General features: G+C 41.1%; 39 protein-coding genes and 1 tRNA gene (1 of these 40 cut by a window edge). 29 read left to right on the plus strand and 11 right to left on the minus strand.

Annotation, left to right across the window (positions count from 1 at the left end; all coding sequences use genetic code 11):
- Nucleotides 1-13, plus strand: partial view of a LytR/AlgR family response regulator transcription factor gene (locus tag INQ51_RS11760; RefSeq protein WP_233378165.1) — the 3' portion only. Its footprint begins 701 nt before the window's first position; the window shows 13 of its 714 coding nt (coding positions 702-714); its start codon lies off the left edge, out of view; the stop codon is at nt 11-13.
- Nucleotides 14-1,052: 1,039 nt separating this feature from the next.
- Here the strand turns inward: INQ51_RS11760 and floA are convergent.
- The 4 genes from floA to INQ51_RS11780 are packed head-to-tail and all read right to left on the minus strand — an operon-like array spanning nt 1,053 to nt 4,161.
- Complete coding sequence (floA, locus tag INQ51_RS11765) at nt 1,053-2,030, minus strand: flotillin-like protein FloA (protein WP_233378166.1); 978 nt, start codon at nt 2,028-2,030, stop codon at nt 1,053-1,055.
- Between the two features lies 1 nt (nt 2,031).
- On the minus strand, nt 2,032-2,505 hold the full coding sequence (locus tag INQ51_RS11770; RefSeq protein ID WP_233378167.1) for an NfeD family protein: 474 nt from the start codon (nt 2,503-2,505) through the stop codon (nt 2,032-2,034).
- A 1-nt stretch (nt 2,506) separates the two neighbouring features.
- The gene (locus INQ51_RS11775; RefSeq protein ID WP_233378168.1) at nt 2,507-2,785 is read right to left on the minus strand and encodes an ATP-dependent Clp protease adaptor ClpS; all 279 of its coding nucleotides are present in this window, start codon (nt 2,783-2,785) and stop codon (nt 2,507-2,509) included.
- Nucleotides 2,782-4,161, minus strand: a complete 1,380-nt coding sequence (locus INQ51_RS11780) for an SPOR domain-containing protein (protein WP_233378169.1) — start codon at nt 4,159-4,161, stop codon at nt 2,782-2,784. The genes INQ51_RS11775 and INQ51_RS11780 overlap by 4 nt, the downstream gene beginning before the upstream one ends.
- Nucleotides 4,162-4,316: 155 nt before the next feature.
- Between INQ51_RS11780 and bcp the strand changes: the two genes are divergently transcribed.
- From bcp to rpe, 7 genes are all read left to right on the plus strand, one after another.
- Nucleotides 4,317-4,781 (plus strand): thioredoxin-dependent thiol peroxidase, encoded by a 465-nt coding sequence (bcp, locus tag INQ51_RS11785; protein ID WP_233378170.1) that lies wholly within the window; start codon nt 4,317-4,319, stop codon nt 4,779-4,781.
- A gap of 8 nt (nt 4,782-4,789) precedes the next feature.
- Nucleotides 4,790-5,815, plus strand: coding sequence for a recombinase RecA (gene recA, locus INQ51_RS11790; RefSeq protein WP_317207959.1), 1,026 nt, complete (start codon nt 4,790-4,792; stop codon nt 5,813-5,815).
- Between the two features lie 81 nt (nt 5,816-5,896).
- Entirely contained in the window at nt 5,897-8,317 is a 2,421-nt protein-coding gene (gene thrA, locus INQ51_RS11795) for a bifunctional aspartate kinase/homoserine dehydrogenase I (RefSeq protein ID WP_233378171.1), read from the plus strand.
- Nucleotides 8,318-8,431: 114 nt separating this feature from the next.
- Complete coding sequence (locus INQ51_RS11800) at nt 8,432-9,643, plus strand: cofactor-independent phosphoglycerate mutase (protein ID WP_233378172.1); 1,212 nt, start codon at nt 8,432-8,434, stop codon at nt 9,641-9,643.
- A 110-nt stretch (nt 9,644-9,753) separates the two neighbouring features.
- The gene (thrC, locus tag INQ51_RS11805; RefSeq protein WP_233378173.1) at nt 9,754-11,079 is read left to right on the plus strand and encodes a threonine synthase; all 1,326 of its coding nucleotides are present in this window, start codon (nt 9,754-9,756) and stop codon (nt 11,077-11,079) included.
- Between the two features lie 151 nt (nt 11,080-11,230).
- Nucleotides 11,231-12,097 carry an RNA polymerase sigma factor RpoD/SigA gene (locus INQ51_RS11810; protein ID WP_119439509.1) on the plus strand — a complete coding sequence of 289 codons (867 nt, stop codon included), beginning with the start codon at nt 11,231-11,233 and terminating at the stop codon, nt 12,095-12,097.
- Between the two features lie 10 nt (nt 12,098-12,107).
- Nucleotides 12,108-12,758, plus strand: a complete 651-nt coding sequence (rpe, locus tag INQ51_RS11815) for a ribulose-phosphate 3-epimerase (protein WP_233378174.1) — start codon at nt 12,108-12,110, stop codon at nt 12,756-12,758.
- Here the strand turns inward: rpe and INQ51_RS11820 are convergent.
- Both INQ51_RS11820 and feoB read right to left on the minus strand, forming a co-directional pair.
- Nucleotides 12,738-13,004, minus strand: coding sequence for a hypothetical protein (locus tag INQ51_RS11820; protein ID WP_233378175.1), 267 nt, complete (start codon nt 13,002-13,004; stop codon nt 12,738-12,740). The two genes, rpe and INQ51_RS11820, sit on opposite strands and share 21 nt — an antisense overlap.
- Before the next feature lie 3 nt (nt 13,005-13,007).
- Nucleotides 13,008-15,473: a ferrous iron transport protein B gene (feoB, locus tag INQ51_RS11825; RefSeq protein WP_233378176.1), complete on the minus strand. Its 2,466-nt coding sequence runs from the start codon at nt 15,471-15,473 to the stop codon at nt 13,008-13,010.
- A gap of 145 nt (nt 15,474-15,618) precedes the next feature.
- Here feoB and INQ51_RS11830 point away from each other — a divergent pair, with 145 nt between their 5' ends.
- The 21 genes from INQ51_RS11830 to INQ51_RS11930 all read left to right on the plus strand — a co-directional run bounded on the left by INQ51_RS11830 (nt 15,619) and on the right by INQ51_RS11930 (nt 50,228).
- Nucleotides 15,619-16,371 (plus strand): hypothetical protein, encoded by a 753-nt coding sequence (locus INQ51_RS11830; protein WP_233378177.1) that lies wholly within the window; start codon nt 15,619-15,621, stop codon nt 16,369-16,371.
- Complete coding sequence (locus INQ51_RS11835) at nt 16,352-16,654, plus strand: MTH1187 family thiamine-binding protein (RefSeq protein WP_233378178.1); 303 nt, start codon at nt 16,352-16,354, stop codon at nt 16,652-16,654. The genes INQ51_RS11830 and INQ51_RS11835 overlap by 20 nt, the downstream gene beginning before the upstream one ends.
- A 70-nt stretch (nt 16,655-16,724) precedes the next feature.
- Nucleotides 16,725-16,797: transfer RNA gene (locus tag INQ51_RS11840), tRNA-Arg, on the plus strand.
- A gap of 289 nt (nt 16,798-17,086) precedes the next feature.
- Complete coding sequence (locus tag INQ51_RS11845; RefSeq protein ID WP_233378179.1) at nt 17,087-17,653, plus strand: RNA polymerase sigma-70 factor; 567 nt, start codon at nt 17,087-17,089, stop codon at nt 17,651-17,653.
- An 88-nt stretch (nt 17,654-17,741) separates the two neighbouring features.
- A complete protein-coding gene (locus tag INQ51_RS11850) occupies nt 17,742-18,773 on the plus strand; it encodes a FecR family protein (protein WP_233378180.1) in 1,032 nt (343 codons plus the stop codon).
- A gap of 185 nt (nt 18,774-18,958) precedes the next feature.
- On the plus strand, nt 18,959-22,246 hold the full coding sequence (locus tag INQ51_RS11855) for a TonB-dependent receptor (protein ID WP_233378181.1): 3,288 nt from the start codon (nt 18,959-18,961) through the stop codon (nt 22,244-22,246).
- Between the two features lie 25 nt (nt 22,247-22,271).
- Nucleotides 22,272-23,741 carry a RagB/SusD family nutrient uptake outer membrane protein gene (locus INQ51_RS11860; protein ID WP_233378182.1) on the plus strand — a complete coding sequence of 490 codons (1,470 nt, stop codon included), beginning with the start codon at nt 22,272-22,274 and terminating at the stop codon, nt 23,739-23,741.
- Nucleotides 23,742-24,061: 320 nt separating this feature from the next.
- Nucleotides 24,062-26,293 (plus strand): GH92 family glycosyl hydrolase, encoded by a 2,232-nt coding sequence (locus INQ51_RS11865; protein ID WP_262909912.1) that lies wholly within the window; start codon nt 24,062-24,064, stop codon nt 26,291-26,293.
- A 50-nt stretch (nt 26,294-26,343) separates the two neighbouring features.
- Nucleotides 26,344-27,546 carry a sialidase family protein gene (locus INQ51_RS11870; RefSeq protein ID WP_233378183.1) on the plus strand — a complete coding sequence of 401 codons (1,203 nt, stop codon included), beginning with the start codon at nt 26,344-26,346 and terminating at the stop codon, nt 27,544-27,546.
- 22 nt (nt 27,547-27,568) lie between these two features.
- On the plus strand, nt 27,569-30,613 hold the full coding sequence (locus INQ51_RS11875) for a TIM-barrel domain-containing protein (protein ID WP_233378184.1): 3,045 nt from the start codon (nt 27,569-27,571) through the stop codon (nt 30,611-30,613).
- A 111-nt stretch (nt 30,614-30,724) separates the two neighbouring features.
- Nucleotides 30,725-33,085: a glycoside hydrolase family 9 protein gene (locus INQ51_RS11880; protein WP_233378185.1), complete on the plus strand. Its 2,361-nt coding sequence runs from the start codon at nt 30,725-30,727 to the stop codon at nt 33,083-33,085.
- Between the two features lie 24 nt (nt 33,086-33,109).
- A complete protein-coding gene (locus tag INQ51_RS11885) occupies nt 33,110-35,665 on the plus strand; it encodes a tetratricopeptide repeat protein (protein WP_233378186.1) in 2,556 nt (851 codons plus the stop codon).
- Nucleotides 35,666-35,675: 10 nt separating this feature from the next.
- A complete protein-coding gene (locus INQ51_RS11890; protein WP_233378187.1) occupies nt 35,676-37,130 on the plus strand; it encodes a hypothetical protein in 1,455 nt (484 codons plus the stop codon).
- Between the two features lie 12 nt (nt 37,131-37,142).
- Nucleotides 37,143-38,648 (plus strand): hypothetical protein, encoded by a 1,506-nt coding sequence (locus tag INQ51_RS11895; protein ID WP_233378188.1) that lies wholly within the window; start codon nt 37,143-37,145, stop codon nt 38,646-38,648.
- 18 nt (nt 38,649-38,666) lie between these two features.
- Entirely contained in the window at nt 38,667-39,833 is a 1,167-nt protein-coding gene (locus INQ51_RS11900; RefSeq protein ID WP_233378189.1) for an MFS transporter, read from the plus strand.
- 21 nt (nt 39,834-39,854) lie between these two features.
- Nucleotides 39,855-40,832, plus strand: coding sequence for an ROK family protein (locus INQ51_RS11905; protein WP_233378190.1), 978 nt, complete (start codon nt 39,855-39,857; stop codon nt 40,830-40,832).
- A 12-nt stretch (nt 40,833-40,844) separates the two neighbouring features.
- Nucleotides 40,845-41,480: an SIS domain-containing protein gene (locus INQ51_RS11910; protein ID WP_233378191.1), complete on the plus strand. Its 636-nt coding sequence runs from the start codon at nt 40,845-40,847 to the stop codon at nt 41,478-41,480.
- 23 nt (nt 41,481-41,503) lie between these two features.
- Complete coding sequence (locus INQ51_RS11915) at nt 41,504-42,169, plus strand: lysoplasmalogenase (RefSeq protein WP_233378192.1); 666 nt, start codon at nt 41,504-41,506, stop codon at nt 42,167-42,169.
- 14 nt (nt 42,170-42,183) lie between these two features.
- Entirely contained in the window at nt 42,184-45,414 is a 3,231-nt protein-coding gene (locus INQ51_RS11920) for a glycoside hydrolase family 2 TIM barrel-domain containing protein (RefSeq protein WP_233378193.1), read from the plus strand.
- Between the two features lie 231 nt (nt 45,415-45,645).
- Nucleotides 45,646-47,841, plus strand: a complete 2,196-nt coding sequence (locus INQ51_RS11925) for a hypothetical protein (RefSeq protein ID WP_233378194.1) — start codon at nt 45,646-45,648, stop codon at nt 47,839-47,841.
- Nucleotides 47,842-47,933: 92 nt separating this feature from the next.
- Entirely contained in the window at nt 47,934-50,228 is a 2,295-nt protein-coding gene (locus INQ51_RS11930) for a GH92 family glycosyl hydrolase (protein ID WP_233378195.1), read from the plus strand.
- A gap of 421 nt (nt 50,229-50,649) precedes the next feature.
- On the opposite strand, the gene INQ51_RS11935 is transcribed toward INQ51_RS11930, so the two are convergent.
- From INQ51_RS11935 to INQ51_RS11955, 5 genes are all read right to left on the minus strand, one after another.
- Entirely contained in the window at nt 50,650-52,092 is a 1,443-nt protein-coding gene (locus INQ51_RS11935) for an ADP-ribosylglycohydrolase family protein (RefSeq protein WP_233378196.1), read from the minus strand.
- Nucleotides 52,093-52,316: 224 nt separating this feature from the next.
- Nucleotides 52,317-53,117, minus strand: coding sequence for a family 16 glycosylhydrolase (locus tag INQ51_RS11940; RefSeq protein ID WP_233378197.1), 801 nt, complete (start codon nt 53,115-53,117; stop codon nt 52,317-52,319).
- A 177-nt stretch (nt 53,118-53,294) separates the two neighbouring features.
- Nucleotides 53,295-54,803, minus strand: coding sequence for a Gfo/Idh/MocA family oxidoreductase (locus INQ51_RS11945; protein WP_233378198.1), 1,509 nt, complete (start codon nt 54,801-54,803; stop codon nt 53,295-53,297).
- Nucleotides 54,804-54,860: 57 nt separating this feature from the next.
- Nucleotides 54,861-56,294: a hypothetical protein gene (locus INQ51_RS11950; protein ID WP_233378199.1), complete on the minus strand. Its 1,434-nt coding sequence runs from the start codon at nt 56,292-56,294 to the stop codon at nt 54,861-54,863.
- Nucleotides 56,263-57,618, minus strand: coding sequence for a DegT/DnrJ/EryC1/StrS family aminotransferase (locus INQ51_RS11955; RefSeq protein WP_233378200.1), 1,356 nt, complete (start codon nt 57,616-57,618; stop codon nt 56,263-56,265). Before INQ51_RS11955 ends, INQ51_RS11950 begins: the two co-directional genes overlap by 32 nt.
- Nucleotides 57,619-57,671: the final 53 nt, after the last annotated feature.

Below are 57,671 nucleotides of genomic sequence, written 5' to 3' on the forward strand. Positions count from 1 at the left end.
GTTAGAGATTTGAAATGTCTGGAAAATAAAAAAGGACGGGTCAACACCCATCCTTTCATCTAACTAAACCAATAAAACTAATCAAACCTAAACTTATGAACTAAAACTATGACACAAAGGTAAGGTGTGTTTGAGAAATTAAGGTTACCCCAATGTTAAAAAATATGCTCTATAACATATGATTTATCTATGAGGATTAAGTTCCGTCTATTGATAGGATTTTGTTTTTGAAATGAGGGAGGAGTTGGCTTCGGGATAATGAATTAGCAAAAGGTATGAAGTTTTGTAAAACAAAAAAGGACGGGTCAACACCCATCCTTTCATCTAACTAAACCAATAAAACTAATCAAACCTAAACTTATGAACTAAAACTGAAGCAAAGGTAAAGCGAAAATTGCAGATGGAGGTTAAGTCAATGTTAAAAAACATGTTTTATAACATATAGTTTATCTATGGCCATTTGGCGATCTCTATTTCTGAGGTTAAGCGTAAATGATGATAGGATGCCGGGGGAAAAATTGGAAGCGGGTTGGATGATTGGTGAGGAAAATAAAAAAGGATGAGTCAACACCCATCCTTTCATCTAACTAAACCAATAAAACTAATCAAACCTAAACTTATGAACTAAAACTGAGGCAAATTTAAAGCGAAAATTGCAGATTGAGGTTAAGCAAATGTTAAAAAACATGTTTTATAACATATAGTTTATCTATCGCCCTTTGGCGTACTCTATTTCTGAAATTAAAGGAGAATGATGGTGTTGGTGGTGAAAATTCTGAAGCGGATCGGATGATTTGTGAGGTCATTAAAAAAGGACGGGTCAATACCCATCCTTTTCACTAACTAAACCAATAAAACTAATCAAACCTAAACCTATGAACTAAAACTTATGGTACAAAGATATGTTGCATAACATTAATGCTGGTGCCAAGCGTGTTAAAAAGTGTCAAATTGAATGTTTTTATATCAGTAAATTAACATTGAGGATGAAAGGCATAAAAAAAGCCCTGTATCAAGTATACAAGGCTTTTAGTATTTTATACAATAGTTTGCTATTCTTTGCTTTTGCTTCCTTCTCCGGCTATTGAATCGCGCATGGAAGTGTCGGCCATAATGTTTTTGTATTTCATGTAGTCCATTACTCCCAGGTTGCCGGTTCTGAATGCTTCTGCTATTGCCAAAGGAACCTGAACTTCAGCCTCGATAACTTTTGCACGGGCTTCCTGCGCTTTGGCAATCATTTCCTGTTCCAGGGCAATGGCCATCGCACGGCGCTCTTCTGCTTTGGCCTGCGCAATGTTTTTGTCTGCTTCTGCCTGATCCATTTGTAGAACTGCTCCGATGTTTTTACCGATATCGATATCCGCAATATCAATGGAAAGAATCTCAAAGGCTGTTCCGGCGTCGAGGCCTTTTTCCAACACTACTCTTGAAATAAAATCAGGATTTTCAAGCACAGCTTTGTGAGAGTGCGAAGAACCGATGGATGAAACAATTCCTTCTCCAACACGGGCCAGAACAGTTTCTTCTCCCGCACCACCCACCAGTTGGCGGATGTTGGCGCGCACTGTTACACGTGCTTTTGCAATTAACTGTATGCCATCTTTAGAAACGGCCGTAACCGGAGGAGTGTTAATCACTTTCGGATTTACCGACATTTGAACAGCCTCAAAAACATCGCGACCCGCAAGGTCGATAGCGGTAGCCATGTTAAAAGAAAGTTCAATATTTGCTTTTGCAGCCGAAACAAGGGCATGAACAACTCTGGCCACATGTCCACCTGCCAGGTAATGCGCTTCGAGTGCGTCACGACTCAGTGTTACGTCGGCTTTTGTGCCCTCAATAAGTGCCCGAACAATAACTCCGGGAGGTACTTTTCGGAAACGCATCAGAAAAAGCTGGATCAGTGAAATTCGTACTCCCGATACCAGAGCTGAAAACCAAAGTCCGATTGGTATAAAATAAAGGACGATGAAGAGTAATACAATTACTCCTACAATCATTCCCCAGGTGCCTGCTGCTTCAATCATTTTATTTTTTATTTATAGGTTCAACAATAATTTTATTGGAAACGATCTTTAAGACCTTAATCGGGATGTTGTGATCGATGAATGATCCAGTAGATTGTGCTTCCACCACTTCACCGTTTACCCTTACTTTTCCGGAAGGAGCCAGCCGCCCGATGGTTTTTCCGGTGTCTCCGGTTTTTATTTTCTCGACATTGATCAGGTCAACTTTGCCGTCAATGTTTTTTTCGAGAATCATCTTTTTCCCTGTTCTCGATTTGAAAAAGTAATAAACCATTGATGGGGCAAGTAGCAGTACAGTGGCCAGCGTAATAAAACCGGCCCCTGTTCCCAGATCGGTAAAGGCGATATAAACGCTGGCGATCAACAATAAAAAACCTCCGATCCCGGCAATGGTAACTCCGGGAATCACTGCGAACTCGATCAGTAACAAAACCAGTCCGAGTAATATTAATAGTATAATGGCAAAAATTGACATATCAATCTATGGTTGCATTTAGTTCTCGTCCAATCAGTGCGTCTTTCATTGGTTTTAGTTCGGAGAAGCTACCTTTCTTAACATCGCATTTCCCCTTGTAATGAACCAGATAAGTACATTGTGTTGCCTGTTCAATTTCGTGTTCACAAATGTCGATCAACGCATCAATCACATAATCAAAGGTATGAACATCATCGTTGTAAAGAATCAGCGAATTTTCTTTCAGTGTTTCTTCATTCGATTTATCAACAGGAATATTTTTTGGTTCCTTTAATGTCATTGTTCTGCCTCCAATTTTTTTGCTTCACTCAAAGTTATTCTTTTTCCGTTAAAATACGGTACTACAAATGCATCTTCTACACCCTCCCTGCGCACCTGAGTCTGCATTTTTTGTGCGTCTTCGTAATTGGTAAGATTTCCGGTGGTGTATACTACCACGCCTTTTTCGTCGGTGTATTGATCAATTTTCCGGATAAGTGATAGCTTATCAAACTGTCTTTTAACGTACGAAGGCAACCCACGGCTATAAGCCCCAATCTGAATTTTATAAACCAGCTCGTCTTGTTGTTCGGCGGCAGGTTGCTGGTTTGCCGGAACAACGGCAGGTAGAATTTCGGTCGAAATAATCAAGGCGGTATCCAGAGCTTCAGCTATTTCAGCTTGTGGTTGATTAAGCGAGGCAGCGTGCTCTTTCAAAGATGCGATAAAATCTATTTTCTCCAGTTCTGGCTGCGAGTTCCAGTAATCGGTTTCTGCCCGTTGTGCGGTTTGAAGACTTTCGCGGGTGTCGCGCTGAAGGGTAAACAAACTGCCTTCAGCATCAACGATCTTTTGCCCCAGCGCATTTTTTAGCGAAGAAGTATTGGCTTCTGCATATTTGCGGCGCCATTCATCGAGATTACGGGTTAGCGAATCCAGTTGGTAGCTCAGTTGTTTCCATTTTAAGTACGACTCCAATCCTTCCTCTGTTTGAAAATTGGAGGTTTCCACGTACATCATTTCGCTGTTTACATCAAAATTAATGGGTGCTGGTTTTTGTTTTTTCCCGGGAACTGCTACCGGGGCCTCAATTTCCGTTTCTTCAGCTAAAAAAGAGTCAGGTAAAATAGAATCTGTAACTGCAACGTATGCTATTGTGTCGGTCTCTGCTTGCGGAGTTTCTTCTTTGGCTATTGGCACCGGTGCAATATCTTCGGTTTCTACCTCAAACGGGCTGAATTGGTCCCTGCATTGCTGAATTTTTTCAGACAAACCGAGTGCCGTCTGCTCTTCCTGCGCGGCTGTTTTTTGGTACTTTAAATAATGAGTCAGGGCATTGTCCCATTGCTGCATTGCCTGGTATTGAATTCCCAGGTAATAATCCGTTTTCAATGGCGACTCACCGGTGCTTCCTTTTAATAAATAATTGATCTCGTTGGCGCCGTAATGTCCGTTCTCAGTCCGGCTGGCACCGTAATAGTAGTTGATCATCAGATTGTCGGGACTCTGCAGTATCAGTGGACTTAATAAAGTTTCAGCGTCTGTATACTTTTCTTCATCAAATCGTTGGATGGCTTCCACCAGCGGATTTTTCTGAGCCTCAGCGAAAAAAGGCAGTCCGGCAAACAATAAAATGAAACAGCTTGTTAGAAGTATGTTGATTTTTCTCAATTCCATTGCTGAAGTGGCTTAAAATTTCGACAGGTAAATTTAACAAAAATCAATTCTTTGGAGAATTTAAATTAGTCTGAATTGATGTGCAAGAAGTGAAATGGAGACCTGAGTTTTATCATTTAATCAGTTATATTTGTAAACAGAATGAAGCAAAAATCATGACAAATTTAAAAGTTGGGGATAAAGCTCCCACATTTGAAGGGGTGAATCAAAGTGGCGAAAAGGTTGCTTTGAAAGATTTTGAGGGGAAAAAGCTGATCCTGTATTTTTATCCAAAGGATAATACGCCCGGTTGTACAGCAGAATCGTGCAACCTGAACGATAATTACGATGCCTGGCTGGCCAAAGGTTTTGATGTGGTGGGGGTTAGTCCCGACAGCGAAAAATCTCACCAGAAGTTTATCGATAAATTCGGCTTCCGGTTTAACCTGATCGCCGATACCGAAAAAGAAATACTGGAGTCTTACGGTGCCTGGGGCGAAAAATCGATGTATGGCAAAAAATACATGGGGGTTTTACGCAAAACCTTTGTTATCGATGAAAAGGGTGTAATTCAGGAGATTTTCGAAAAAGTAAACACAAAAGATCACACCAACCAAATTATCAACACACTTAACTTATAGACCAAAACATGACGAGCGAAGAAAAAAGTCTGATGAATAAGGAAAAGCTGAAAGCGCTTCAGCTTACCATGGATAAAATTGAAAAGAGTTACGGAAAAGGATCCATTATGCGTATGGGAGATAATCCGCATGTGGATGTGCCGGCCATTTCGTCGGGTTCCATTGCACTGGATGTGGCACTGGGAGTTGGCGGCTATCCCAAAGGACGTATCGTAGAAATCTACGGTCCGGAATCTTCGGGAAAAACCACACTTGCCATTCATGCGATTGCCGAAGCTCAAAAGGCCGGAGGTATTGCTGCCATCATCGATGCAGAGCATGCTTTTGATCCGTATTACGCCAAAAAACTAGGTGTAGATATCGATGAGTTACTAATCTCGCAACCCGACAACGGGGAACAGGCACTTGAAATTGCCGACAACCTGATTCGCTCGGGAGCTTTGGATATTGTGGTGATCGACTCGGTGGCTGCATTAACACCCAAAGCAGAGTTGGAAGGCGAGATGGGCGACTCAAAAATGGGCTTGCAGGCCCGTCTGATGTCGCAGGCTCTCCGTAAACTCACCGCCAACATCAACAAAACGAAAACCTGCTGTGTGTTTATCAACCAGTTGCGTGAAAAAATTGGCGTAATGTTCGGTAATCCCGAAACAACCACCGGTGGTAACGCGCTTAAATTCTATGCTTCGGTTCGTTTAGATATCCGCCGTATTGGCCAGATCAAAGACGGGGAAGAAGTAAACGGAAACCATGTGCGCGTAAAAGTGGTGAAAAACAAAGTGGCGCCACCATTCCGCAAAGCCGAATTTGATATTATGTACGGCGAAGGAATTTCCAAATCGGGCGAGATCATCGATTTGGGGGTTCAGTACAATTTGATCAAAAAAAGCGGTTCGTGGTTCAGTTACGGGGAAACAAAATTGGGTCAGGGGCGCGAAACTGTGCGTAACCTGGTAATGGACAATCCTGAATTAGCCCAGGAATTGGAAACCAAAATAGTTGAAGCGATAACCGGAACCCTTACGATGGAATAATAATATTATACATAGACAGAATTTGCCGGGTGAATTGTTTCTGTCGATTCACCCGGTTTTTTTTATAAGCTAAAATTAAGTATGAAAGTCTTAAAATTTGGCGGGACATCCGTAGGTTCTGCCACCAACATCAAAAAAGTAAAAGAGATCGTTCTTTCGCAGAACGATGATGTAATTGTTGTAGTGTCCGCATTGGGCGGCATAACCGATAAAATCCTGACGGCAGCGAACAACGCTGCCACGGGTACCAGCGACTTTCATACGGAACTTACGGAAATCCGGCAGCGTCACCACGATACAATGCACGAGCTTTTTAACGGAAATGAACCGATCCGAGAGGTGGTGGAAAAACTGCTGGATGAACTGGAGCAAATTCTGACCGGTATTACACTGGTGGGAGAACTCACTGCCAAAACCCTCGACCGCATTGCGGGGATTGGCGAGCGGATGTCGTCGCAAATTATTGCCGCTTTTATAGGCGCCGAACGAAAAGATTCTTCTTTGCTTATTCAAACTGACAGTAACTTCGGAAAGGCTTCTGTTGATTTTCAGGTTACCATTAAAAATATAAAGGAAGAATTTGCCGGTTTTAAAGGAATTGCGGTTGCTCCGGGTTTTATTTCGAAAAACAGCAAAGGCGAGTTTACTACGCTGGGCCGTGGTGGTTCTGATTTTACGGCTGCTATTATTGCCGCCGCACTCGATGTGGAGGTACTGGAAATATGGACCGATGTAAATGGCTTTATGACTGCCGATCCGCGTGTGATCCGAAAGGCTTATACCATTCCGGAACTTACCTACTCCGAAGCAATGGAATTGTCGCATTTTGGCGCAAAAGTGATTTACCCGCCAACCATTTTGCCGGTTTATCAGAAAGGAATTCCGATCCTGATCAAGAACACTTTTGAACCCGAAAATCCGGGAACACGGATCGTAAAAGATGTGAGGAACGGCTTCGACCGCCCGATCAAAGGAATATCATCGATTTCAGGAATTACGCTGCTTACTATGCAAGGAATCGGTATGGTGGGAGTTACCGGTATTTCGATGCGGCTGTTTACTGCCCTGGCAAAGGTAAACGTAAATGTGATCCTGATTTCGCAGGCTTCGTCGGAGAACTCCATTAGTGTGGCCATCGAAGAAAAAATGCTAAGCAAAGCTGAGCAAGCCATTTGCGAAGAATTTGAGAAAGAGATTGCCAGCGGTCAGGTAAATAAGATTGATATCGAGAAAGAAGTCTCAGTGGTGGCGATTGTCGGAGAGAACATGAAAAAAACAACAGGCGTTGCCGGAAAGTTGTTTTCAACCATTGGCCGTAATGGGGTAAACATTATTGCAATTGCACAGGGCGCCTCGGAGTTGAACATTTCGTGGGTGGTTAAAAACGAAGAGCTTCGCAAAACCCTGAATGTGGTTCACGAATCGTTCTTCCTTTCCGAGTTTATGGAGTTGAACATCTTTTTGATGGGAATCGGAACCGTTGGTGGAAATTTATTACAGCAGTTAAAACAACAACAGGAAAAATTGCTGAAAGAGAAACATCTCCGTGTAAAGTTGACGGGAGTTGCCAACTCGAAGAAAATGCTTTTTGAACGCGAAGGGATTGACATTTCCGAATTTCGTGATAAGCTGGCGCAGGCCGAGAAAACATCGTCGCTGCAAGGTTTTGTCGACGAGATGAAAGACATGAATATTTATAATTCTGTTTTTGTGGATTGTACGGCTTCTGATAACGTGGCGTCTGTGTACAAAGAGATTCTGAATGCCAACATTGCCATTGTTACAGCAAATAAAGTAGCGGCATCTTCCGATTATGAGAATTATGCAGAACTCAAAAGAATAGCCAAACGGAAAGGAGTGAAATTTCTTTTCGAAACCAACGTTGGCGCGGGATTGCCGATCATTAATACGTTGAATGACCTGGTGAATTCGGGCGACCGTATTTTAAAGATTGAAGCCGTTTTGTCGGGGACACTGAATTATATCTTTAATACCATTTCAGAAGATATTCCGTTAAGCAAAACCATTCTGATGGCGAAAGAGGAAGGCTATTCAGAGCCTGATCCGCGTATTGATTTAAGCGGGGTAGATGTGGCGCGCAAAATCCTGATCCTGGCACGTGAGTCGGGATACCGGATTGAAATGGAGGATATTTCTATCAAGCGTTTTGTGCCGGATACCCTGTTTGATGGAACGCTGGATGAATTCTGGGAAGGTGTGCCCGCGCTGGATGCTGCTTTTGAAGCAGAACGGAAAAAACTGGTTGCCGAAAATAAAAAATGGCGTTTTGTGGCCCGTTTTGAAAACGGAAAAGCCGAAGCCGGCCTGGAAGTGGTGGATGCGAGCCATCCTTTTTACGACCTGGAAGGAAGCAATAACCTGGTGATGTATACCACCGAGCGTTACCACGAATTTCCGATGCTGATAAAAGGATACGGTGCAGGAGCCTCTGTAACTGCGGCGGGTGTTTTTGCTGATCTGATCAAGGTATCCAATATTTAATTTTTTTAGTGATCGGAATTTTCGAAAATTAATTGTTACTATCCCGGCATACCTTCGCTTTTTGTTCAATAAAACGAGGTAGCCGGATATTATACAACCAAAAAATCTGGAAAAATGAAGTACCTGATTATACTCGGCGACGGCATGTCGGACGAGCCTTTACAAGCTTATGATAACAAAACTCCCTTGCAGATGGCCAACAAACCGCACATCGACTGGCTGGCCAAAAACGGACAATCGGGAATGCTGAAAACGGTACCTGATTCGATGCATCCGGGAAGTGAAATTGCCAATATGGCGGTTCTTGGTTACGATGTGGAGAAGGTTTTTGAGGGCAGGGGAGTACTCGAAGCTGCCAGCATGGGGGTTGAACTTAAACCGGGCGACCTTGGCTTACGTTGCAACCTGATTTGTATCGAAAATGAGCAGGTGAAAAATCATTCTGCCGGACATATTTCCAATGAAGAAGCGGCAGAACTGATTCATTTTCTCGACGAAAAATTGGGCAACGACCGGGTGAAGTTTTATGCCGGTGTTTCTTATCGTCATTTGCTGGTGATAAAGGGAGGTGTCAAAGAGGTGAAAACAACGCCTCCGCACGATGTGCCCGGAACGCCCTTTCGCGATGTTTTGCCGGTAGCGAAAACAGAAGCGGCTGAAGGAACCACCGAACTACTGAACGAACTGATCCTGAAATCACAGGATTTGTTAGCGAATCATCCGGTTAATCAGAAAAGAAAGGCCGCCGGAAAAGATGCTGCCAACAGCATTTGGCCGTGGTCGCCGGGTTACAAACCGGCCATGCCAACCCTGCAGGAAATGTTTGGAATTGGAAGTTCCGCGGTGATCTCTGCGGTTGATCTGATCCATGGAATTGGGGTGTACGCCGGTATGAAAGTGATTCACGTCGAAGGTGCAACTGGCTTGTATGACACCAATTACGAAGGAAAAGCCAAAGCAGCGATTGATGCGCTAAAAGAAAATGACCTGGTTTATCTGCACATTGAGGCAAGCGACGAAGCCGGCCATGAAGGCGATGTGGAGCTGAAAACCAAAACGATTGAATACCTCGATCACCGTGTGGTGAAATACATTCTGGAGGAAACTGCCAAAATGGAGGAAGAAGTGGCGATAGCCATTTTGCCTGATCATCCAACTCCCTGTGCTTTAAAAACACATACGCGTGATTCTGTCCCGTTTAGCATTTACAAACCCGGAATGACGCCCGATTCGGTAGAGGTTTACGATGAATTTGATCCGCGCAACGGAGCTTTGGGGTGGTTAAAAGGAGATGAATTTATCCGGACATTCCTGGGTAAATCATAAACAGGTAGCCTCGTAAGAGCTGACACGACGGAAAACGGTTTATTAAATTTATGACATAAGTCATATTTTGTGGTCGGTTCGTGTAGCTGTGTAACGCTAAAATTTTACTTTTGAACTTAGTTATGAAGTATTACAGTACCAATAAAAATACGCCCGAAGTTTCGTTAAAAGAAGCAGTTGTAAAAGGCCTGGCTGCCGATAACGGACTTTTTATGCCCGAAAGAATTGAAGCGTTCGATCCTTCTTTTTTTGAGAACATTCAAAAGCTAAGTTTTCAGGAGATTGCCTACGAAGTGGCTTTGAAATTTTTTGGAGAAGACATTGAGGCACCAAAGCTGCGCGAGATTGTTTTTGACACGCTTTCGTTTGATTGCCCTGTTGTAAAAGTGGACGGAAATATTTATTCGCTTGAGTTATTTCACGGCCCAACACTTGCCTTTAAAGATGTGGGGGCAAGGTTTATGGCACGTTTACTCAACTATTTTCTGGGGAAAAAAGAAGAGCTGGTGAACGTTTTGGTTGCCACCTCAGGTGATACCGGAAGTGCTGTTGCCAACGGATTTCTGGGGGTTGAAGGTATTCACGTGCACGTGCTTTATCCCAAGGGAAAGGTAAGCCGTATTCAGGAAGCGCAGTTTACAACGCTGGGGCAAAATATCACAGCACTGGAGATCGATGGTACTTTTGATGATTGCCAGCATCTAGTGAAAACAGCCTTTCTGGATAAGGAGTTGAACGAGAAAATGGTTCTTACGTCGGCCAATTCGATCAATGTGGCGCGTTTCCTGCCACAGGCATTTTACTATTTTAATGCTTATGCCCGCTTGAAGGAGGCTGGTATTCTGGAAAACAAAAAATTGGTGGTGGCTGTTCCGAGCGGTAATTTTGGAAATCTTACCGCTGGTTTGATTGCCGCTGAAATGGGACTTCCCATTCAGCAATTCATTGCAGCCAATAATGAAAACGATGTGGTTTTCGAATACCTCAAAACCGGAGAGTATAATCCAAGACCATCGGTTGAGACCATTGCCAACGCTATGGATGTGGGCGCACCCAGTAATTTTGCCCGTATCCTTGATTTGTACCAACATTCGCATAAACTGATAAGTGAAAAAATAAAAGGATTTCGCTATTCCGACAGTGAAATCAGAGAAGTGATTGACCGGGTTTATTTAGAAACCGGTTATTTGTGCGATCCGCACGGTGCCTGCGGGTTTCAGGCATTGAAAGAATTTATCTCCGGCCAGCAGGTGGGTGTTTTTCTGGAAACGGCTCATCCTGCGAAGTTTACAGAAACGGTAGAGGCCGTAATCGGAAACGGCAAAGTGGAATTGCCCGAGAAATTGGCTGCATTTATGAGAGGTACTCGCAAGGTAGAAAGTCTATCGGCTGAATACGAGCAGTTTAGAGTATATTTATTGGGTATGTGTTTCTGAAATGATAAGTGAACAAATTAAGGATAGTTCTGTTTAAAATTAGTGTTATTGCTAAACCTACAGTACATTAATTGAATTAGAATACTACATTTGTAGTTGAAAGAACCAAAAGGACTATGTTTCTTTTAGTAAATGTTAACGAAATCAAATTATGAGGCAGCTTAAAATTACCAAGCAGGTCACTAATCGCGATACCCTCTCGCTCGATAAGTACTTGCATGAGATCGGGAAGGTAGAGTTGTTGTCTGCAGAAAAAGAAGTTGAACTGGCCAAACGCATAAAAAAAGGAGATCGCGCAGCTTTGGAAATATTGATCAAAGCAAATCTGCGCTTTGTTGTTTCGGTCTCCAAACAATACCAGAATCAAGGCTTAAGCCTACCCGACCTAATTAATGAAGGCAACCTGGGGTTAATAAAAGCAGCGGAACGATTTGACGAAACCCGCGGCTTTAAATTTATTTCCTATGCCGTGTGGTGGATTCGTCAGTCGATTTTGCAGGCATTGGCCGAACAGGCGCGCATCGTAAGGTTACCTTTGAATAAGATTGGGTCGATCAATAAAATCAACAAGGCCTTTAATAAACTGGAGCAGGAGTTTCAACGCGAACCCACTGTTGAAGAACTAGCTGAATTAATGGAGATGAAGCCTGATTTGGTGGAAGATTCCATGAACTTCTCCAACGTTCATGTTTCGATGGATGCTCCGTTGCGGGAAGAGGAAGCCAACAATATGTACGATGTGATGATGAACGAAGATTCTCCCGATCCGGATGAAAAACTGATGGATCTGTCGTTACGTCAGGAAATTGAACGCTCGCTGGCAACGCTGGGGGAGCGGGAAGCAGAAATACTTCGCTACTATTTTGGATTGAAAGGTTATCAGCAACATACCTTGGAAGAGATCGGAGACGAATTCGGACTGACCCGCGAAAGAGTAAGGCAAATCAAAGAAAAAGCAATTAAGAAGTTAAAAAACCAATACCGGAACAGATTATTAAAATCTTATCTGGGCAAATAAACCGTATTTAATGAAGCGACTGGTCGCACCCTCCATTCTATCCGCAGATTTTAACCATTTGGGAAAAGACATTGAAATGATCAACCAAAGTGAAGCAGACTATATTCACTTTGATGTAATGGACGGTGTTTTTGTACCCAATATTTCATTTGGTATTCCGGTTATTGAACATGTAAACCGTATTGCAGAAAAGCCACTTGATGTTCATCTTATGATCGTGAATCCGGATCATTTTATTGAGCCTTTTGTAAAGGCAGGAGCGTCGATTGTTACAGTGCATTACGAAGCTTGTAAGCATCTGCACCGCACGGTTCAGCTTATTAAATCGTTTGGAGCGAAAGCCAGTGTTTGCTTGAATCCGCATACTCCGGTGGCTGTTCTGGAAGATATCATTCAGGACTTGGATATGGTGTTGCTGATGTCGGTCAATCCCGGCTTTGGAGGGCAGAAATTTATCGAAAATACCTACAAAAAGGTAAGACAGGTGAGAGAGCTGATTGATTCGGTAAACCCAGATTGTCTGATTGAAGTGGATGGCGGAGTAAACTTTGAAACCGGAGCGAAGTTGTTCGAGGCCGGCGCCAATGTTCTGGTAGCCGGAAGCTTTGTTTTTGGTGCAGAAAATCCGGCAGAGATAATTTCAGGACTGAAGCAACTTTGATTTTTGCTCCACCTGGACACATTCATCAATGTTTTTCTGAATAATGTATTTGGGCAGATCGCGTAACTGGCAATCTGCCGAACATTCTCCGCAATTGTGGGCGTGAATGCTGGCTGGATTAACGGGGCCTTTTTGAGCTTGAGCCTTGGGTTTCTTCTTTTTGATGCCCAGTTTCTTCGCCATTTTCAGCGCGGCAATGGTGACAGCCGATCCAATGATCATGTATGTAATAACTTCCTGTAGCATGGCTTAAACAATCATGTTTCCGACATTATACACTATAAACGCAGCAACCCATGCCAGGGTTGTAGTATAAATAACAGAAAATGCAGCCCATTTCCAGGAACCTGACTCATTTTTAATGGCGGCAACCACGCCGATGCACGGGAAATAGATCAGGATAAATATGAGGAAAGCAAGCGCAACGGGGCCCGTAAAGGTTTTTTCTCCTTTGTGTTTGCCGGTCATGTGCACTTCATCCTGAAGCTTTTTCTGAAGGCTTACGGTGGTTTCATCGCCTGATGTCTGGTACAAAACACCCATGGTACTTACCACTATTTCTTTCGCAGGAAGTCCGGCTAGCAGAGATATACTCATTTTCCAGTCGAATCCCAGCGGGCTCATTACCGGTTCTATAACTTTTCCAACCCGGCCGAGGTAAGAATTGATCAGCCTGTCGGTTTCCTGTTCCTGTTCAACCAGCACAATCTGTTCTTCTTTTGACGATTCACTCAGCTGGCCGTTTTGCTCGATGTGGCTGATTTTCTCAGCAAAAAGCGCAGTATTTTCTGATTCGCGCGGGAAGTATTCCAGTGCCCAAATAATGATGACTCCCAAAAGAATAATCGTTCCGATTTTTCGCAGGTAATGCTGGGTTTTGTCCCACATGTGATAAATTACATTGCGAAGTGTAGGCATCCGGTAGGTGGGGAGTTCCATTACAAACGGCGTCTCTTTGTTTTTGAAAACCGTTTTGTTGAGGATCTGGGCCGTTAAAAAGGCGAACACGATTCCCACTGCATAAATGCCAATCAGTATCAAAGCCTGGTATTTCGAGAAGAATGCTGAAATAACTAAAATATAGACAGGTAGACGAGCACTGCACGACATAAACGGAATGATCAGCATCGTTAAGATGCGGTCGCCCCGGTTACGCATCGAGCGGGTAGCCAAAATAGCCGGTACATTGCAGCCAAATCCCATGATCATTGGGATAAACGATCGTCCGTGCAGCCCGAAACGGTGCATAATATTGTCCATAATAAAGGCGGCGCGGGACATGTATCCCGATCCTTCAAGCAGTGAAATAAAGAAGAACAGAATGAGAATATTGGGCAAGAACACCAAAACGCTTCCGGTTCCGCTAATAATGCCGTCTACCAAGAGATCTTTCAGCATTCCGTCGGGGATAATATTGGATACAAAAGTGCCCAGTTTTGATATGCCCAAATCAATCCAGTCCATTGGGTAAGCGCCCACGGTAAAGGTTGTCCAGAACATCAGAAACAACAGGGCCGTAAAAATCGGAAATCCCAGGTAGCGATGTGTCAGTAAGCCGTCGATTTTCTCGGAGCGTGTTTTTTCTCCTTCAATCGGATTGCTGTAGGTTTCTTTCAGTGCCCCGGTAATAAAGCTGTACTTGGCATTGGTAATAACAGTTTCACTATCTTCGTTTTCAAGCAACTCGATTTTGGCTATTTCTTTGTCGGTAATCTCACGTATTTCCTTGTAATTCGCATAATCCGACAGTAATTCCAAAATTTGCTTGTCTTTCTCGAACAGTTTGATCGCAATAAAGCGGGAAGAGATCTTGTCGGTAATCGGTTTGGTTTCCTTTACCTTCAACCTGATCTTTTGAATGGATTTTTCCAGTTCCTTCCCGTAATTGATGTGTACGTGGCGTGAGGTCTTGTCTTTGCCCTCAAAAACATCAATTACCTTGTCTACAATGGCATCAATCCCTTTTCCTTTCGAGCTGACGGTTGGAATGATGGGAATTCCCACCAAACGAGCCAGGCGCTCCTGGTCAAGTTCCAGCTTGTTTTTCTCCATTTCATCAAACATGTTTAGCGCAATAATGGTGCGCAAATCCATGTCGATCAGTTGGGTAGTAAGGAAAAGACTCCTTTCGAGATTGGTGGAGTCCAGTACATTGATAACAATATCGGGTGTTTGTTCGTAGATAAACTTTCGAACAAAAATTTCCTCGGTTGAATAGGCCGTTAAGCTGTATGTTCCCGGAAGGTCATAAAAGTTAAAGGTATATCCTTTGGCTTTGAACGTTGCTTTGTGGATACCAACGGTAACACCGCTGTAGTTTCCTACCTTTTCTTTCGATCCGGAAATAAAATTGAAAAGCGTTGTTTTACCGCAGTTGGGATTGCCAACCAGCGCAATATTGATGGTACGGGTTCGCTCCGATTGATTGATCAACTCAATGTTGCGATCAATCGTACCTTCAAAGTTGTCTTGTGCCTCCAGGTTAAATTCCTGAAGGGAAACAACTTCTATCAGTTCCGCTTCCGATTTTCGGAGCGATACATTGTAATTCAATATCTTAAATTCAATCGGGCCATTGAAAGGGGAGTCCTTAATCACTCTGACCTCTTTCCCGCGGATAAATCCCATTTCAGAAATTCGTTTTCTGAAAGATCCATGGCCTAATATTTTGGTGATTATTACCGGTTCGTTATGTTTTACCTCACTCAGCTTCACTTTTCCCTCGCCTTCCTATTCTTGATTTAAATTAAATAAAAATAAGCGAACAAAGATATTCAATTTGTTATCATTTAAAATAAAATAACAATGTTCTTCACATAGTAAGTTCAAGTAGTTACTTTTGTTCAAGGAGAGACAGGATATGGAGGAAGACAAATTTTATCAAAACATTCAGAAAGCACTCGAGGATTTGCCTGAAAACTACAGTATTCTGGAGGAACGGATCGATATTGAGGTTCAGATGAAATACTTTGAATATGCAAAATCGAACCGGGAAAAAATGGATGCCAAGGGATGTTTTGAACACAGGGAAGAGCTTTTCGAGGAAAATACAGGGGAGGACCGTAAAAAGGAAATACTCACTTCGATTGCCGTTTACGATGACGTGAAAGCTTATCGTACACTCGAAAAATTTGTGGCAGAATCGGAGGGTGAAGTAAAACAATGGGCGATACTGGCTTTACAGGAAAGTAGAATGTTGTTGCAAAGTTCGTTGCTCGACGAACAACAGTTTTTTATTTCAACCGGTCTGGGGGGAAAAGGAAAGAAGCTAAGGTACTTTGTGGTTTTCTTGAACCGTAATACAGAAGAACTACTTTCTTCAACACAACAGAAGCTGTTAAAAGACGAGCTCGCTTTTGAGTTGAACAAGCACGAAGGCATTTTTGAGTCGATGGACTTTATGGAAGGTTTTTCATCGGGCTTGGTGATGCTTCCCTTAACGGTAGAAATCCGGTCGGTATTTCAGAATGTGATTGAAGAGTGCAATCAATATGGTGGATTTTTACAGGAAGATATGATCATTACCAACGTGAAAGTGTTGTCGCGGGGAGAAATTATTCAATTATTACATCAAAAAAAGAACGAAAACAAAGATGAATTGGAAGAAAAATAAAATTAATGTGGCCATTCAGGTGTTGCCTGAAGCAGAAGGAAAAATTAAATATTCGCTGGTTGATGAAGCCATCAAAGCTATTGCCGATTCCGGTATGAAGTACCAGGTTTGCCCGTTTGAAACAGTGGTGGAGTGTGATTATGAGCAGCTTCCGGTTTTGCTGGAAACCGTTCACCAGGCTTGCGCCAATGCAGGAACCGAGAAGATGTTGACCAATTTGAAAGTGCAGGTAAACTTCTCGAACGATGTTGCCATTGAAGATAAAATGGAAAAATACATTTAATTTTTCCTGAGAGTTTCGATTTTTACAAATTAGTTATATATTTGCACCGCTTTTAAGGCAAAACGCCAACGGCCCCGTAGCTTAATGGATAGAGCATCTGACTACGGATCAGAAGGTTGGGGGTTCGAGTCTCTCCGGGGTCACCTTCTAAAAAAGAGCTGAAGTTTTCTTCAGCTCTTTTTATTACTCGTTTTTGGATGGAATATTCTCGGATCAATTCAAAATTTATGCGTAAAATTTGTTTCCCTCAGAAATTTCATTCGGCCCTAAAATGTTTATAAGTGTTATTTTGTGTTAAGGGATAGACTATCAGCTTATTACTCGATCTCTTCTTTTTTTGTATTTAAACCTTTTTTAATAATTAGGATTACTAAACAGGTTTGGAATGATATTTTTATATTTTAGCGATGACTAACTATTTAACTAACAACATTGGACGAGAAGTTTATTTTGCAAGGCCTCAACGCAAAAAATAAGATTGTTTTCGATTTTGTTTTTCATTATTATTATTCAGGACTGTGTGCATATGTTGAGAGAATTGTAAATGACATAAATATCTCTGAAGATATTGTTCAGGACTTCTTTATAACTCTTTGGATAAAACATGATCAACTCCAAATTTCTACTTCTCTTAAAAATTATCTGTTTACTTCAGTAAGAAACCGTTCTCTTGATTATTTGAAAAGCCAGAAGAATAAAACACTGCATTTAAACTCAGCAATTGATACGAAAAATTATACTGAAAATCTTTCCACTTTTTGGTTTGCAGAATCAGAACTGGAAGCACTGTTCGAAAAAAGTCTTGAAAAATTACCTCCCCGTTGCCGTGAAATTTTTGTGCTTAGTCGAATTGATGGAGTAAAAAATCAGCAAATAGCTGAAAAATTAGGTATTTCAAAGCGGACAGTTGAATTGCAAATTAGCAATGCATTAAAACTTTTGCGTAAAGATTTGTCCCCGTACCTGCCCATGTCTCTGCTTTATGTTTTTCTGAAGTAAAAAAAATCAAAAGTATATATGTGTTTGTAGATAGTTAATCGTCTTTCTAGTGTAAAGAGAAAAGATTGCACTTGCAAAGAACAGATAAATGAAAATCCAAGAAATTGAGGACTTACTACCTCGCTATTTTAAAAACGATTTAAATAAAGAAGAAAGGCAAAAGGTGGAGGAATGGAGAGATGCTTCAGATGAGAATGGGCAACTTTTTAACGATACCTTTAATGTTTGGGAAGGAATGGAGCATCTTCAACGTATGAAGAAGTATAATTCTGAAAAAGCGTTGGTGACTATTAATCGAAAAATTGAAACTATTAAATCGCCAAACCTTTTTACTCTTCTTCAGAAAGTAGCTGCTGTATTAATACTCCCCCTAATTATTACAACACTTTATTTTGCTACAAAGTCCCCTGCACATCAAATGCCCGAAACCGAATGGTATACTGTAAAAACTCCTCCAGGAAGCCGTTCTGAATTTTTGTTGCCCGATGGCACAAAGGTTTACATGAATTCCAAAACAAGTTTAAGTTATCCTGTGGCTTTTAATAAGGCCACACGCGACGTTAAATTGACTGGTGAAGCGTATTTCGAAGTGGCTGAAAATAAAGTACAACCATTTATCGTGAATACAGGGAAGATAAACATAGAAGTGACTGGCACCGAATTTAAAGTATCCAATTACCCGGAGGAGCTTTTAACCGAAATAGTCTTGGCATCAGGAAGTATCAACTTATTTCAGGGAGTATATTCAAATGAAAAAGAGATTATTCATTCCATGTTACCGGGAGAAAAAGCAAGTTTTTGGAGTAATGAAAACAAACTCTATCTGGATAATGTGGATGTAGAGAAATACATATCATGGAAGGAGGGAATTCTTATGTTCCGTGATGATTCGATGAAGGAAGTTGTAAGGCGTTTAAATCGATGGTTTAACATTGATATTAAGTTAATTGGCAATGACCTGGATGATTACGTATATACGGCAACATTTGAAGATGAATCATTAACCCAGATATTGGATTTGTTAAAGATGTCTGCTCCAATCGAGTATTCAATTAAACCAAGAAAAAAGAATGACGATAAGACATTTCAGAAGATGGAAATCGAGATAAGAAGAAAATAGATTAAAACAAAAGGGAGGCATTGGCCTGCCTCCCTTTTACTCTTGCCTTTCTCTTTTTAGCCGAAAGAAAAAGGATAAACTAAATATTAGTATTAATTCAAAAGCAAAGTAAACTTATGAAAAAAAATTGTTATGACAACTGGCTTAAGCTCAAAAAGCTCTGGGCCACAAAAACATTTATCCGAATGAGGTTAACATTTTATGCATTGCTACTTGCAACAGTACATAGCTTAGCTTTAGATGGGTATGCTCAGGCGACAAAACTAAGCCTGAACCTGAGTAATGCCACGGTTAAACAGGTTTTATCCGAGATTGAAGATGGATCTGAGTTCTATTTTTTGTATAACAGTAAAATTGTAGATGCAGAGCGGAAAGTAAGTGTAAGTTTCAAAGATAAAAAAATTGATCAGGCGCTTGATTTACTGTTCGAAGGTACCTCGGTTGAGTACAATATTGTTGATCGACAAATTGTTCTATCAGTGAAAGAGGAAGTAATAAACAGCTTATTGGCCACTCAGCAAAAATCAGTAAAAGGGACTGTTTTTGATAATTCTAAACAACCACTACCAGGAGTTACCATTGTGGTAAAAGGTACAACACAGGGAACAACTACCAATAATGATGGAAGCTACACTATCTCCGGGGTAACAAACGGGGCTATTCTTGTTTATTCTTTTATTGGGATGAAAACACAGGAGATAGAAGTCAACAACCAAACGGTTATCGATGTTAGTATGACGCCTGAGGCTATTGGTATTGATGAGGTGGTCGCCATCGGTTACGGTACCATGAAAAAAAGCGACATTACCGGGTCTGTTTCTTCTGTAAATATGGAGAGTCTTAAGAATCAGCCAGTAAGAGGCCTTTCCGATATGTTGTCTGGTAGGGTGGCAGGTATGAATCTTTCCAGGACTTCAGGTGATATAGGCTCTCCTACCAAAATACGTATCAGGGGAGCAAATTCTATAATAGGAGATAATAGTCCGCTCACTGTTGTCGATGGAGTTATCGGAGCACCTATTGGCCCGATACAGGACGTTGAATCGATAGAAGTATTAAAAGACGCATCGGCAACTGCAATTTATGGTGAAAGAGCTTCTAATGGTGTTATTTTAGTAACAACGAAACATGCTACTTCAGCAGAACCAACAATCCGGGTATCATTAAATACCGGTTTCAGCTATAGGAATACGGATTATCCAGATAAAATGAATGCAGCTGAGTATGCTGAGTATATTAATGATTTTAAACAGTCACAAATTTTCTCTGCAGCAGAAATAGAAGAGTTCAGAAACATCGGTGGTACCAATTGGCTTGATGCCATTACACAAACCGGAGTGAGAAGCGATCATCAGATTTCCTATTCACAAAAGCTGGATAAAATTAGTGTTTATATGTCAGGTCGTTATGATGACGAAAAGGGAACAATGATCAATACAAAAAGTGGCGGGAATTACGCTTTAAGGTCAAAAATTGGATTCCAGCCTTCGAAACGCCTAAGTATGGACCTGGATATTACGGCATCTAAATCGAAAACAAAGAACGGTGGATTATCCACCGGAACAAGTAAACATCATCCGTTCTTCCAGGCTTTGAACTGGTCTCCAACAGAACCTATTTGGCTCGATGAAGAAAATGGTGTTTATAATAATACAGACCACTACGGAGCATTACTCGATAGTCCGTATATGTATGCCATGGAACAGGACAATTTTAGGGAGGACCATAGTGTGAGCTCTATTCTTAATGCAAACTATAAGATTACTGATTACCTGACTTATAATGTTACCGGATTTGCGGCCAAATCAGGTACCGCAACAGGAAGTTATCAAAATGCATGGCTGGAGCCAAATGATCCTTATGCGACAAGAGGGCAAAGCGAAAATTTTAGTTGGAGACTTATCAATAAAATAGACTTTAATAAAACGTTTGCTGAGGCTCACAATGTAATGGTTACCGGAGTTTATGAAGCAGAAGGTCTGGAAATCTGGAAGCTTTACGGTACCGGGAAAAAAATGCCTTTGCCTGACCTTGCTTCTTTCTACACTATAGGAATGAGTTCTGAACAAAGTGTTTCATCTGGGTATGATAAGGTTTCCCGTATAGCTTATATGGGACGTTTAAACTATAACTACAAATCGAGGTATTATTTTACAGCATCTTATCGTGTTGATGGTAAAAGCGGACCGGAGAACCGGGTTGAAGAAAATAAATTCGGAGCATTCCCTTCGTTTGCTACCAGCTGGCGTTTGTCGGAAGAACCGTTTATGAAAGACAACGGAATATTTGATAACCTTAAGATTCGTGCAGGGTGGGGGCAAACCGGTAATCCTTGTGACTTCGTTTATACAGTTATGAGATCAAATAATTATGATTACGGTATTGGATCTGATATTTTAGGTTATATTCCTGGAACACCGGCAAACCCAAATCTGAAATGGGAAACAACTACTCAAATCGACCTTGGTCTGGATATAACTACATTGAATGGGAAACTGTCTGTATCATTTGATTACTTCGATAAATTGACAAAAGACCTGTTAACTTTACTGGAATTACCTGTTTACTATGGTTATGCAACCGAAGGAGCTTATCTTCAGAATCTGGGAGAGGTAAGCAACAAAGGTTTTGAGTTTACCGTTGACTACAAACCTGTTCAAACACGTAATTTACTATGGGATGTCAACTTTAATATCTCAACTGTTAAAAACAAAGTGCTTGACTTAGGGGAACAGGCTGCATTCATGTCAGGAACAAATGGAAACGGAATGCTGTCTGAAAATACCTATAGAGTTCAGGAAGATCTTCCTTTGGGAACTATCTGGGGGTACAAATGGCTAGGAATATGGCAAGAATCAGAAGCAGATCAGGCAGCTGCATATGGTAATGTCCCTGGTGATTACAGATACGAAGATTTGAATAATGACGGAGCCTATAATTTACAGGATGACGGGCAAGCCATTGGCGATGCGAACCCCGATTTTGTATGGGCTTTAAATAACACTGTTTCTTATAAAAACTTCGATTTCTCGTTGTTGCTCCAGGGGATGCACGGACAAGATGTATTTAATCTCGCGCGCGCTGCTATGTCAACTGTTCATTCCGATGCACGTACTATTATGCTAAAAGCACCTGCAACCGATTACTGGACTACAACAAATACTGATGCTGAATACAAGAATATCCACAGTACTTCCGATGCAAAACGTTTGAATTCATCGCAATGGATTGAAGATGGTAGTTGGGTAAAAGTGAAACATGTGGGACTTACCTACAACGTTCCCAGGAACTGGGTAAAATTCGGAACGCTTGCACTTACTGTTAGTGCACAGGACTTGCTAACTTTTACGAAATATAAAGGACTGGATCCTGAAGTATCAGCTTCCGGTACCAATGACTTATGGGGTGGATGCGATTTTGGTACTCAACCATTACCTACAACTGTTACGTTCGGAGTTTCACTGGAATTTTAATTTAATTAACTTAATTTATTAAAAGATGAAAAAGATTTTAATCATACTTATAATAAGCAGCATATTTGTTTCATGCTCCGAGGAATTTTTGAATATTGCTCCCAAAGGTGATGTTTATCCTGAAACGTTTTACGCCACAGAAAGTGATCTGGAGATGGCTGTAACAGGAGTGTATAGAGTATTTCAAGAATTATATTTTTTTGGAAACGCTCTTGCCTATACCACAGCAGGACGGGATAAAACCTCGAAGTTTAACAATTTTGTCGAAGTTGATGTATTTAATGCAGAAGGTGACAATGGTGAAATGCTCCGATTTTGGGCATATGCTTATCAGGCAATAAATGCATGCAATACAATTATTAATAATTATGAAGGTGCTGATGCTTCTGAAGCAGCAAAGAAAAAAGCAGCAGGTCAGGCACACTTTCTTCGGGGATATGTTTACTTTCAGTTAGTTAGGATGTATAACGAAATACCATTTTATCTTAGCGAAGAGGAGGTGTCAAACGATATGCCTCTTACTGGCCCTCAGGTAGTATATGACTTGATTATTGATGATTTGAAGATTGCAGAAGATTATCTCCCAACAAATTGGAACGATGACACCAAAAGAGCAGGTGTTGCTGTTACTAGTGGAGCAGCAAAATCATTACTGGCTTATGTCTATCTTTCAATGGCAGGATACCCTTTAAACGACGAATCGAAGTACGCTCTTGCAGCTTCAAAAGCTAAAGAAGTTATTGACAATTCCGGCACGTGGGGATATAAGCTGATGGAGAATATTGCTGATTTGTATTCAAAGGAATTCAATTATGAAAACAGGGCATGTGAAGAGGTAGTTTTAGCTTTTCATAATGATAATGAATGGGGATGCCCAAAATGTGGAACCCCGGGAGAATATGGTGGTTGGGAAGTTTATATGGCAGATATCAATTTTTTCGAGACGTATCCTGAAGGACCGAGGAAAGATGCGATCTTTATGTGGGAGTTCCCAATGCCGAACGGAACCTCAAAACATTATACGGAACTTAGTTCTAAACATCCATGGTACAAACAATACTGGGATGGTAAAATTAACTGGGATAAACCATGGGAAGGATTCGATTGGAAAAGCAGTCGTCCGCAGGTTGCCCTTACTCATTCCAATAACCTTCTGGTTTATGCTGAAGCCAAAGCAATGTCATCTTCGCCTGATGCATCTGCATACAAAGCTATTAACGATGTTAGAAATAGGGCTGGTCTCCCTGATCTTACTGAAGGTTTATCTCAAATAGCTTTTAGAGATTCAGTTGTTCAGGAAAGAGCATGGGAATTTCCCGGTGGTTATTTCTGTACCGATCCATGGTACGATTTAGTACGTCTTGAAAGGGTTGAAGCATCTGTAACGGAGCGCAATCCGATTGAGAATCAAATTGTAAATCAACCGACTAAAGAGCATTATTTTGCTCCTTATCCGTCTGTAGATGGCGTAAAGAATCCAAATCTAGCTAATTAAATATAGGTAGTTTAGTTAAAAATAAAGACCAGGGTTTTGTCACCAGTTTAATGGCTGGTGATTCATTCCTGGTTTTTTACCTCTTAAATGTCATGAGCAATGATATTCTAGCGAAGGATGGATTTGTTCATCTTGGTTTTGTATTGCTTTTCCTTTTGGGAGATAAGCTTTTTGATGCAATTATGTAATGTTCATTTGATAGTCATTTTAATGTCCAAACCAACTAATTAGTCATTCTCTGTAAAAGATTGGAGAATCAGATTTGTCCAGATCAGGTTTTTGATACAGTCTGGCAGAAAACATAATAAAACAAAATTCTTATGAGTAAGCATGTGATTTTTCTTCCAATAATTTTACTTGCTATGATGGCTTGCAGCAAACAAAATAGCCATCTTTCTATGTTCACAAGCCATGTAAATCCCTTCATTGGAACCGATGCGCACGGGCACACTTATCCGGGAGCACTTGTTCCTTTCGGGATGGTACAGTTGAGCCCCGACACTGATACTGAGGACTGGGATTGGTGTTCAGGTTATCATGCTTCTGACAATTCAATCATGGGATTCTCTCATCTTCACGTAAGTGGAACCGGTATAGGTGATATGGGAGATATTTTATTTGCACCTGTAACCGGTGATGTAAAGTTTATTCCCGGACCAGAGGATGCTCCAAGTGAAGGTTACAGGTCAGGATTTTCCAAAGACACCGAAATTTCACAACCTGGATATTATTCTGTTGAACTTGAGGATTATGGTATCAAAGCCGAGTTAACTGCTTCAAAAAGAGTTGGATTTCATAAGTATACTTTTCAGGAGAATAAGAACGGAAAGATTATTATCGATCTAGACCACGGGATACAAGATAGTACGGTTCAAAGCTATCTGAAGATAATTGACAGCAATACTGTTGCGGGATACCGGAATTCAACCGGATTTGTGAAAAATCAACATGTATTTTTTTATGCGCAGTTTTCCAAGCCATTCGAAAGCTTTGTAAGCTATGTTGATGGCGAAACAGGAGCGAATAAAAAAGTAGAAGGTCAGGCTTGCAAGGTGGCACTGGTGTTTGGTGAAAACGACGAAATTAAAGTAAAAGTAGGAATATCAACAGCAAGTGAAGAAGGAGCTGCAAAAAACATCAAAGCGGAAATACCGGGCTGGGATTTTGAAGAAGTTGCTCGTGCAGCAAATAATTCGTGGGAAACAGAGCTGGCTAAAGTGGAAATAGACTGTGATGATATTGATAAAAAAACGACATTTTATACCGCACTTTACCACAACATGGTTTCACCCAATCTGATTTCTGATGTTGACGGACATCACAGAGGCTGGGATGGTGAAGTTCATAAAAGCGATCGTGATTTTTACACAAACTACTCTTTGTGGGATACTTACCGCGGAACTCATCCTCTTCATATTCTTCTTAACCCTGACAAAAACAATGAGTTTATCAATTCGATGCTTCAGCGTTACAACGAAATAGGCGAGCTGCCAATTAACGAGTACGGAATAAACGAAACCTTCTGTATGATTGGTAACCATTCAATTCCTGTGATTGTAGATGCTTATCTAAAAGGAGTTGGCAATTTTGACGCGGAGCTGGCTTACGAGGCAATAAAGCACAGTTCAACCAGTAGCGATTATAATTTTAAAACCGACTGGGAAAAGTATATGAGGTACGGTTACCTCCCTGCCGATTCAATAGAAGAAGAATCGGTTTCACGTACGCTGGAATTGTGTTATAACGACTGGTGTGTTGCCCTGATGGCGAAGAAAATGGGGAAAACAGAAGATTACGAGTACTTCTCGAAACGTGCCGGATTTTATAAAAACCTGTTCGATAAAAATACATCTTTTATGCGTGGACGAAATTCAGATGGTTCGTGGGATACTCCTTTCGATCCGTTTAAAATTTCGCATGCCGGAACAGGTGGCGGAAACTACACCGAAGGAAATGCATGGCATTATACCTGGCATGTTCAGCACGATGTGGAAGGATTGATTGATTTGCTAGGCGGCCCTGAAAAATTTACAAGCAAACTGGATTCATTGTTCATCTTAGAACCTAAAGTTTACGGCGACGGGCTTACTGTTGATGTAACAGGTTTAATAGGTCAGTATGTGCATGGTAACGAGCCTTGTCACCATGTTCCATATTTGTATGCCTACGCCGGTCAACCGTGGAGAACCCAGGAAATTATAACGGAAGTAAAAAATACCCTTTACAAAAATACACGCGACGGATTATGTGGTAATGATGACTGCGGACAAATGAGCGCCTGGTATATTTTTGGCACCTTGGGATTTTATCCTTTATGTCCCGGATCTGATTCGTATGTAATTGGAACACCTTCATTCAGCTATACAAAATTAAAACTTCCCAATGGCAACGATTTTATTGTAAAAGCAAATAACCTTACTGATGATAACTATTACATCCAGTCAACAAAGCTTAATGGCAAAAAATATACAAAATCAGTAATTAGTTACGATGATGTAAAAAACGGGGGAGTACTGGAATTTACAATGGGGCCTGAACCTAAGAAAGATTAAGAATGGTAATTATTTAATTTCTGGAACAGAAACAGTAAGAATTAGGAATTATGAAGAACCAACTAAACCTAATAATTGCCTTAATTATTTTTGTTTTTGCCGGCTGTAATTCAACTAGAAAGATCGGTGAAACAATAAAATCTCGCGGGTCTGGAATAGATGCATCTTTAGCTCCCCCTGAAATAATTTTCAATCCTGAAAATCCAAAGTATAAAGATGAAAACAGGCGATGGCAGGGGATACCCAGTATTGAAATCACCGAAAATGGAACCTTGTGGATAGTGTTCTACAGCGGGGGAACTCGGGAAAGCAATGAGAATTACGTTATTGTTGTCAGGAGCAATGATAAAGGCAAAACATGGTCTGATATTCAAATGGTAATTGAACATCCTGACAGTGTCAGAACCTTTGATCCCTGTATATGGAAAGATCCGCAAAACAACCTTTGGATTACCTGGGTGCAAAGCTACGGGCTTTATGATGGAAGGTGTGGGGTATGGGCTATAAAAACAGCTAATCCTGACGATAAATTACCTACTTGGACAAAGCCGGAAAGAATTGCCAACGGTATTATGATGAACAAACCAACCTTTCTTTCTACAGGAGAATGGTTACTATCTTGTGCAATATGGAAAGATGAAAAGCCGGATATTATTCAGGATGTGTCCTACGAAAACGAAAAGTCCTCAAATGTGTATAGTTCAATCGACAATGGCTTAACCTTTAAACTGAAAGGTGGGGCCGATGTTCCCGACAGGCATTACGACGAACACAAAGTAATTGAAAAAAAGGATGGCTCTTTATGGATGCTTGTACGCACACATTACGGAATTGGAGAAAGCTATTCGCATGACGGTGGTAAAAACTGGACTCCGGGAGAACCAACCGCTTTGGGCGGTCCCTGTTCAAGGTTTCATATTTCCCGATTGGCATCAGGCAACCTGCTTCTTGTTAATCATTACCAAAACACGGGAAGAAATAGACTGGCTGCGATGATATCAAAAGATGATGGAAAATCCTGGGAAGGGCATTTGATGATTGATGAAAGAAATGCAGTGTCATACCCAAATGCAACACAAGATGCTGACGGAACAATTTGTATCGTTTACGACAGGGAGAGAAACGGAGATGGAGCCAAAGAGATATTAATGGCGACAGTAACTGAAGAGGATATTCTGGCCGGAAAGTGTATTTCGAAAATTGGAAAACTTAAAACAATTGTGAATAAAGCTGGGAAAAACAATCAAAATTAACAGGAAAAAAAAGCATAACATTATGAATAACAAACTAAAAATATTTCTATTCGGATTATCAATTGTATTTGGAACTCTCGCTGGCAGGGCGCAAAGTCCTGCTGTGCAACTGAACGGGAATAGTTTATCGATTAAACAAAGAATAAATGGTCAATCGCTTTATACCTCCATTGTTTTTCTGAACGATGATCAGGTGAAAATAAATACAAGTAGCGAAAAGCCTGGCAAAAAGAAGACGCAATTACCGGCTGTAGGAATTGAAACTTTCGAAAACGGAAAGGAAGCAATTCTAAAGTCAAATCAGGTGAAAGTTGTTTTTGATAAAACCAGTCAGTTTTTATCAATAATCAGGTTACCCAATGAAGTGTTGTGGAAAGGGTACACCGAATTGATCTCACATCCGGAAACTGAAAAACAGGTAATCCAATTGGTTGCAGTTGAATGTGCAGATGAACATTATCTGGGTTTGGGCGAACGATTGAATGGCTACGATCAGAAAGGGAAACTCGTAAAAATGGATTTATACGATGCCTGGTCACACACCGATGAAAAAGCCTATAAATCGATTCCGTTTTACATGTCGTCGCGTAATTATGGAATTCTTGTTAATTCTCCGGAACAGCTTCTGTTTGATATGGGAGCTGAAAAACAGGACATCACAAAAGTTACGATGCGCAGCCCAGAAATTGAGTGGTTTTTGTTTGCCAACAATTCTCCTTTGGAAGTAATGGAACAGTACACCGATATTACCGGGAAAAATCCCTTAATTCCATATTGGAGTTTAGAACCCTGGTATTCGCGGCGCAGGTGGAATGACACGGAAACAGCGAAAAAAGATATCGACCAGTTGGATCAACATGGAATTCATTTTGGTGTTGTTTTGTGGGAAAGCCTTCTTCATGAAATCAGAACAGAACCGGATCAGGTTCCTACGCCTTTCGAGTTAATTGATTACTGGCATAGCCGGGATAAAAAAGTAGTATTCTGGGATCTTACAGGTCAGGTACAAGACACACCTGAAAACCTGAAAAAGTACCGTTACGACAAAGCTCCGGTAAAAAATTACTTTTTGCGCGACAAAAACGACAGGATATTGGAATTCAGTTCATCGGGCGAAACTGTTAATCCTGATTCGGGCGAAACATCGTATATGTACATTGATTCCAGTAATCCGCATGCCATGGCGTGGTGGATGGAAAACATTTACGGGCCAAAGTTAAGAGATGACAACGGAAAATCAGGGCCCAACGGATACAATCTGGATGGTGTGAAAATCGACTTCTGTGAGCTTATTTCAAAAGGATTGGAGGATTATATCACTTACAAACCAACGCCCGGAATTGAAAATGTACACTCGGTTTTATATGCCGAACAGGTTTATAAAAGAATACAAGAGATAAAACCTGAAGGCGGAATTACCTGGACTCGCGGCGGAGGGCTGGGAATCCAGCGTGGCGGGATTTTCTGGAATGGCGATCGTTTGCGTAATTTCTCGCAATTAAAAGGAACTGTTTTGGGGTTAATGTCTGCTTCTATTTCTGGTTTGGGTTATGCCGGACACGACTTGGGAGGATATATTAAAGCCGACGATCCCGAGGCTGAAGAAAACTACATCAGAGGAGCTCAGTTCGCCACTTTTTCCCCATTTTTTCACGATCATGGAACAGCACAGGCACCGCGCGAGCAAAATAAGTACGGACGCGATAATTACGGATTTTATACGCGGGTTCGTTACAACCTGATCCCTTATTTGTCTGATTTGGTAGTCGAAGCCAACCGCCGGGGCTGGCCAATGATGCGCCCCATGTTTTATTACCACCCAAACGATCAAAAAACCTGGAAGATTGACGATCAGTATTATTTAGGAAACGACTTACTGGTAGCTCCTGTTTTGGCAAAAGGTACTAGCCGAATTGTTTACCTGCCCGATGGGGAATGGATTGATTTCTGGACGCATGAAAGATATTCAGGAAATCAGTCAATTTTAGTCAATAAAGAGTTGAATAAGATACCTGTATTTGTAAAGAAAAACTCTGTTCTTGATCTTAATTTGAATAAAAACCTGGAAATAGGTGGACACTTCAAACATATGGATAAGCACAACCTGTTAACTACTTATAAGTTATTCAGTCTGGAAGCTGGTTCAAAAATGTTGTCAGAACATAAAGGGAAAAATCCAGTATTGCGAATTGAACATTCAGAGAATATAACGAACCTCTATTTTGAAAATATAGAAGAAGATTTTGCCTTGATTATCCCACAAACTTTGCCTTCGCAAATCGTAATAAACGGTGTTGAAGTTAAAGCATCGGGTGATGCTTTTGAAAATACCAATCAAGGGTGGAAGTTTGATAATTTAACTTCTGAATTAAAGATAAAAGTAAAGGTAGTCCCCAATGTTACTACTTATAAAATTGAATTGGCCGGATTAGCTTCCAACGAAATCCAATATGTGCAAGGAGCGCCTGTTGCTGAAATAGATGTGCCTGCAACCCCTGTTGTTACGAAGATTGAGGACTGGAACGGATCGGTTGACCTTGAATTTGCAAAAGACGATCGCCTGGGAGAAAGATACGTAATTGGTTATGGCTTGAATAACAGTGAGACTGCCGATAACCGTGCTTATCTGAATTATGGAAACAAAATCACCATCGAAGGCTTGGAGAACGGTAAACGTTATTTCTTCCGTATTTGGGCTGAAAACCAGTTTCACCGTAGCCTGGAAACCGACTGGTGGCTGGCACACCCAACTGATGAAAAAAGGCCGGTTCATACATACAATGGTAAACTCCTGTTTATAAAAGGAAATCATTGTACGAGCAAAACAACCAATGATGAAGGCATAAAAACCTACACGTTTACAGTTACTTCCGACAAAGTATCAAGAGTACAATTGTGGATAAAAAGGAATCAGCACCTGATTCATAACGATTACGATAAATGGTACAAAGCAGAGGTTTTGGAACTGCAAAAAGATGATACAATTACAGTTAAAGTAGCTGCAGACCACTCATTGAGAGAGTTGTTTATTGCTCCGGTTGGCGAAGATCCTTTTTATAAAGATTAGTCTTAGAAGTTTCCTTCCTGCGAGCTTTTATGCTTGCAGGAAGGCATTAATACTTTCAATTAGAAAATGAATGAAAGTTCAGTAAGATAATACTTGTTTAAATATTGATAAATGAAGTATAGTTTGTATTGCTTTTTGTTGATTGTGTCTTATGCTTTATCGGCTGGTTGTCAGTTTAAAACTCAAAGTGTGTCGGTTGAGAATCCTATTGAAACAGGTGTTTATTCAATGAATCCGCTATCTCCTGATTTGTCAAACAGTCTTCAGTACCGGTGGCAGCAGAAAAAGGTTATTAAGGAAACAGTTGTTGACCGCATGGAGAACCTCGATAACTGGCGGGGGAGGGTATTTATTCCCGGTGAAGAACTTCAGTTTAAAGAGGGGGCTTTTATCGATTTCAATCTTTCAGATGAGCAGGTTTATGAAGGAGAGTATTCCTTGAAACTCAAATCGCCGACAAAGACACAAACTCCAATGCAAACAGAGCAACGAATGTGGGACTGGATGTTTGTTTCCCGCGAATTTGAAAACGGGGATTTCTCGGAATACACAAGGATAACGGCAAAAGTTTATCCTGACTGCCCCGGCCATCAAAAAATTCATTTGTTCATGATTTTGCAAAACGACAATAATGTGCCGGATAAATATCTTCGAGAAGGACTTCATACCGTAATGCTTGAAAACAGGCAATGGAATGATGTGGTTTTCGAAGTGCCGCACCTGTCAAGAGACCAGGTAAAAAGTATTTCGTTTGTTTACCGTCAGCAGGGAAACGCCATCGATGCTTCTGATACTGTTGTATTTTATATCGACAAGTTAGCATGGCAACGTACAGAAACAGAGCATTACGAAGGTTGGAATACGAATAATGATATTTCATTTTCTCATTCGGGGTATAATTCTTCCGCTTCAAAAACGGCAATTACTTCTGCATTGCAAGGAGAAACATTTCAGGTGCTAACTCATCCTGAAGGGAAATTGGTGTTGGAAAAAGGCATTGAAGAAGTAAATAGTGCGATTGGGAATTTTACCCAACTGGATTTTTCAGAAGTAAAGAAGGAAGGAACCTATAAATTGGCATATGGAAATGTGGTAACCAGGCCCTTTCCTATAAAAGACGATGTTTGGATGAATACTCTGTTGAAAACCATAAATCTGTATTACTGCTTACGTTGCGGATATGAGGTTCAGGGAGTTCATGGGGTTTGTCATTCCGATTGGTACACAATATCCGGGCAGGATACGGTAATCTTAAATGGTGGCTGGCACGATGCAGGCGATCTGTCTCAAAATTATGCAAGTACTTCAGAAACCACCGGAACATTGTTTCGCCTGGCGCGAAAATTTGAAGATGAGAATCCTGAATTGAGTAAAAGACTTTTGGAAGAAGCTTTGTGGGGCCTAAAGTGGATGCACAGAAACCGGTTCAAGGATGGAACTAAAATGAACTGGACCGTAATAGATCACTGGTCAGACGGAATTATTGGAAATGGAGATGATAAACTGGCCGATACCGGTTTTAGAGTAGATCATAATTGTTATGCGATTGTTGCCGAAGTGGAAGCAATGAAAGCATTAATTAAGCATAATCCGGAATTGGCAAAAATCTGTTTGGAACATGCTAAAGAAGATTGGGAAGTAAATGAAAAAGAAGATACCCCATCAGGAGTTGCTTCATTGGCAAGAAAGCTTTGGGCTGGGTGTGCTTTATTTGAAGTAACAAAAGATGAGAAAGTAAAACAGGCCATAGTTGTTTATGCCGATGAATTAATGCGATGCCAGCAAAAAGAACTGAAAGATTGGAGGATACCTTTGAGGGGCTTTTTTTATACCCGCAGCCACAGCGATGAAATTTTTGTACAAGGTCATGTAGTTAGCGTTTTGTCTCCGATACTTGGATTGGTTCAGTTGTGTAAACTTTTCCCCAATCACGAGAGATACCCGGAATGGTTTTCTTCGGTAAAACTGTATGCGGAGTATTTAAAAACTATGGCAGATTTAACGGCTCCTTACAATATGATTCCGGCCAGTGTTTATAAACTTGGAACCAACGACAATAACCAAATTTTACAAGGTATTTCATTGGATAATGAGCACTACCTCAGAATGTTTCCTGTTTGGGGATCAAGCCGGGGGAATTCTCCGGTTGTTTTATCGCATGCAATTAGTCTGGCTCAGGCCAATCAGTTGTTAAAAGAGGAGGAAATAGAGAAAGTATGTCAGGCACAATTGGAGTGGAACGTTGGGAAAAATCCTTTTAACCAAAGTCTTATGTATGGCGAAGGATATGATTACTCTCCCCAGTTTTCTGCACACTGTGGCGATATTGTAGGAGGACTTCCGGTTGGTATTCAATCTAACGGAGATAACGATTTGCCCTATTGGCAACCGGCTGTACTTTATAACTATAAAGAGTTATGGATTCATGTTTCGAACAGGTGGTTGTATTTACTTGAGAGTATGTATTATTAGTATTATAACAGTCAGGCAGAACTTATGAAGAAGAACATTCGGTATTTGGGTATTGGAATTTTGGCCATTGTATTTCTTATTGTTTTAGCTGTTGTTTTTGTTTTAAACAGGAACAAAACCGTATCTATTACTCCAAATCCGGGTGAAAGCTTGTTTGTTGAATCTTTCCCCGACAGAAGTTTCCACGAAGAGGTGGATGCGTCAACAGGCGCAACTTTGTTATGGAACGAGCAAAAATACTTTCAAAATATCCAGGTATCTGAAGAAGAAAAGCTCGCGATAATTTATCCTTTTCAAAACGCTGTTTTCCCGGCTGATTTTTCTCCGGCTTCGTTTATTTGGAAATCGGTTCAGCAGGAAGAATCTAAATGGAGTATATCGTTTAATGTGGCCGATTTCAACTTCAAAACAAGTATAACCGGAACAAGCTTTAAACCCGATGTTGATTTGTGGGAAAAGCTAAAAGAGGAGTCGGATAATAAGGCGATTAGTTTTGTGCTGCAAAACAAGAATATGGAACGAAAAATTGTTTTTCGTTTCTCAAAAGATTCTGTTGATGCCCCCATTTTTTACAGAGCTACACCCTTGCCTTTTTCTTATGCAAATAAATACCGGGACCGGTTAAAATGGTATCTCGGCGATGTGTCGAAAAACAAAAAACGCATTATGCTGGAAAATATGCCGGTATGTGCCAACTGCCACAGTTTTTCAACAGATGGGAAGACTTTCGCAATGGATGTTGATTATGGAAATGATAAGGGAAATTATGCGGTTTCCAATGTTGAGCGGGAATCAAAAATTGGCCTTGAAAATATTGTTTCGTGGACCGATTATAAACGAGAAGACGGGGTGAGTACTTTTGGTTTGCTTGCCAAAATATCACCCGATGGAAAATATGCCATCAGTACGGTAAAAGATAAATCCATTTTTGTTCCGGTGGATAAAAGTTTCTGGTATTCGCAGCTGTTCTTCCCGGTAAAAGGAATGTTGGTGTATTACGACATTGAGAACAAAAGATTCAAGGAAATGAAGGGAGCCAGCAGTTCCGACTTTGTGCAAAGTTCTCCGGAATGGGCTCCTGATATGAGTGAAATACTGTTTTCAAGATCTTCCTATAGTCAGGATACAAGTTTAGAAGCACAGACGAATGTGGTGCTTGATATGCGCTTTGCTGATGACTACATCAACAGAAGAAAGGATTTTAAATTCGATTTGTGCCGTGTTCCGTGGAACGGTGGGAAAGGCGGAGAGCCTGTTCCAATAATGGATGCATCTCGGAATGACATGAGTAATTATTTCGCGCGTTATTCGCCCGATGGTAAATGGATTGTATTCTGCAAGGCAAAAAACTTTATGTTATTGCAGCCCGATAGTAAATTATACATCATGCCCGCCGAAGGAGGGAAGCCGCGCCTAATGAATTGCAATACCAACGAAATGAATTCATGGCATTCATTTTCGCCAAACAGCAGATGGATGGTTTTTTCTACCAAATATTTCGGGCCGTATACACAGCTGTTTTTAACTCATATTGATGAAAACGGGAATGATACTCCTCCAATTTGGCTGGAACAACTGGCTGTAGATATGAAAGCTGCCAATATTCCTGAGTTTGTTAACGTAAACTACGGCAACTGGCATTCGATAAAAGATGAATTTACAAAAACAGGAGATTACGCAAGTACAGTTGCTGAATATGACTATAAAACAAAAGATATAAATGCAATTGTTGCAGAAGCTGAATCTCAGATAAACAGTAATCCGGACGATTATCATGGTTATTACCTGAAAGCTGTGATGTTGAGCGAGCAAGGCAATGTGGAGCAGGCAAAAACAAATGCACAGCGTTGCATTGAGATGATTAAAAAGATGCAGAGCAAAGGATTCAAAGAATATGGCGATTTGGGGCTTGCGTATTTTATTGCCGAAAATCCCGGTAAAGCAATTGAAATGAGCCGCAAATCAGTAGAAATGAATCCCAATCACCTTTTTGCATGGATGACGCTGGGCGATATTTATTACAAGCAGCGAGATTATGAAAACACCAATAAAGTGTATTCAAAAATTATTGAGTTGGATAATAATGTTGAATACCGCTTAAAAAGAGCCCAGTTAAAAATGGCGGCCAAATCATTATATCGGGAAGCCATTAACGACCTGGAAGTAATATTAAAAACAGAAGATTGTCATCCTATGGCTCTTCAGTTGTTGGTGCAGTGTTATTCCGCTCTCAAAGACACTAAAAAAGTTGAAGAGATAAGCACAAAGCTGGTCGGTTGCAATCCTTATACCGGTTATTTCTCACGGGCTAGAAACTATTTAGAGGAAGAGAAATATCAACAGGCAGTGAACGATTTTACAGAAGGACTGAAATATAATAAAGATGATTTGAGAGCCTTGTTTTTAAGGGCACAGGCATTTTATAAACTGGAGAAATATCAGGAAGCTCTTTCCGATATTCAAAAGATAAAACAAATGCTGGTGTCAAATCCCTCAATTCAATTCCCGGTTCCACCCACCCAAATAGACGAAATGATTACTCAGTGCAAAAAACTTATAGAAACTCAAAAAAACAATTAAAAAATTACTTATGAAACGGATATTACTATTAACAGTTATTACAATCCTGATTTTTAACCCGGTTTTCGGAAAGAATGGTTTTACGAATACTTCGGATTTTGGGTTTTCCCCTGAAGCTACGGGAATGGAAAATGTGGCCGCCATGCAAAAAGCTCTTGACCTTGGCGGAACAATCGTGGTTTCGCAACCGGGAACCTACAAAATAGCATCGACTCTTTATATCGGAAGTAATACCGAAATTATTTTTGGTAAAGATGTTTACCTGAAAAAAGTGGATGAACAGGGGGCTTTTGCACAGATATTGATTAACAAAGGTGCAATTACACGTACTTATAACGAGCATATTACGGTTGATGGTTTACATATTATTGTAAACAAGGTCGATAATTGTTCTGACTTGGTTTTAGGATTAAGAGGATTGATTGGTTTTTCCTATGTAAAAGACTTAAAGTTTAAAGGCTTTCGTTGTTACGACCTTACCGGTTGCCAGTATGGTGTGCAGATTAGCCGTTTTGAAGATGTAATTATTGAGGATGTAATTATAAAAGGGCAGAAAGACGGAATCCATTTTGGTCCGGGTAAACGATTTACAATTAGGGATGGTGTATTTCAAACTTTCGACGATGCAATTGCTTTAAACGGGCAGGATTATTCAACCTCGAATCCTGAGCTGGGCTGGATTGAAGACGGAATAATTGAAAACTGTTACGATTTGAACCAGGAAAAGACGGTTGGTTATTTCTGTCGGATGCTGGCCGGTGGTTGGATTGATTGGAAAAAAGGGATGAAAGTACAGCAGTCGGATGCAGTGGTTTCGAACGGTAAAATATACCGGGTAAAAATGCCGGCCGACGAAACTCTTTATGAATCAGTAACCCGTCCTGATTTTGAAAGTGGCACAAAAGTGCTTGACGGAATTACCTGGGTGATGACACAGGATATTATTTCTTACACAGCGGGAGTGAGGAATGTAGTTTTCAGAAATATCCAGCTTGAAAAACCGAGGGTGCCTTTTTCAATAGAATTCAACATGGGCAAACACAATCGTTCGTACTATTCAGGAGCAGAAATTCCGGTACAAGAGAATATTATTCTCGATAATATAAAAGTGCTGTATGATGCGAATATTCCGTTGGTGCAAATTTCGTCGCCTGTAAATATGATTACGCTTACAAATTCACGGCTTAAAAATAAAGGATTTGCAATCTACGGAAATGAAGTTCTTCCTGAATACTTAAAAACCCACACACTGCCTGAATACCACAAGACCAGCATCAATATTCATGGCTGTATTTTCGAACACGAAGGCGAAATGCTGTTGCTGCACAATACTGCAAAAGGGAAAGAGGTTGAGATAAAAACTTCATCGAATGTTGAATTGGGAAAAAACTTTTCTGCAAAAATTATCGATGGAGGAGGAAAAATAACTGTCAAATCCGATTTGACCGGACTGAAAAACGACTAATGAACTTTCGCTATGTTTAAGATTCAAACTCTAAAACCAGTATTGTTATTGATTGCACTGGCTGCTACAATATCATTCAATGCATTCTCAAAAGATAAATCAACTAATCTTAAAAATACGGACGAAACAATAAGTTTTACTGATGCTGCTTCGTTTGGTTTTTCGCCGGGAGCTACCGGCATGGAGAATGTTGCTGCCATGCAAAAAGCCCTTGATCTGGGTGGAACAATTGTGGTTTCACAACCGGGAACCTACAAAATAGCATCAACTCTATATGTGGGAAGTAATACCGAAATGATATTCGGCAAAGGGGTATTTCTGAAAAAAGTGGACGAACAGGGAAGGTTTGCACAGGTTTTTATCAATAAAGGTGCACTTACCAAAACATATAACGAGCATATAACAATCAAAGGCCTTCATGTGATGGTAAACGGAGTTGATAACTGTTCTGATCTGATTCTTGGATTACGGGGAGTACTGGGTTTTTCTTATGTGAAAGATTTCAAATTAAAAGGTTTTCGTTGTTACGATTTAACCGGGTGCCAGTTTTGCGTTCAAATAAATCGTTTTGAAGATGTAATTATTGAAGATGTAATTATAAAAGGGCAAAAAGACGGAATCCATTTTGGACCGGGCAAACGATTTACAATCCGTGATGGAGTATTTCAAACCTTCGACGATGCCATTGCTTTAAATGCCCAGGATTATTCAACATCGAATCCGGAAATGGGCTGGATTGAAGACGGGATTATTGAGAATTGTTACGATCTGGATCAGGAAAAGAAAATTGGTTATTTCTGCCGGATGCTGGCTGGTGCCTGGATCGACTGGCAAAAAGGAATGAAAGTACAGCAGTCGGATGCAGTAGTTTCAAACGGGAAAATCTACCGGGTAAAAATGCCAGCTGATGCCACACTTTACGAATCGGTAACAAGACCCGATTTCGAAAGTGGAACGAAAGTACTCGACGGAATTACCTGGGGGATGACACAGGAAATAATTTCTTACACTGCTGGCGTAAGGAATGTTATTTTCAGAAACATTCAGCTTGAAAAACCAAGAATTCCATTTTCCATTCAATTCGATATGGGCAGATACAATCGTTCGTATTATCCGGGAGCAGAAATCCCGGTTCAGGAAAATATTGTTTTCGATAATGTGAAAGTTCTATTCGAGGAAGATTTGCCTCTTGTTCAGGTTACTACTCCTGTAAATATGATCACCATTACCAATTCAAGGTTGAAAAAACGTATCTTCAATTTTTATGGAAATGAGGTGTATCCAGCCTATTTGCAGCCAAACACAATTTCTGAATTTGGAAAAACATGCATCAATATTCACGGTTGTGTTTTTGACCACGATGGGGAAATGATCCTTTTGAAAAATTCAGGAAAGGGAAAGGAAATTATGCTGAAAACTTCTTCGAACATTGAACTCGGAGCAAATTTTTCTGCAAAAATTATTGAAGGGGCTGGAACCGTAGACTTTGAATCTGATTTAACCGGACTGAAAAAATAATCAATAAAGAAACTAACTATGACTAACTCAAAAATCAAACTTAAACTGGCGCTGCCGGTATTTATGTCGTTTATCGTAATGGGATTTGTCGACATTGTGGGAGTAGCTACCGGCTTTGTAAAACAGGATTTCGGGTTAACCGATAAAGTGGCTCAATTTCTGCCCTCGATGGCATTGATGTGGTTTTTCTTTCTTTCGGTTCCAACGGGTTTGCTAATTGAACGTTTTGGAAAAAAAATGTTACTGAATATCGGGATGGCAATAACTGCGATAGGTATGTTAATTCCGTTTACACATTATAGTTTTCCCATAATGCTTACTGCATTTATTTTTCTTGGAATCGGGAATACCATCGTTCAGGTGGCTGCAAATCCGCTGCTGCACGATGTGGTTCCAAAAGAAAAATATGCAAGTAGCTTAAGTATGGCTCAGTTTATAAAAGCAATTTGCTCTCTTCTTGGTCCGATTATTACAACTTTTATGGCTGCTAAATTTGGCAACTGGAAGCTGGTTTTTATTGTTTATGCGGCAACTTCATTAATCTCAATTGTGTGGTTGTACCTGACAGGCATAAAAGAGGCGCATGATAATCAGACTACAGCGACCTTTAAAACATGTTTCTCGTTACTGAAGAACAAATTTGTTTTGGTGTTGGTTTTAGGGATTTTTGTAACCGTTGGTGCTGATGTTGGAATGAATTCGAACATTGCCAATTTCCTTCAGAATCAGTTTGACTTATCGCTCGAAAATGCATCGTTAGGAATAAGCATTTATTTTACTGCATTAATGATTGGCCGCTTTTTAGGAGCTGTATTGTTAAACTGGATTTCAGCAAGAAAACTTCTGTTTGTTACAACACTGGTAGCTTTGATAAGTCTGGTTGCAATGATGTTTTCGCCCAATGCTTTGCTGGCCCGGATTTGCATCTTTATGATTGGTCTTGGTTCGGCCAACCTCTTCCCCTTGATATTTGCAATTGCTGTCGATAAGTTGCCAACCCGTGTGAATGAAATCTCGGGATTGATGATAATGGCTGTGGCGGGTGGTGCATTTATTCCTCCGGTAATGGGCTTTGTGAGTTCGACATTTGGTGTCCTGGCCAGTTTCTCTGTATTGGTTGTTGTAATGGTTTATTTGCTTGCCATTAGTTTCTATGTTCAGAAAACAGGAAAGAAGAATATCTAAAAAAACAGAATAGAATAAAAAATGAAACAAGAATATTACCTCGGAATTGATATCGGCGGAACGAAAAGTGCTGTTATTGCAGGTACCGAAAACATGGAAATTCTCAAAAGGATTCAGTTTGATACAAATACGAACAAGGGGCCGGATTATGCTATTTCCAAACTTTTAGAAACAGCGACTGATGTAATTAAACAACTCAATGATTATGAACTTATCAGTATTGGTATTAGTTGTGGCGGTCCGTTAGACAGTAAAACAGGAATTATTCAATCCCCTCCAAACCTACCGGGTTGGGATAATATTCCAATTTGTGGCCTTTTCAAATATAAATTCAATGTTCCTGTATTTCTTCAAAATGATGCCAATGCCTGTGCTTTGGCCGAGTGGAAATTCGGAGCAGGAAAAGGAACCGAGAATATGATTTTCCTGACTTTTGGAACTGGTTTGGGAGCAGGCTTAATTTTGGATGGAAAACTATATGCAGGAACAAACGATTTGGCCGGCGAGATAGGACACATCAGATTAGACGAGGATGGCCCGGAAGCTTATGGAAAGAAAGGTTCGTTTGAAGGATTTTGCAGCGGTGCCGGAATTGCACGAATGGCTCAGGCAATGGTGATTGAAAAACTGGAAAAAGGGGAGAGCGTTTCTTTTTGTGATAGTATTGAAACCGTTGGGAAAATTACCACCAAAGATGTGGCTATAGCAGCGGCGGAGGGCGATGAAACAGCAATTGCCGCATTCGAAAAATCAGCAAAGTACCTCGGAATCGGACTGTCCATTTTAATTGATGTTTTAAACCCTCAACGCATTGTTATTGGAAGTGTCTATGCCCGGAATCCTCATCTTTTTGATGCGGTTTGCAACAGTGTTATTGAAAGAGAAGCTTTGGAGCCAGCCTGGAAAGTATGCAAAATTGTGCCTGCCGAATTAGGTGACAAGGTTGGCGATTTTGCCAGTTTAAGCGTGGCAATCGATGGAATAAACAGAACCAATTAATCGCAGATGACAATGGATTCGAATCAAATACTGGAAAATTTAATTGCCCGTTATCCTGTTTTGGCGGTTTCCAAATCTGAGATATTTCGGGCTTTTGAGTTGATGAGAAATAGCTATAAACAGGAAGGAAAACTTTTAGTGTGCGGAAATGGCGGTAGCGCTTCCGATGCAGAACATATTGTAGGAGAGTTGATGAAGAGTTTTACGAAGAAACGCCCCTTATCATCTCATCTGTCGGAGGAATTGCTTGCAACGTCGCAAGAGCATGGTCCTTATCTGGCAACAAACCTGGAAGGAGCTCTTCCTGCAATTGCACTGACTTGCCATGCTGCGTTAAATACAGCCTTTTCGAACGATGTGGATGCAGATCTTATTTATGCTCAGCAAGTTGTAGGCTATGGAAAACCGGGAGATGTACTAATCGGAATATCAACTTCGGGAAATGCAAAAAACGTTATAAATGCAGTAATTACTGCAAAAGCAAAGGGCTTAAAAACAATTGGGCTAACAGGTAAACTTGGTGGAAAACTAAATGAAAATTGCGATGTAGTAATTCATGTTAATGCCACTGAAACATACCAGGTGCAGGAATTGCACTTGCCGGTTTATCATGCTTTGTGCCAAATGCTGGAGGCAACATTTTATTAATACTAACGACTTGAAAAACAATTATGAAACAACAGAAAACAAACTTGAATTATTTGTGGCTTATCATACCGCTTATTATTTCTTATTTTGCATACAAAGGATACGGTTTTGAATACAAAGCAGGTGTAACCATCAGCTGCCTCGGGATAATTGCCCTTTTTTACCGGAACAAACTAAAAAGCTCGCGCAATATATTATTTGTGGTTGCAGCTTTTGTTTTTTCCATTGTTGGAGATTGGTTCCTGTCGCATAAAGGAGACAGTTTTATTATGTTTTCTGCTGGAATTGGATTCTATTTCTTGGCTCATGCCGGATACATGGTGTATGCATTGGTTAACGGTCGCCTTAAAATCGGATTGGCAGTTTTTCTGCTAATTGCGTATTTGTCGTTATTTATCTTTGTTCTTTACCCGGCAATTGACGATACTTTGTTGTTAGTGTTTGTTTTTGTTTATCTGTTAATTTCATGTTTTGCGGTGGCTGCTGCTGCAGGAACACGCTTGCCTGCACTTAGCAAATGGGCTTATTTTTCGGGAATTTTCCTTATCCTTTTTTCAGATACCATTATTGCTTTTATGGAATTTACAACGTATCAGGATTTAAATTTTCTGATTCTTCCAACTTATTATGCAGCACATATTGTTATTACTTTCTCATTGCTTTATAAAGCAAACAATAAATCATCTTGAATAAAATAGGACACATGGAGATAAAGAGCTTGCTGGTTTTAATTGCAATGTTTCTCACAATAGTTGCATTTGGACAGAATAAAGAAAAGAATGACTGGGAAAACGAACAGGTTATCGGGATTAACAAAGAACCGGCGCGTGCTCATTATATCCCTTACGGGAATTTAGAACAGGCTGTTGCCGATTTTAGATTGAACTCATCTTTAGTCTTGGATTTGAACGGTACGTGGAAATTCAACTGGGTAAAACATCCCGATTTGCGGCCAAAAGATTTTTACAAGAATGATTTTGATACAGATTATTGGGATGATATTGAAGTGCCGTCAAACTGGCAAATGAAAGGTTACGGAAAGCCAATTTATACCAATGTAAATTATCCGTTCACAAAAAAGCCACCTTTTATAATGGTTGAAACACCAGCCAATTTCACCAAAAGTGAGATGCCCAATCCGGTTGGCTCTTACAAAAGAGAATTTGAAGTTCCAGAGAATTGGGATGGTAAAGAAATATTTATCCATTTTGCCGGGGTTAAAAGTGCTTTTTATATTTGGGTGAATGGCCAAAAAGTAGGGTACAGTCAAGGAAGTATGACTCCTGCAGAATTTAATATTACCGACTTTGTTCAGCCGGGAAAAAACAACGTTGCTGTAGAAGTGTACCGCTGGAGCGATGGCAGTTATCTCGAAGACCAGGATTTTTGGCGTTTGAGTGGAATCTACCGGGATGTTTATTTGTATGCTACTCCCAAAATTCATCTTTGGGATTTTTCTTTGAAAACTGATTTTAATGAAGGCCTGACTCAGGCAGATTTAAATATCGACCTTCATTTTAAAAATTTCGGAAGTTCAGAAAAAACTACCTGCGATATTTTTCTTTCAGAATATGGAAAAGAGGTGGGAGATGATCAACCAATTTTGTCTCTCCCGGTTGGAAAAGTTTCAACAAAAAAAGGCCTGAATATTTCTAAGTCGGTTCAAATTTCCAACCTGAAATTGTGGTCGGCTGAAATTCCAAACTTGTACCAGGTGGTTTTTGTTTTAAAAGATGAATCAGGAAATACAACAGAGGTTCTTTCAACGCCTTTGGGCTTCCGGAAAATTGAAATAAAAGATCAGCAATTGTGGGTGAACGGGAAAAGCGTTTTGCTAAAAGGGGTAAACCGCCACGAGCATGATCCGTTTACGGGAAGGCACGTGAGTTTGGAAAGTATGTGGCGCGATATCGAACTGTTCAAACAATTTAATGTAAATACAGTGCGTACAGCACATTATCCAAATCACCCCGATTTTTACAAGTTATGCGATATTCACGGAATTTATGTGGTTGACGAGGCCAATATTGAAAGTCATGGAATGGGCTATGACGAGGAATCGCTGGGGCACGATGTGAGTTGGCAAAAAGCACACGTCGATAGGGTAGTCAGCATGGTTGAGCGCGATAAAAACCATCCTTCGGTTATTATGTGGTCGCTCGGAAATGAAGCAGGCCCGGGAGTGAACTTTGAGGCTTGCACAAAAGCAATAAAGGAAAGAGATACCGAACGCATCGTGCACTACGAAAGATACAATGAAATTGCGGATGTTGAATCGATCATGTATCCGGCAGTTGAACTGGTAGAAGAGGAGGGAGCAGAAAATGATCCCAAACCGTTTTTTATTTGCGAATACGCACATGCCATGGGAAATGCGGTTGGAAACCTTCAGGAATATTGGGATGCCATTGAAAAACACAAACGCTTAGTCGGCGGATGTATCTGGGATTGGGTTGATCAGGGATTGGCAAAGCCGGTTCCCGGAAAAGAAGATGAATACTTTTTTGCCTATGGTGGCGATTTTGGCGACCGGCCAACCGATTGGAATTTCTGCATAAACGGACTCACAACTCCTGACAGGCAGATTACTGCAAAAATGGAGGAAATGAAAAAGGTGTATCAGTATGTTGGATTTGAGCCTGTTGATTTGCTCTCGGGGAAAGTGAAAATTACCAACAAATATCAATTTTTAAATTTGAATGAGTTCAATTTAAAATGGGAGCTGGAATGTAATGGTAAAGTAATCCAAACAGATGAAATGTCTTCGCTAAATCTTTTGCCGGGAGAATCAAAAGAAATTATCGTTCCTTTTAAAACTCCGGTGTTATTGGCCGGTGCAGAGTACTTCCTAAAAATAAGTTTTAGTACGAAAACGGATTTGGTCTGGGCGAAACACGGACATGTTGTTGCATGGGAACAGTTTAATATTCCATTTAAAACTTCTGTGGAGATTCAGGTTGATCCGTTGAATTTGCCTGTTGTAAATATGCACGAGGATGAGTCTGATGTGATTGTTTCAGGGAAAAATTTTGAAGTGGTATTCAGCAAAAAAATAGGAACAATTATCGGGCTCAACTATTATAAAACTGAGATTTTGAAAACTCCAAAAGCTGCAATTGAGGAGCTAAAACCGGAGACAAAACAAGTTTATTGGGCAAAAAATGAAAAGCCGGGAGTTGGCGGGCCAATGCTGAATATTTTCAGGGCACCTACCGATAACGATTATGTGTTTGGGACAGGCCCCGGACCGATCTGGCAGGAAAAAGAACTGCACAATTTACAGACTGAAGTTGTAAGTTTTGAAACGGAATTAACGAATAACACAGTGCTTGTTTCTGTGGAAATAAAATCGGTTTCAAAAGATGGGTATGCAGTATCTAGCAATACAACTTTTACGGTTTTGGGCGACGGAACCATTCAGGTAAAAAATACTATCGATCCAGATAATGCAGAATGGATGCTGGCAAAAATCGGTTTTCTGATGCAGCTTCCTGCAGGATTTGAGAAAGTGGAATATTTTGGTGCCGGTCCACACGAAAACTACCCCGACAGAAACCGGTCGGCTGCCATTGGAAAATATACCACTACGGTAGACGATATGTTTGTTCCTTACATTCGGACTCAGGATTGTGGCAACCGTACCCAAGTGCGTTGGGCGGCAGTTACAAATCATTCAGGAAAAGGATTGCTTATTTCTGCTGAAAACAATATGAATTTTAGTGCTTTGCATTACCTGCCAATTGATTTGGATAAGGCGAATCATCCGCACGAGCTTACAAAACGCAAGGCAACAATTTTAACCATCGATGCAAACCATTGCGGTTTAGGTGGCGGTAGCTGTGGTCCGGTACCAATGGAGCAGTATCGGTTATTGGACGACAAATATCAATTTAACTATTCAATTAAACCGTACTATAAAACTTTTGAAAAATGAGGATTGAGATTATTTAAGAGGGTGTCTCACGAGAAAATTTTAAAATAGAAAAACTTACTGTTTGTAAGTAATATTATCGTTTTCCAAATTTCTTGAAGGGGACTTTAAGTCTCCCCTTTAGGGGAGGTTGGAGGGGTAAAATTAAGGTACAGTGCAGACATCTTCTGTTTTTAGAACTCAGAAATTTAAATGTTGAGTTTAGAAAGAACCATCATAAACCGTAAAGAACCTATGCAATTCAAAAAGAATAACATTCAACTCTTTTCATATATTTTAAGTGTAAAAAGTATTTTATTACTCCTCGTTGGAGGACTAATTACGTTTTTACCTGTGGCATGCATGCAGTCGGTAAACGTTGTACATGTGGCCGGAAAACAATCGAATGATTTGTATCGAATTCTGGATAAACACAATCAAATTAAAACGATACTGCATGATTCTCCAATGAAGGCAGCAAGGCAGGCTACAACCGGAGATGCTTTAATGATTTTTGCTGATGAATATCCGGCAAAAAGGACTGAGCTTTCTGCTGAGTTTTTCTCAATTATCAGGGAAAAGCAACTTAGGGTATATCTCGAGTATCCGTCATTTTTACCCGATGTGGAATTGGGAGCAACTGTAAAAGCTGATCTGGAGCGGGCAGTTGTAAATTCTTCGTTTTTCGGAGGAATGCCAGACAGTTTGGATGTGTTGAGCATAAACGGGCTGCATTATATTCCAACCAATATTCCGGAAAGTTATATTGTAGCAGCAAAAGTTGCCGGATTTGATAAGGCAGTTTATGGATTGCCTGAAAAAACGGTACCTGTTCTCTTCGAACTTCCCGGTTATCCGGTTTTGGTTTCAACAACTAATCTCAGCAATATGGTTCGGGGGCGCTATGCTCCCCAAAAGGCATGGGCCGGAGTTTGGGATTCTATTCTGAAATATGTCCTGCCTGAAAATTCGTTTGTTGGGCTCGAATGGAAACCGGAGATTCAGGCTGCATTTGAAAAAACGGAAGAATTACCAGCACAATACCAAATGAACAGTATTGAAAAAGGAGCAGACTGGTTTTTTAGCAGTAAAATGCTGGTTCACGAATCGCTTGAAGATACTCTGGAAATAATGAAAGATTCGGGAAACTGGATGCTCGATTGGAATGCTTCAATTCCTGTGGGAGATGGAAAGAACGGTGTATTCGAATGTGTGTTTTCGAGAATAGATGAAAAAGGCAGCCAGCCAATTGGTATTGTAAGGCGTGGCGATTGTAATGCTGAAACTGCCATGGCGCTGGCCTGTGCCGGAAATGTTTTAAAAAAAACGGAATATTCTAGAATTGCTGAAAATATACTGGATTTTTACCTTTTTGAATCGGATGCCATGAAAGGAGAATACGGTAATCCCAATCATGGAGCCTATGGTTTAATTCCATGGGGGATCAGCAATTTTGCCTGGTACCGCGCCAGTTATGGCGACGACAATGCGCGGTTTCTGCTTGGTGCTTTAACAACATCGGCACTCACCGGCTCTGATCGTTGGGACAATCTGTTAATGAAATCCCTGATTGCTCTTCATCGTACAACCGGAAAATCAGGTTTTCGGGGCAGCCGCATTGATGTTCCTGATTTTGAGAAAAATGGTTGGGAACATTACTACGAGAAAGATACAAAGTACTATTCTCCTCATTTTGAAGCCTATGTTTGGGCGTGTATGTTGTGGGCTTATCATAAAACCGGCGATCAAATATTCCTTGAAAGAACTGAAAAAGCCATTAAGGAAACCATGCATAAATATCCGGAAGGATGGCAGTGGGCAAATGGAATTGCGCAAGAAAAGGCCAGAATGTTACTGCCGCTTGCCTGGCTGGTACGGGTAAAAGATACTCCGGAAAACAGGGAAATGCTTTACACCGTTGTGAATGATCTTTTAAAACTTCAGGATACCTGCGGCGCAATTCGCGAAGAATTGGGGGATCTGGAAATGGGAAAATATCCGCCTCCGCAAAATAATGAAGCTTATGGAACAGCAGAGGCGCCACTTATTGCCCAAAACGGAGACAAAGTGAGTGATTTACTGTATACCACAAACTTTGCATTTTTAGGATTGCATGAAGCCTATTATGCAACTAACGACCCTAAAATAAAAGCGGCTGTCGACAAGTTGGCCGAATTTTTATGCCGTATTCAGGTGGTTTCTGAAAAGCATCCTGAAATTGATGGAGGCTGGATGCGCGCTTTTGATTTTGGCCGGTATGAACACTGGGGGTCAAATGCTGATCTTGGTTGGGGAGCCTGGGCCATTGAAAGTGGCTGGACACAAGGGTGGATCGTTTCCATTTTAGCGCTGCGGGAACAAAACACTTCCATATGGGATTTGACAAGCAATTCGAAAATAAAACAGCACTACAAAGGTTTGAAAAAACAGATGTTGACCGGCGTAAAATAATTTAACTCTTAAATCAGTATTCGCTAAAACACATTTTAAAGAGTGAAAACTGATGCGAGAATCCAATAAACCAATTTTGACAATTTATATCGATGAAGAATATAGTTTATCTTTTTTTCTTATTATTTTTTGTGAGTTGCATTTCAGAAAATGAATGCACAAATACAACACGTTTAACTGATTTGGTAAATCCTTTAATGGGAACCGATTCGGAGCGTGATCTTTCAAACGGGAATACTTACCCGGCAATTGCCCGTCCGTGGGGAATGAATTTCTGGACCCCGCAAACCGGGAAAATGGGAGACGGCTTTTGTTATACTTACGATGCTCATAAAATTCGGGGAATAAAACAAACCCACCAGCCAAGCCCGTGGATTAACGATTATGCTGCATTTTCGTTTATGCCGGTTGTTGGCGAATTGAAATTTAAAGAAGATGAAAGGGCCTCGTGGTTTTCGCATAAAGCGGAAATTGCAAAACCTCATTATTACAGTGTTTATTTGGCTGATTATGGCGTAACTGCCGAAGTGACTCCAACCGATCGTGCGGCTCAATTTCAATTTACCTTTCCGCAGCATGAAAACTCGTGGGTTGTTTTGGATGGTTTTGATGGAGGTTCAATGGTAAAAATAATACCGGAAGAGCGCAAGATTGTTGGCTATTGTCAGAATAATCACGGAGGAGTCCCCGATAATTTCAGAAACTATTTTGTAGCTGTTTTCGACAAAGATTTTTCGCTTACAAAAGTCTGGGAAGACAGTGTTCTAAAGGAGTTGAACGAAGCTGAAGGTTTCCATGTGGGGGCTGTTGTTGGTTTCAAAACAAAAAGCGGAGAGAAAATAAATGTTAAAGTTGCCTCTTCTTTTATCAGTTTGGAACAGGCCGGGCTTAATTTAGAGAGCGAGGTGGGGAATAAAACTTTTGCTGAAACAAAAAAAGAAGGGCAGTTGGCTTGGGAAAAAGAATTTTCGAGAATCAAGGTTGAAGGCGGAACGGAGGAGCAGCAAAAAACATTCTATTCGTGTCTGTATCGCACCTTGCTTTTTCCCCGTAAATTTTATGAATTCGATAAAAACAATAACATCGTGCATTACAGTCCTTACAACGGGGAAGTGTTGCCCGGTTACATGTTTACCGATAATGGTTTTTGGGATACATTCAGGGCTGTATTTCCGTTTTTTACCTTGATGTACCCCGAACTAAACTCACAAATTATGCAGGGTTTGGTGAATACATACAAAGAAAGTGGATGGTTGCCCGAATGGGCCAGTCCCGGGCACCGCAACTGCATGATTGGTTCAAACTCAGCATCGTTGATTGCTGATTCGTATTTAAAAGGAATTCGTGGGTACGACATCGAATTATTGTATGAAGCAATTATAAAAAACACAAAAGAGAATCACAAAACAATCAGGTCGGTTGGTCGGTTTGGTGCAGAACAGTACAATAAATTGGGATATCTGCCTTTTGATGAAAAGATAGGACAAACTTCATCCCGGACATTGGAATATGCATATGCTGATTTCTGTATTTCGAAGTTGGCGGAGAAATTAGGCAAGCCGCAGGAAGAGATTGACCTTTTCCGAGAGCGGGCACGAAACTATAAAAATGTGTTTGATCCCGAAGTAAATTTGATGCGCGGAAGATACGAAGATGGTAGCTTTCAGGCGCCATTTAATCAGTACCGATGGAGTTATGCGTTTACCGAAGGATCTACCTGGCATTACTCATGGAGTGTTTTTCAGGATATTGAAGGACTGAAAAACCTCATGGGGGGCGATCAGCAATTTGTAGAAATGCTTGATTCGGTATTTGTTGCTCCTCCAATTTACAATTACGACTGGTTTTATGGCGGAACCGTAATTCACGAAATTCGTGAAATGCAGGTTGCCGGGATGGGAAATTATGCCCATGGGAACCAACCTGTTCAGCACATGATTTATTTGTACAATTATACCAGCGAACCCTGGAAAACCCAGCACCGCGTTCGGCAGGTGATGGACAAATTGTATACTCCATATCCTGACGGCTATTGTGGCGATGAGGATAATGGGCAGACTTCTGCTTGGTACATTTTCAGCGCCATGGGATTTTATCCGGTTTGCCCGGGTACCGATCAATATGTTCTGGGGAGTCCCTTGTTTGAAAAAGTCACCCTTCAGTTGGAAAACGGAAATGAGTTCATTGTAGAATCGGATAATTATGGAAAAGAAAATTTCTACATCGACCGGGTGCGATTAAACGGGACTTCATATAATAAAAATTATCTAAGGCATTCAACTATACTGAATGGTGGTGAAATAGAATTAAAAATGTCTGATAGTCCCAATAAAAAAAGGGGAATAAGTCCTCAGTGTTATCCTTATTCGATGACAGGGGAGGAATAGCTTCATAATTATTGGCTATTGAATTTGAAATGTGATTCATCTATAAGAATGAGAATAGAACATCGCAATTGAGCTTTTTATGTATTCATTCAAAGGATTGTAGATGCGAGAACTATATTCGCACCTGCAATCCTTAGGGCGGTGTGTAACTAAATCCAACAACAGCGATATTCTCGGTGCATTAACCTGCATCTTATTTGCCGGTTGAATCACGCTGATTGAAGTATTGTCATTCGCACAAAACAACCCATCGGGGCATGTTGGTAATTTTAAAAGTAAATCACCAAATTTCAGTTCTTCCTAATGACAGATAATTAAACTAGTTGAATTATCTGTAACGCTTATTTATGACACGGCAACCATTAAATTTTAAGATGCCCATTTCTCCCGGATGAAAATACTCTTCTTTAAATTATGCCCATCAATAAAAGATTTGTTTTTCGGGATCGTTAGTGGAATAGATAAGCATATCGGTTATATCGATCCAATAGCCTTCTTCGATATTCAAAGCCTTTAAGGTAATTGTGTGTTTGCCTTCCTTCATGTCATAATTCCAGGCTACATCGTGACGACTCACAAGCAGTTGGGTAGACAGTTTTATTTCCTCCACTAATTTATCGTCAATAAAAAGTTGCACATCGATAGTTGCAGCGGGTAAGTCCTCTTTTTTATAGGCTCTTCCCCTGATTACAAAAGCACATCCTTCCATTTTCAATGAGACTTCCGGATTTTGCGTTGAAATTTGTTTTTCTACCGTTTCCCTTTCTTTGGGATAAATTCCTTCAAAACTTATTTTCAGAGGAACTGTTTCAGGTGTTTGGTATTTAATAACCAGATTGTCGCCTTCTTCGTGTCCTCCATTCTTTTTTATCATTTCCGATGCATGACGAAAGCCGATTTCATATACCGTATTAAGAGACATGTCAGTGTGAATGAAATTCAAATCCTCAACTTTGTCAATTCCCTGTTTCCAAAAATCCGGAATTTGACTATACCCCAGCATGGTTCCCAGGATTCCTGCAGCATTGGCCGGATTACAGTCCGAATCGTATCCGCATCGTGTGCTGATGTCGACTGTTGCTCCAAAATCGCCTTGTCCATACAATAACCCGATTACAATGTAAGCAGCATTGATTTTTGCATCGATATTAAACGGACGAAAAACGCCATTCGGACATCCTTTATCAAAAGTCCACTTTTTTTGCGTTTCAAACCATGTCTCTTTCCAGTCTTCTGGGTGTTGTTTGTGCCATTTAATCACATCGGCAATGCACTGATAAAATTCACTTTCTGCCGGGATTAACTTCAAGGCTTCTTCCACAATAAACTCGATATCGTTGTGAGTAAAAGCCAGAGAATACATTGCGGCCACATAAATTCCTCCGTAAACACCATCGCCATAATTCATGATGTGGCCAATGCTATTTCCTATCTTAGCTGCAGAATTCACCATTCCGGGAGCCATTAATCCTGCGAAATCAGCTTCAATCTGAAAATCGATATCATCAGCATGAGGATTATTTTTCCAATACCCGGAAGCAGGAGGCATGATCCCGGCTAGTATATTGGCGCGGGCTGCCTGGTTAGCATGCCAAAGGGCATATCCCGCGTTGGCAAATGCCAATGCATGCTCTGTAGCCGTAGCATCAAGACCGTGTTCCTCAAAAACTTTTACAAATGTCAAATCCATGTATATGTCGTCGTATAATCCGGGTGTATTTTCATAATACCAGGCCATACGTGTACTGTCCCAAGCAATGGGTACCTCATCACCAATCATGGTGCCGTTCCATTGAAATTCGGTTGGACCACCATATGTGCAGCCTATAACTTGTCCTGCCCATCCTCCTTTAATTTTGTCCATCAACACCGCTTTGGGAATTATTACTTCCTTTGCTTTTTGAACCTCCTGTTTACAAGAGATCATTGCAATTAACATACAAAATAGAAAAACGAGATTAATTTGCTTTTTCATAATTTTCAACTTACAAGATTACTTGACAATCAAAACAGAAAAGACCTGTAATATTGAATAGACAATAAAACATATGATTACTAACAGACTACTTTGTTCTTAGGATTGTTGTGTCATTTTTTGTAGACCTTAACATAATCAACAATAAATGTATCGGGAGCACATGCATTTTTAATTCCCTGAAGATAAGAAGGTATTTCCATGCTGAGGATCATGTATTGATCGATGTGAGACAGTCCCTTGCTTAATTCATGATACTTAAGCCCGTCGATAAAAAAAGCATATTTTTCGGACGTCCATTCCAATGCAAAAGTATGAAAACCTTTGGAAAGCCCTTCCAGTTCGCTGTTCAGGGCTCCTACTGATTGCTGATTAGGACCGTAGGCCCAGTGAATACAATGAGTCATGTGATCTTCTCCCAAACCGCGGAAGTATTCGAAAATATCAATCTCCGCACCATAAACGGCAGGATCCTCTCCCTGTGAGATCTGAGGTGACTGCATCCAGAAAGCAGCCCACGGACCATCTCCTCTTTGCAGGCGGGCACGGCATTCAAAATATCCGTAGGTGGTATTAAATGTTGCCTGAGTTCCCACTGCACAACCCATGATACTGTCTTTTTTTATATCGTACATCAGATACAGATTTCCGTTTTCGACTTTTACCATCGAAGGATCGTTGTATCCAATCCGGCGGGGACCGTTACCCCTGATTTTCCATTTGGTAGTGTCCAATTCATGTCCCGCAAAATTATCTTCCCAAAACAGTTTGTATCCTTCCTTCAGCGGGTTGAAGACTTCCTGTGAAAGAGCAGTGTTTTTTGGAGCAGAAACCGGTACTGTTTTTTTCTCTGAAAACCGGCATGCCGGTAATAGCGTTGCGATTAAAATCAGTGTTGTAAATAAATTTTTCATACACATATAGGTAAAGGTTTATAATTAGAACTCTTGGAGAGAAGAGCCACATTTGTATGATACTTTTTCCCATTCTCATAATTCGATGGGTAAAATGTGAAAAAAGGCCCCGGATATGAATGTCTCAAAGAGAATCCGGGGTTTTTCCTTTAAAACTACATTATAAAAAAAAGAAGGTTAGCTTCGAGGCATTTCGGGTAAGGACCATCCATCGCGGTAAGTGTGCTTTATCCATTCTTCAGCTAAGTCTTTTGCATTAAAATCGACAAACTGGCGATTAAAGCGTGGATCTCCGTCAATTACTTCAAATTTATCGACAGAAACGATTTTTATTTTGTCAGAATCGGAGATGTTGGTAAAACGCATGTTTTCTCCGTCCCAATGAAGAGTTCGTTTCAAATCTTGTAATCTCACAGCCAGTACGCCCATTACTACCATTTCATTGAATGGCCCTGCATAAGCAAAATTTGCACTTGCTTCTTTTCTGCTACCAGCGGGTTCTTTGCAGGCTCTAATCCAGTCGCGCTCATGGGCACCTTTCCATGGACCTTCATCAGCTCCTGGAATACGAGGAATAACAGGATCGGGTTCTTTGAAGTTGTCCATTTGGGAATATGGAAGTAAGGTTGGTTTCATTCCGTAATAACTGGTCATTATTTTTCCTTTGGTTCCCACAAAAAGGAGTCCTCCTCCAATGTCTTTACCCAACATTTCTCCATCGAGCAATTCCAGTGGGCGGCGGGGGAGCAGGCCACCATCGTACCAGGTTACTTTTACTTCGGGCATGCCTACATAGGGCATATTTGTACGAGCCGGGAATGTGTACTCAACAATCTCAGCATGTGGAGCACTTTCTGTGTTAATGAGTGTAGACGAAGCTTCTACTTTGGTTGGGTATTTCAACTTGAGTGCCCAGAACACGGGATCAAGAACATGGCAAGCCATATCACCCAATGCGCCGGTTCCAAAATCCCACCAGCCTCGCCAGTTCCATGGAGTATAAGCTGAATGATAGGGGCGGTACGCTGCCGGCCCCAGAAAGAGATCCCAATCCAGTGTTTTGGGAACTTTCATTTTTTCAGTTGGTCGTTGCAGCCCCTGTGGCCATACAGGGCGGTCGGTCCAGGCATGTACCTGTGTTACTTCACCAATGGCTCCCGACCATATCCATTCACATACGCGACGAATGTCGTTGCCCGAATTTCCCTGGTTCCCCATTTGTGTGGCAACGCCATATTTTTCAGCCAATCTGGTAAGTAAGCGTGATTCATAAACCGAGTGAGTCAATGGTTTCTGTGTATAAACATGTTTACCCAAAGTAATGGCATGAGCTGTTACACCGGCATGAGTATGGTCAGGGGTAGCTACCATTACCGCATCGATGGAATTCCCCATTTTGTCGAGCATTTCTCTCCAGTCTTTGAATTGCTGAGCTTTGGGATAATCGCTGAATGTTTTGGCTGCATAATCCCAGTCGACATCGCAAAGAGCAACGATATTTTCACTGCTCATGTTGCGCAGATTGTTACGGCCCATACCTCCAACTCCAATTCCGGCAATATTTAACTTGTCGCTGGGAGCCACATGCCCAAATTGTTTACCCAGAACGCTGCCTGGAACGATTGAAAAACCGGCCCCGGCCAACGCAGAGACCTTTACAAATTTTCTTCTGTTGATATTTTTCATGTTTTGTAGTTTTAAAAATGTATCAGGAAGAATCCAACGAATATTTGCAGTTCTTACTTACTCCGAAACTTTAAGTAGTTTTCTTATTCCGTTTAAGAGAACATCTTCAACTTCGGGAGTCACCGAGCTTGTTTGGATCTCGTAACCTTCCTGCTGGTAAGCTTCCTTGGTACCAATATAGAGGGGGCCGTAATCGCCGTAGGCTGCCATTGCAACAAACAAGTCGGGTTTCATCTTTTTGGCAGCGAGCTGGTATTCAATAAACAGTTCGCCGGGCATAAACAGGATGCGTCCTTTCCCCAAGCTTAAACAGCCCAGATCGATTTTATGCCCAGCCTGTGTTCGTTTGTACCAGGCCAGTTTGCCCATGTAATTGGGCAGGTAGTTAAACGGTAGATCTTTCTCATGCATTTTGGTTTCAATTTCGTCCAGAGTACTGGCAGGAGGAAGTGTAACCGGGTAGGCTTCCCAGTTCAGCTGATTGGGCGATATTTCCACCCGTTTGCTGTTTTCCCAGGCTCGCTTCATGCCATCAGCCAATCTTTGGGCCAGAATACCCCGGTTCTCTTTTGATCCGTCGTTGTATTTTCCGGCTGCAATGTTTCCGCCAGCCCCGTTGAAATGCACATGCATGGCATCCGGAACTTCCAACTGGCGCAAAAAACGAGCCGTGCCGGGAAAGTCGGGATTAGGTACCTGTGTGAGGTAATAACTTTGTGGATGCGTGGCGTAAAAACTTAAAACGGCTACCGGAGTTTCTCCGTCCCAGAAACCAATGACCGAAACCATGGGATCAATCAGCCCTTCGGGTTGGGCTCTCATCAGGGAATCTTTGCAGGATGAACCCCGCATGGCGAAAACTTTACCTTCTGGGGTAAGCATCCGTCGGTTGGAAGCCACTTTGTAAACGGGGGCTTCTCCAAAACTGATATGAGAAACGGCTCTGGCATGCAGCATTGATTCCTTTACTGATTGTGCCAGCTTCTGGATCAGCTCTCGGGCGAAACTCCCTTCGAAACACCCGGGATCTATATTTGCATCGCGGAGGATCTGCTCGGCACTGAAGTCGCAAATCGGGGCGTCGTGTTGGTGCAGAGTATGCACTGCCACTCTCTCAGGGGTGGTGCCTGCAGCATGGGCAAGTGCTTGTTTGAAAGCATCCTGACCACCGTTGGCAATCCCTATCCAGTCGACAACACATAAAACGATCGGGTCATCACTTCCCCGGATTACCACGCCCCGTGCCCGGAGACTTAGATCCCACGAATTAATCATGGGACCGTAAGTCAGCAGACTGCCAACAGGAGGAGTTGCATCCACATCGAAAGCAGATACATATACAGATGACGCTCCTTCCTGAGCTGCCAGGCTTCCTGTTCCCGGGAAACATACAAGATGTCCCCCCAATAGGAACAGGAAGATAAAAAGTTTGCAAATGATTGCTTTCTTCCGAATGATGCTAAACAGATTTAAGCTGATCCCGGTTTTCATATAATTTTGTCATTGCATTGATGATGTCATCCATGTCTTGCTGAGTACCCAACAGCGGACCTGAAGCCCACAACATAAGCATTTCTTCGTCGCAAATTAAGTCGCAAACAGGGCAAGCCATTTCTTCTTTGTATTGCTTCAGCCTATCTGCTCCGTACATGTACTTGTACTCTTTCCTGTTCATAATATTCTCAACCCAGGGTTCCTTGTGCAGACCGTTTGTAATATAAGGGCTGACATTAATTCCTTCCGCAGAAAGAGCCTTGAGGTATTTCTCACGCGGAATTCCATTGTATACTTCCTTGTTATAATTCATCGTGTACAGGTAGAACGATCCTTCTTCGGTTCCATCGTACAATTTCTGAGGGGTAACCCCGGGAATATCCTTGATTTTGGAAGACAGGTAATTCGCATTTTTGTTACGAAGAACATGTCTTTCAAGTGCTGTTGGCAGCTGGCCTAACAGGATGGCACCTTCAAACTCATTCATCCGGTATTTGGGACCGATGGTTTCCGTACGGCCTTGTTTCGAGGTTCCGTGGTTTTGAACCGTGTAACATTGTTCCAACAGTTCTTCATTGTTGCTAATAATACTACCTCCCTCTCCACAGGATACTACTTTCGAGGTTTGATGGCTAAAGCAGCCTACATCACCTATCGATCCAAGCATCTTGCCGCGGAATTTTGCGAAATGAGCCTGACAGGCATCTTCGATCAAAAAGAGATTGTGTTTCTTGGCTATCTGAAGAAAGCGATCCAGGTCGGCGGGTTGTCCCATCATATGTACCGGTATAATAGCCTTGGTATTTTTGGTAATACGTCGTTCTACATCATCAGGGTCCAGCTGGAATGAATAACGGTCGATGTCACCCAGGACAGGAAGTGCTCTGGCGGAAAGGATGGCCGAGATGGTTCCGGGATCGGTATAAGGGGAGGTGATTACCTCGTCGCCAGGGCCTAAGCCCAAAGCTTCGACTGACGTATGAAGGGCTTGTGTGCCCGAGCCTACTGCAATACAGCGCGGAACTCCCATCATCTTTGCATACTCCTTTTCGAAGGTAGCAACTGTTCCCGTTGCGGATTGGATGCGACACCAGATACCACTTTGGGTTGTTTTTTCAATTTCCTCCAATACTTTTTTGTCCACGTATGGCCAACCAGGCCAGGGTTTATTCGCGCGTACAGCTTCTCCTCCCAGAATAGCTAATTTATTGCTGGTACCGGAAGCTCCAAAAGCCTGCATTCCTCCCAGGGTTATAGTTCCCACTGCTCCGGCGGAAACTGTTCCAACAAAGCTCCTTCTCGTAACGTTTTTAGGTTTCATTTTTGATTAATTTTGATAAGTTTATTGTTTTTATTAGTAAAGACAAGCGTGAC

The sequence above is a fragment of the Maribellus sp. CM-23 genome (genome assembly GCF_021354595.1).
Classification (GTDB): domain Bacteria; phylum Bacteroidota; class Bacteroidia; order Bacteroidales; family Prolixibacteraceae; genus Draconibacterium.

Excerpts from the sequence above, each read along its gene's own strand:
- INQ51_RS11920 (WP_233378193.1), top strand. The coding sequence starts at position 42,184 with ATGGAGATAAAGAGCTTGCTGGTTTTAATTGCAATGTTTCTCACAATA.
- INQ51_RS11950 (WP_233378199.1), bottom strand. The coding sequence starts at position 56,294 with ATGAAAACCGGGATCAGCTTAAATCTGTTTAGCATCATTCGGAAGAAA.
- thrA (WP_233378171.1), top strand. The coding sequence starts at position 5,897 with ATGAAAGTCTTAAAATTTGGCGGGACATCCGTAGGTTCTGCCACCAAC.
- INQ51_RS11860 (WP_233378182.1), top strand. The coding sequence starts at position 22,272 with ATGAAAAAGATTTTAATCATACTTATAATAAGCAGCATATTTGTTTCA.
- INQ51_RS11850 (WP_233378180.1), top strand. The coding sequence starts at position 17,742 with ATGAAAATCCAAGAAATTGAGGACTTACTACCTCGCTATTTTAAAAAC.
- INQ51_RS11930 (WP_233378195.1), top strand. The coding sequence starts at position 47,934 with ATGAAGAATATAGTTTATCTTTTTTTCTTATTATTTTTTGTGAGTTGC.
- INQ51_RS11865 (WP_262909912.1), top strand. The coding sequence starts at position 24,062 with ATGAGTAAGCATGTGATTTTTCTTCCAATAATTTTACTTGCTATGATG.
- INQ51_RS11945 (WP_233378198.1), bottom strand. The coding sequence starts at position 54,803 with ATGAAAAATATCAACAGAAGAAAATTTGTAAAGGTCTCTGCGTTGGCC.
- INQ51_RS11900 (WP_233378189.1), top strand. The coding sequence starts at position 38,667 with ATGACTAACTCAAAAATCAAACTTAAACTGGCGCTGCCGGTATTTATG.
- INQ51_RS11800 (WP_233378172.1), top strand. The coding sequence starts at position 8,432 with ATGAAGTACCTGATTATACTCGGCGACGGCATGTCGGACGAGCCTTTA.
- INQ51_RS11855 (WP_233378181.1), top strand. The coding sequence starts at position 18,959 with ATGAGGTTAACATTTTATGCATTGCTACTTGCAACAGTACATAGCTTA.
- INQ51_RS11870 (WP_233378183.1), top strand. The coding sequence starts at position 26,344 with ATGAAGAACCAACTAAACCTAATAATTGCCTTAATTATTTTTGTTTTT.
- INQ51_RS11895 (WP_233378188.1), top strand. The coding sequence starts at position 37,143 with ATGTTTAAGATTCAAACTCTAAAACCAGTATTGTTATTGATTGCACTG.
- INQ51_RS11910 (WP_233378191.1), top strand. The coding sequence starts at position 40,845 with ATGGATTCGAATCAAATACTGGAAAATTTAATTGCCCGTTATCCTGTT.
- INQ51_RS11875 (WP_233378184.1), top strand. The coding sequence starts at position 27,569 with ATGAATAACAAACTAAAAATATTTCTATTCGGATTATCAATTGTATTT.
- bcp (WP_233378170.1), top strand. The coding sequence starts at position 4,317 with ATGACAAATTTAAAAGTTGGGGATAAAGCTCCCACATTTGAAGGGGTG.
- INQ51_RS11810 (WP_119439509.1), top strand. The coding sequence starts at position 11,231 with ATGAGGCAGCTTAAAATTACCAAGCAGGTCACTAATCGCGATACCCTC.
- INQ51_RS11780 (WP_233378169.1), bottom strand. The coding sequence starts at position 4,161 with ATGGAATTGAGAAAAATCAACATACTTCTAACAAGCTGTTTCATTTTA.
- floA (WP_233378166.1), bottom strand. The coding sequence starts at position 2,030 with ATGATTGAAGCAGCAGGCACCTGGGGAATGATTGTAGGAGTAATTGTA.
- INQ51_RS11830 (WP_233378177.1), top strand. The coding sequence starts at position 15,619 with ATGGAGGAAGACAAATTTTATCAAAACATTCAGAAAGCACTCGAGGAT.
- INQ51_RS11935 (WP_233378196.1), bottom strand. The coding sequence starts at position 52,092 with ATGGACAAAATTAAAGGAGGATGGGCAGGACAAGTTATAGGCTGCACA.
- INQ51_RS11820 (WP_233378175.1), bottom strand. The coding sequence starts at position 13,004 with ATGCTACAGGAAGTTATTACATACATGATCATTGGATCGGCTGTCACC.
- INQ51_RS11775 (WP_233378168.1), bottom strand. The coding sequence starts at position 2,785 with ATGACATTAAAGGAACCAAAAAATATTCCTGTTGATAAATCGAATGAA.
- recA (WP_317207959.1), top strand. The coding sequence starts at position 4,790 with ATGACGAGCGAAGAAAAAAGTCTGATGAATAAGGAAAAGCTGAAAGCG.
- INQ51_RS11885 (WP_233378186.1), top strand. The coding sequence starts at position 33,110 with ATGAAGAAGAACATTCGGTATTTGGGTATTGGAATTTTGGCCATTGTA.
- INQ51_RS11905 (WP_233378190.1), top strand. The coding sequence starts at position 39,855 with ATGAAACAAGAATATTACCTCGGAATTGATATCGGCGGAACGAAAAGT.
- INQ51_RS11915 (WP_233378192.1), top strand. The coding sequence starts at position 41,504 with ATGAAACAACAGAAAACAAACTTGAATTATTTGTGGCTTATCATACCG.
- INQ51_RS11940 (WP_233378197.1), bottom strand. The coding sequence starts at position 53,117 with ATGAAAAATTTATTTACAACACTGATTTTAATCGCAACGCTATTACCG.
- INQ51_RS11925 (WP_233378194.1), top strand. The coding sequence starts at position 45,646 with ATGCAATTCAAAAAGAATAACATTCAACTCTTTTCATATATTTTAAGT.
- rpe (WP_233378174.1), top strand. The coding sequence starts at position 12,108 with ATGAAGCGACTGGTCGCACCCTCCATTCTATCCGCAGATTTTAACCAT.
- INQ51_RS11835 (WP_233378178.1), top strand. The coding sequence starts at position 16,352 with ATGAATTGGAAGAAAAATAAAATTAATGTGGCCATTCAGGTGTTGCCT.
- INQ51_RS11880 (WP_233378185.1), top strand. The coding sequence starts at position 30,725 with ATGAAGTATAGTTTGTATTGCTTTTTGTTGATTGTGTCTTATGCTTTA.
- INQ51_RS11770 (WP_233378167.1), bottom strand. The coding sequence starts at position 2,505 with ATGTCAATTTTTGCCATTATACTATTAATATTACTCGGACTGGTTTTG.
- INQ51_RS11955 (WP_233378200.1), bottom strand. The coding sequence starts at position 57,618 with ATGAAACCTAAAAACGTTACGAGAAGGAGCTTTGTTGGAACAGTTTCC.
- INQ51_RS11890 (WP_233378187.1), top strand. The coding sequence starts at position 35,676 with ATGAAACGGATATTACTATTAACAGTTATTACAATCCTGATTTTTAAC.